Origin of the sequence: Streptomyces sp. NPDC026206, from assembly GCF_040638465.1 — a bacterium.
GTDB lineage: Bacteria > Actinomycetota > Actinomycetes > Streptomycetales > Streptomycetaceae > Streptomyces.
In genome coordinates, this window is record NZ_JBEZYL010000015.1 from 1 (window position 1) to 56,028 (window position 56,028).

At 70.4% G+C, this 56,028-nt stretch carries 53 protein-coding genes and 2 pseudogenes (1 of these 55 only partly in view); 35 read left to right on the forward strand and 20 right to left on the reverse strand.

Features of this window, described 5'->3' with window-relative positions:
- Nucleotides 1-249: 249 nt before the first annotated feature.
- Nucleotides 250-537, reverse strand: a pseudogene (locus AB0F13_RS20545) (3-beta hydroxysteroid dehydrogenase); the annotation flags it as partial.
- 624 nt (nt 538-1,161) lie between these two features.
- Between AB0F13_RS20545 and AB0F13_RS20550 the strand changes: the two are divergent.
- From AB0F13_RS20550 to AB0F13_RS20575, 6 genes are all read left to right on the forward strand, one after another.
- Nucleotides 1,162-1,914 carry a hypothetical protein gene (locus tag AB0F13_RS20550; RefSeq protein WP_362084016.1) on the forward strand — a complete coding sequence of 251 codons (753 nt, stop codon included), beginning with the start codon at nt 1,162-1,164 and terminating at the stop codon, nt 1,912-1,914.
- Between the two features lie 194 nt (nt 1,915-2,108).
- Nucleotides 2,109-2,582: a carboxymuconolactone decarboxylase family protein gene (locus AB0F13_RS20555; protein ID WP_362084019.1), complete on the forward strand. Its 474-nt coding sequence runs from the start codon at nt 2,109-2,111 to the stop codon at nt 2,580-2,582.
- 159 nt (nt 2,583-2,741) lie between these two features.
- On the forward strand, nt 2,742-3,665 hold the full coding sequence (locus tag AB0F13_RS20560) for an RNA polymerase sigma-70 factor (RefSeq protein WP_362084022.1): 924 nt from the start codon (nt 2,742-2,744) through the stop codon (nt 3,663-3,665).
- Nucleotides 3,666-4,154: 489 nt separating this feature from the next.
- Nucleotides 4,155-5,384, forward strand: coding sequence for an MFS transporter (locus AB0F13_RS20565; protein ID WP_362084025.1), 1,230 nt, complete (start codon nt 4,155-4,157; stop codon nt 5,382-5,384).
- 444 nt (nt 5,385-5,828) lie between these two features.
- Nucleotides 5,829-5,996 carry a hypothetical protein gene (locus AB0F13_RS20570; RefSeq protein WP_362084028.1) on the forward strand — a complete coding sequence of 56 codons (168 nt, stop codon included), beginning with the start codon at nt 5,829-5,831 and terminating at the stop codon, nt 5,994-5,996.
- Nucleotides 5,993-6,319 (forward strand): hypothetical protein, encoded by a 327-nt coding sequence (locus tag AB0F13_RS20575; protein WP_362084031.1) that lies wholly within the window; start codon nt 5,993-5,995, stop codon nt 6,317-6,319. Before AB0F13_RS20570 ends, AB0F13_RS20575 begins: the two co-directional genes overlap by 4 nt.
- 80 nt (nt 6,320-6,399) lie before the next feature.
- Here the strand turns inward: AB0F13_RS20575 and pip are convergent, their stop codons facing one another.
- Nucleotides 6,400-7,404, reverse strand: a complete 1,005-nt coding sequence (pip, locus tag AB0F13_RS20580) for a prolyl aminopeptidase (RefSeq protein WP_362084033.1) — start codon at nt 7,402-7,404, stop codon at nt 6,400-6,402.
- Between the two features lie 543 nt (nt 7,405-7,947).
- Between pip and AB0F13_RS20585 the strand changes: the two genes are divergently transcribed.
- From AB0F13_RS20585 to AB0F13_RS20605, 5 genes are all read left to right on the forward strand, one after another.
- Nucleotides 7,948-8,742: a hypothetical protein gene (locus AB0F13_RS20585; protein WP_362084036.1), complete on the forward strand. Its 795-nt coding sequence runs from the start codon at nt 7,948-7,950 to the stop codon at nt 8,740-8,742.
- Complete coding sequence (locus AB0F13_RS20590; RefSeq protein ID WP_362084039.1) at nt 8,739-9,635, forward strand: homocysteine S-methyltransferase family protein; 897 nt, start codon at nt 8,739-8,741, stop codon at nt 9,633-9,635. The genes AB0F13_RS20585 and AB0F13_RS20590 overlap by 4 nt, the downstream gene beginning before the upstream one ends.
- Nucleotides 9,636-9,744: 109 nt before the next feature.
- The gene (locus tag AB0F13_RS20595) at nt 9,745-10,917 is read left to right on the forward strand and encodes a peptidogalycan biosysnthesis protein (RefSeq protein WP_362084042.1); all 1,173 of its coding nucleotides are present in this window, start codon (nt 9,745-9,747) and stop codon (nt 10,915-10,917) included.
- 116 nt (nt 10,918-11,033) lie between these two features.
- The gene (locus AB0F13_RS20600) at nt 11,034-12,263 is read left to right on the forward strand and encodes an ATP-grasp domain-containing protein (RefSeq protein ID WP_362084045.1); all 1,230 of its coding nucleotides are present in this window, start codon (nt 11,034-11,036) and stop codon (nt 12,261-12,263) included.
- A complete protein-coding gene (locus AB0F13_RS20605) occupies nt 12,260-13,498 on the forward strand; it encodes an MFS transporter (protein ID WP_362084048.1) in 1,239 nt (412 codons plus the stop codon). The genes AB0F13_RS20600 and AB0F13_RS20605 overlap by 4 nt, the downstream gene beginning before the upstream one ends.
- Nucleotides 13,499-13,675: 177 nt before the next feature.
- Here the strand turns inward: AB0F13_RS20605 and AB0F13_RS20610 are convergent, their stop codons facing one another.
- Nucleotides 13,676-14,125 (reverse strand): peptidoglycan-binding protein, encoded by a 450-nt coding sequence (locus AB0F13_RS20610; RefSeq protein WP_362084051.1) that lies wholly within the window; start codon nt 14,123-14,125, stop codon nt 13,676-13,678.
- A gap of 510 nt (nt 14,126-14,635) precedes the next feature.
- Here AB0F13_RS20610 and AB0F13_RS20615 point away from each other — a divergent pair.
- Entirely contained in the window at nt 14,636-15,151 is a 516-nt protein-coding gene (locus AB0F13_RS20615) for a GNAT family N-acetyltransferase (RefSeq protein WP_362084054.1), read from the forward strand.
- Between the two features lie 100 nt (nt 15,152-15,251).
- Here AB0F13_RS20615 and AB0F13_RS20620 read toward each other — a convergent pair whose 3' ends face one another.
- Complete coding sequence (locus AB0F13_RS20620; protein WP_362084057.1) at nt 15,252-16,325, reverse strand: magnesium and cobalt transport protein CorA; 1,074 nt, start codon at nt 16,323-16,325, stop codon at nt 15,252-15,254.
- A gap of 436 nt (nt 16,326-16,761) precedes the next feature.
- On the opposite strand from AB0F13_RS20620, the gene AB0F13_RS20625 reads away from it, so the two are divergent.
- Together AB0F13_RS20625 and AB0F13_RS20630 are read left to right on the forward strand one after the other, a co-directional pair.
- Nucleotides 16,762-16,992 (forward strand): CU044_2847 family protein, encoded by a 231-nt coding sequence (locus tag AB0F13_RS20625; RefSeq protein WP_362084060.1) that lies wholly within the window; start codon nt 16,762-16,764, stop codon nt 16,990-16,992.
- 19 nt (nt 16,993-17,011) lie between these two features.
- Nucleotides 17,012-18,328 carry a serine protease gene (locus AB0F13_RS20630; protein WP_362084063.1) on the forward strand — a complete coding sequence of 439 codons (1,317 nt, stop codon included), beginning with the start codon at nt 17,012-17,014 and terminating at the stop codon, nt 18,326-18,328.
- Here AB0F13_RS20630 and AB0F13_RS20635 read toward each other — a convergent pair.
- Nucleotides 18,243-18,800, reverse strand: a complete 558-nt coding sequence (locus AB0F13_RS20635; protein WP_362084066.1) for a quercetin 2,3-dioxygenase — start codon at nt 18,798-18,800, stop codon at nt 18,243-18,245. The two genes, AB0F13_RS20630 and AB0F13_RS20635, sit on opposite strands and share 86 nt — an antisense overlap.
- Before the next feature lie 116 nt (nt 18,801-18,916).
- Between AB0F13_RS20635 and AB0F13_RS20640 the strand changes: the two genes are divergently transcribed.
- Nucleotides 18,917-19,360, forward strand: coding sequence for a MarR family winged helix-turn-helix transcriptional regulator (locus tag AB0F13_RS20640; RefSeq protein WP_362084069.1), 444 nt, complete (start codon nt 18,917-18,919; stop codon nt 19,358-19,360).
- A 96-nt stretch (nt 19,361-19,456) separates the two neighbouring features.
- Here AB0F13_RS20640 and AB0F13_RS20645 read toward each other — a convergent pair whose 3' ends face one another.
- Nucleotides 19,457-19,987: a hypothetical protein gene (locus AB0F13_RS20645; protein ID WP_362084071.1), complete on the reverse strand. Its 531-nt coding sequence runs from the start codon at nt 19,985-19,987 to the stop codon at nt 19,457-19,459.
- A gap of 254 nt (nt 19,988-20,241) precedes the next feature.
- Here AB0F13_RS20645 and AB0F13_RS20650 point away from each other — a divergent pair, with 254 nt between their 5' ends.
- Together AB0F13_RS20650 and AB0F13_RS20655 are read left to right on the forward strand one after the other, a co-directional pair.
- Nucleotides 20,242-21,081 (forward strand): alpha/beta fold hydrolase, encoded by an 840-nt coding sequence (locus AB0F13_RS20650; protein WP_362084074.1) that lies wholly within the window; start codon nt 20,242-20,244, stop codon nt 21,079-21,081.
- Between the two features lie 4 nt (nt 21,082-21,085).
- A complete protein-coding gene (locus tag AB0F13_RS20655) occupies nt 21,086-22,375 on the forward strand; it encodes a hypothetical protein (protein ID WP_362084077.1) in 1,290 nt (429 codons plus the stop codon).
- Between the two features lie 89 nt (nt 22,376-22,464).
- Here AB0F13_RS20655 and AB0F13_RS20660 read toward each other — a convergent pair whose 3' ends face one another.
- The gene (locus AB0F13_RS20660; protein ID WP_362084080.1) at nt 22,465-23,031 is read right to left on the reverse strand and encodes a hypothetical protein; all 567 of its coding nucleotides are present in this window, start codon (nt 23,029-23,031) and stop codon (nt 22,465-22,467) included.
- 71 nt (nt 23,032-23,102) lie between these two features.
- On the reverse strand, nt 23,103-23,954 hold the full coding sequence (locus AB0F13_RS20665) for a hypothetical protein (RefSeq protein ID WP_362084083.1): 852 nt from the start codon (nt 23,952-23,954) through the stop codon (nt 23,103-23,105).
- Nucleotides 23,955-24,201: 247 nt separating this feature from the next.
- Here AB0F13_RS20665 and AB0F13_RS20670 point away from each other — a divergent pair, with 247 nt between their 5' ends.
- The 5 genes from AB0F13_RS20670 (at nt 24,202) to AB0F13_RS20690 (ending at nt 30,209) form a co-directional block, all read left to right on the forward strand.
- Entirely contained in the window at nt 24,202-25,614 is a 1,413-nt protein-coding gene (locus tag AB0F13_RS20670) for an FAD-dependent monooxygenase (RefSeq protein WP_362084086.1), read from the forward strand.
- A gap of 56 nt (nt 25,615-25,670) precedes the next feature.
- Nucleotides 25,671-26,810 carry an MFS transporter gene (locus tag AB0F13_RS20675; protein ID WP_362084089.1) on the forward strand — a complete coding sequence of 380 codons (1,140 nt, stop codon included), beginning with the start codon at nt 25,671-25,673 and terminating at the stop codon, nt 26,808-26,810.
- A gap of 313 nt (nt 26,811-27,123) precedes the next feature.
- Nucleotides 27,124-27,579: a hypothetical protein gene (locus AB0F13_RS20680; protein ID WP_362084091.1), complete on the forward strand. Its 456-nt coding sequence runs from the start codon at nt 27,124-27,126 to the stop codon at nt 27,577-27,579.
- Nucleotides 27,580-27,886: 307 nt separating this feature from the next.
- Nucleotides 27,887-28,918: a lytic polysaccharide monooxygenase gene (locus AB0F13_RS20685; protein WP_362084094.1), complete on the forward strand. Its 1,032-nt coding sequence runs from the start codon at nt 27,887-27,889 to the stop codon at nt 28,916-28,918.
- A 925-nt stretch (nt 28,919-29,843) separates the two neighbouring features.
- Nucleotides 29,844-30,209: a DUF488 family protein gene (locus tag AB0F13_RS20690; RefSeq protein ID WP_362084097.1), complete on the forward strand. Its 366-nt coding sequence runs from the start codon at nt 29,844-29,846 to the stop codon at nt 30,207-30,209.
- A 571-nt stretch (nt 30,210-30,780) separates the two neighbouring features.
- On the opposite strand, the gene AB0F13_RS20695 is transcribed toward AB0F13_RS20690, so the two are convergent.
- The 3 genes from AB0F13_RS20695 to AB0F13_RS20705 form a co-directional block, all read right to left on the reverse strand.
- Nucleotides 30,781-31,509, reverse strand: a complete 729-nt coding sequence (locus AB0F13_RS20695) for a tyrosine-protein phosphatase (RefSeq protein WP_362084100.1) — start codon at nt 31,507-31,509, stop codon at nt 30,781-30,783.
- Nucleotides 31,510-31,706: 197 nt separating this feature from the next.
- Entirely contained in the window at nt 31,707-34,085 is a 2,379-nt protein-coding gene (locus AB0F13_RS20700) for a protein kinase (RefSeq protein ID WP_362084103.1), read from the reverse strand.
- Between the two features lie 198 nt (nt 34,086-34,283).
- Entirely contained in the window at nt 34,284-34,607 is a 324-nt protein-coding gene (locus tag AB0F13_RS20705) for a hypothetical protein (protein ID WP_362084106.1), read from the reverse strand.
- Nucleotides 34,608-34,837: 230 nt separating this feature from the next.
- Between AB0F13_RS20705 and AB0F13_RS20710 the strand changes: the two genes are divergently transcribed.
- The 3 genes from AB0F13_RS20710 (at nt 34,838) to AB0F13_RS20720 (ending at nt 38,282) form a co-directional block, all read left to right on the forward strand.
- On the forward strand, nt 34,838-35,791 hold the full coding sequence (locus AB0F13_RS20710; RefSeq protein ID WP_362084109.1) for a zinc metalloprotease: 954 nt from the start codon (nt 34,838-34,840) through the stop codon (nt 35,789-35,791).
- Between the two features lie 441 nt (nt 35,792-36,232).
- On the forward strand, nt 36,233-37,219 hold the full coding sequence (locus tag AB0F13_RS20715; RefSeq protein WP_362084425.1) for an NAD-dependent epimerase/dehydratase family protein: 987 nt from the start codon (nt 36,233-36,235) through the stop codon (nt 37,217-37,219).
- 199 nt (nt 37,220-37,418) lie between these two features.
- Nucleotides 37,419-38,282 carry a hypothetical protein gene (locus AB0F13_RS20720; protein ID WP_362084112.1) on the forward strand — a complete coding sequence of 288 codons (864 nt, stop codon included), beginning with the start codon at nt 37,419-37,421 and terminating at the stop codon, nt 38,280-38,282.
- 223 nt (nt 38,283-38,505) lie between these two features.
- Here the strand turns inward: AB0F13_RS20720 and AB0F13_RS20725 are convergent, their stop codons facing one another.
- Nucleotides 38,506-38,745: a hypothetical protein gene (locus tag AB0F13_RS20725; RefSeq protein WP_362084115.1), complete on the reverse strand. Its 240-nt coding sequence runs from the start codon at nt 38,743-38,745 to the stop codon at nt 38,506-38,508.
- An 86-nt stretch (nt 38,746-38,831) separates the two neighbouring features.
- Between AB0F13_RS20725 and AB0F13_RS20730 the strand changes: the two genes are divergently transcribed.
- Nucleotides 38,832-38,984 carry a hypothetical protein gene (locus AB0F13_RS20730; RefSeq protein ID WP_362084118.1) on the forward strand — a complete coding sequence of 51 codons (153 nt, stop codon included), beginning with the start codon at nt 38,832-38,834 and terminating at the stop codon, nt 38,982-38,984.
- A 392-nt stretch (nt 38,985-39,376) separates the two neighbouring features.
- A complete protein-coding gene (locus AB0F13_RS20735) occupies nt 39,377-40,366 on the forward strand; it encodes an ornithine cyclodeaminase family protein (protein ID WP_362084121.1) in 990 nt (329 codons plus the stop codon).
- Between the two features lie 277 nt (nt 40,367-40,643).
- Here the strand turns inward: AB0F13_RS20735 and AB0F13_RS20740 are convergent, their stop codons facing one another.
- On the reverse strand, nt 40,644-41,543 hold the full coding sequence (locus AB0F13_RS20740; RefSeq protein ID WP_362084428.1) for a DUF3626 domain-containing protein: 900 nt from the start codon (nt 41,541-41,543) through the stop codon (nt 40,644-40,646).
- A gap of 305 nt (nt 41,544-41,848) precedes the next feature.
- Here AB0F13_RS20740 and AB0F13_RS20745 point away from each other — a divergent pair, with 305 nt between their 5' ends.
- Entirely contained in the window at nt 41,849-42,838 is a 990-nt protein-coding gene (locus AB0F13_RS20745; protein ID WP_362084124.1) for an esterase family protein, read from the forward strand.
- Nucleotides 42,839-43,341: 503 nt separating this feature from the next.
- A complete protein-coding gene (locus AB0F13_RS20750; RefSeq protein WP_362084127.1) occupies nt 43,342-43,833 on the forward strand; it encodes a macro domain-containing protein in 492 nt (163 codons plus the stop codon).
- A gap of 261 nt (nt 43,834-44,094) precedes the next feature.
- On the opposite strand, the gene AB0F13_RS20755 is transcribed toward AB0F13_RS20750, so the two are convergent.
- Nucleotides 44,095-44,367 carry a hypothetical protein gene (locus AB0F13_RS20755; RefSeq protein WP_362084130.1) on the reverse strand — a complete coding sequence of 91 codons (273 nt, stop codon included), beginning with the start codon at nt 44,365-44,367 and terminating at the stop codon, nt 44,095-44,097.
- A 378-nt stretch (nt 44,368-44,745) separates the two neighbouring features.
- On the opposite strand from AB0F13_RS20755, the gene AB0F13_RS20760 reads away from it, so the two are divergent.
- Nucleotides 44,746-45,099, forward strand: a complete 354-nt coding sequence (locus AB0F13_RS20760; protein WP_362084133.1) for a zinc ribbon domain-containing protein YjdM — start codon at nt 44,746-44,748, stop codon at nt 45,097-45,099.
- Between the two features lie 503 nt (nt 45,100-45,602).
- On the opposite strand, the gene AB0F13_RS20765 is transcribed toward AB0F13_RS20760, so the two are convergent.
- Nucleotides 45,603-46,319, reverse strand: a complete 717-nt coding sequence (locus AB0F13_RS20765) for a TetR/AcrR family transcriptional regulator C-terminal domain-containing protein (RefSeq protein ID WP_362084136.1) — start codon at nt 46,317-46,319, stop codon at nt 45,603-45,605.
- 177 nt (nt 46,320-46,496) lie between these two features.
- Between AB0F13_RS20765 and AB0F13_RS20770 the strand changes: the two genes are divergently transcribed.
- Nucleotides 46,497-48,152 (forward strand): CocE/NonD family hydrolase, encoded by a 1,656-nt coding sequence (locus AB0F13_RS20770; protein WP_362084431.1) that lies wholly within the window; start codon nt 46,497-46,499, stop codon nt 48,150-48,152.
- A 988-nt stretch (nt 48,153-49,140) separates the two neighbouring features.
- On the opposite strand, the gene AB0F13_RS20775 is transcribed toward AB0F13_RS20770, so the two are convergent.
- Nucleotides 49,141-49,437, reverse strand: coding sequence for a hypothetical protein (locus tag AB0F13_RS20775; protein ID WP_362084139.1), 297 nt, complete (start codon nt 49,435-49,437; stop codon nt 49,141-49,143).
- A 328-nt stretch (nt 49,438-49,765) separates the two neighbouring features.
- Between AB0F13_RS20775 and AB0F13_RS20780 the strand changes: the two are divergent.
- Nucleotides 49,766-50,068: pseudogene (locus tag AB0F13_RS20780) on the forward strand (MFS transporter); the annotation flags it as partial.
- Nucleotides 50,069-50,071: 3 nt separating this feature from the next.
- On the opposite strand, the gene AB0F13_RS20785 reads toward AB0F13_RS20780, so the two are convergent.
- Entirely contained in the window at nt 50,072-50,929 is an 858-nt protein-coding gene (locus tag AB0F13_RS20785) for a helix-turn-helix transcriptional regulator (protein ID WP_362084142.1), read from the reverse strand.
- A gap of 133 nt (nt 50,930-51,062) precedes the next feature.
- On the opposite strand from AB0F13_RS20785, the gene AB0F13_RS20790 reads away from it, so the two are divergent.
- Entirely contained in the window at nt 51,063-51,758 is a 696-nt protein-coding gene (locus AB0F13_RS20790) for an SDR family NAD(P)-dependent oxidoreductase (protein WP_362084145.1), read from the forward strand.
- 273 nt (nt 51,759-52,031) lie between these two features.
- Here the strand turns inward: AB0F13_RS20790 and AB0F13_RS20795 are convergent, their stop codons facing one another.
- Nucleotides 52,032-52,343, reverse strand: a complete 312-nt coding sequence (locus AB0F13_RS20795; protein WP_362084148.1) for a YkvA family protein — start codon at nt 52,341-52,343, stop codon at nt 52,032-52,034.
- Between the two features lie 313 nt (nt 52,344-52,656).
- On the opposite strand from AB0F13_RS20795, the gene AB0F13_RS20800 reads away from it, so the two are divergent.
- Together AB0F13_RS20800 and AB0F13_RS20805 are read left to right on the forward strand one after the other, a co-directional pair.
- Nucleotides 52,657-52,980, forward strand: a complete 324-nt coding sequence (locus AB0F13_RS20800) for a multidrug efflux SMR transporter (protein WP_362084151.1) — start codon at nt 52,657-52,659, stop codon at nt 52,978-52,980.
- A 132-nt stretch (nt 52,981-53,112) separates the two neighbouring features.
- Nucleotides 53,113-54,159 carry a methyltransferase gene (locus AB0F13_RS20805; RefSeq protein ID WP_362084154.1) on the forward strand — a complete coding sequence of 349 codons (1,047 nt, stop codon included), beginning with the start codon at nt 53,113-53,115 and terminating at the stop codon, nt 54,157-54,159.
- A gap of 19 nt (nt 54,160-54,178) precedes the next feature.
- Here AB0F13_RS20805 and AB0F13_RS20810 read toward each other — a convergent pair whose 3' ends face one another.
- Nucleotides 54,179-55,078 carry an NAD(P)-binding domain-containing protein gene (locus AB0F13_RS20810; protein ID WP_362084157.1) on the reverse strand — a complete coding sequence of 300 codons (900 nt, stop codon included), beginning with the start codon at nt 55,076-55,078 and terminating at the stop codon, nt 54,179-54,181.
- 173 nt (nt 55,079-55,251) lie between these two features.
- On the reverse strand, nt 55,252-56,028 hold the 3' end of the coding sequence (locus tag AB0F13_RS20815; protein WP_362084160.1) for a hypothetical protein. The gene runs 3,468 nt beyond the window's last position; only the last 777 of its 4,245 coding nucleotides appear in the window; its start codon lies off the right edge, out of view; it ends in the stop codon at nt 55,252-55,254.

Consider the following 56,028-nt stretch of genomic DNA (forward strand, 5'->3'; position numbering starts at 1 on the left):
GCCGCGCTGCCGCCGGTGCGCCGCGCCGCCGCCGGTGCGCCGCGCCGCCGCCGTGGCCGGCATCCGTGGCCGCGTAGTCGGCAGCCCCGGTGGCCGCGTAGTCGGCATCCCGGTGGCCGCGTAGTCGGCGTGCTCGCGCCACTCCTCAGCAGCCGCGACCAGCCGGTTGGGTCCGCTACCCGGGCACAGGGCCCGGCGGTCGGCGGCGGCGTCGGCAGTCGGTGCCGGATGGTCAGGCGGTGCGGATGGTCAGGCGGATGGGGTGGCGAAGTAGTGGCCCTTGTCGAGGTCGTCGATGAGCCCGGGCTGGGTCGGCTGACACCCCACCAGTTCGCGGGTGTGCGCGCTTGAGGCGGGGCCGTCCATGCCGAGGAAGCCGGCCGGCCGGCTGAGCCGGCTGAAGTGCCCGGCCGCGTCGTCGGGGGAGACCGAGGCCATGGGCAGGCCGAGGTGCCGCCCGATCACCTCGGCGACGGCATGGATCGGCACGCCCTCGACCGCGACCGCGTGCAGCGTGGAGCCGGCCGGAGCACTCTCCCCCGGCTCCGGCTCCGGCTTCGGGACGACGGCCTCGGGGCACGGCGCGGGCAGCACGACCACCGGCAGCGGCTCCAGCTCCGGCTCCGGCGCGATGTCGGTGCCTCGGCTTCGGCGGCGCTCCACCTCGGAGGCCCGGGGCATCTCCGCGTCGACCGCGGCCACGAGGTAGTGCCGCGGAGCACGGTGGCCGCTGACGACGTCCTCGGTCGCTGACGACATCCTCGCAAGTGGCGCACGCACCGCCGGTGTCCAGCCGCAGGCCCTCGTCGCACCGCACGTCGCCGCATCCACGGCGCTGCGGCAGGCGCCGGCCGATCAGCCGGCCCACCGGATCCGTCACGGCAGCCGTGCCGCCCTGGGCCGCCAGGCGCCGCTCCAACCGGCCGGCCAGGACCTCGGGCACATCGTCCCGGCCCACGTACTGGGCGACTACGGACATCAGTAACGCGTTCATGGACGAGGCGAACGCCACGCGGCGTGGGGCGCCGCGCAGCTCGATGCCCTGACCTCGATGCCCTGACAGGGCCCCAACGGCCCTCGACGGCGGGGAGAGGCGGGCCGCACGCCGGACCGCAGGTAAGGTGCCCGTTGCCAGAGTGCCGATCATCAAGGAATTGTTCCGTGGCCAACCCGCCGGGCCCGCACCCGTACCCGTACCCCAACCAGCCGTACGGGCAGCCGTACTCTTCGCCCGGCACCTATCCGCCGGCGGCGGTCCGGGGGCAGCATTCCCCTGTCGGCGAGGCGCTGTCCTGCGAGATATGCGGTGGTGTGCCGGCTGTCCGGGCCACCGTGCGGGGCCATCAGGGGATGGTCGTCCTCATGCGCTTCCTGAAGCGCTCGGGGGTGTTCTGCGGCTCGTGCGGTACGTCGTTGCACCGCAAGATGACCGCCGACACCCTCTACCAGGGCTGGTGGAGCCCCCTCTCCCTGATCTTCACTCCGATCACCGTGCTGGCCAACGTGCTGGGCCCCCGGCCGGTGTTCCGCCGTCTCGGCCCGCCCTCCGGCGGCCGGCAGCGACCGCTGGACCCCGGGAAGCGGGTTCTCCTGCGTCCGGCAGCCTTGGTGTTCGCCCTCCCGATCGCCCTGGTGGTACTGGCAGTGCCGCTGCTGATGGTGATCGGCCTGATCGCCGGTGACGCGAAACCGGATCAACTGTCCGTCGGTGACTGCGTGCGCAACAATTCGACCTGGCCCGCGCAGGACCTGGAAGCGGTCGTCTGCGGCTCCTCCCCGGACCAGTACCGGGTGTCACAGGAACTGACCGGCCCGGGCGACACCTGTAAGGCGGACGGCCCGGAGATCCCCTACATCGGCGACCCGAAGTACAGCGCGAACGGCCACACGCTGTGCCTCAGCAGAGTTCACTGACTCAGCGAAGTGACTCAGCGTGTACCCACGGGGCGGCCGGGCTCGCTTCTGCGCCACGGGGGCAGTGTCCGCTTGCTCTTCGTTCCCCGGCGCCGCATCGGCGGGGAGACGCAGTTCACATTCCTCCATGTCACAGGGTTTCGGGCTACCCCGTCTCAGGGGTGTAGCCACTGACGACCACAGAGGAGCACACCATGGACCCGCGACTGAACTTTTTCGCCGACCCGACCGCCGGCAAGGCCCTCAAGTACTTCATGTCGGCGGGCAAGGTGATCAAGGACTCGCCGCTGCCGGCCGCGACGCAGGAACTGGTGGCGCTTCGCGTGAGTCAGATCAACGGCTGCGCCGTCTGCATCGACATGCACACCAAGGAGTCCGCCGCTGCCGGCGAGACCTCGGTGCGGCTGAACCTGGTGGCGGCGTGGCGGGAGGCCACGGTCTTCACCGAGGCCGAGCGTGCCGCGCTGGAGCTGGCGGAGGAGGGGACCCGGGTCGCGGATGCGGCCGGCGGGGTCAGCGACGAGGTGTGGGCGTACGCCGCGAAGCACTACGACGAGGAGCAGCTCGCCGCCCTGGTGATGCTGGTCTCCTTCATGAACATGGTGAACCGGGCGAACATCATCACCCGGCAGCCGGCCGGCAACTACGAGGTCGGGCAGTTTCACTGAAACGGCATCAGCAACTGGCTCGGGGCCCGGCAGCGGGCTCCGGGCCCCTGGGCTCGGGGGCATTTACTCTGGCCTGCGGCTGGTCCGGATGATCAACAGAAGGTGCCTGCGCCGGCGAGTACGGCCGGGTGGCAAGGTTCCCGGAGGAGGGGAGTCGGCGTGAGCAAGGTCGAGGAGTTCCAGGAGCTGCGGCCGCTGCTGTTTTCGATCGCCTATCGGATTCTGGGCAGTGTGGGTGAGGCCGAGGATGCGGTGCAGGAGACATGGCTGCGCTTTGACGGCTCGGCGACCCGGCCCACGTCGACCAAGGCTTTTCTGTCGGCCGCGGTGACACGGATCTCGATCGATGTACTGCGCTCCGCGCGGGTGCGGCGGGAGGAGTACGTCGGACCGTGGTTCCCCGAGCCGCTGCTCAGCGATCCGTATCAGGACCCGGCGCGGTCGGTGGAGCTGGCCGACTCGGTGTCGATGGCGGCGCTGCTGCTGCTGGAGCGGCTCAGCCCGCTGGAGCGGGCGGTTTTCGTGCTGCGGGAGGTGTTCGCCTTCGGGTTCGACGAGGTCGCCGCGGCGGTGGGGCGTTCGGAGGCGGCATGCCGGCAGCTGGTGGTGCGGGCGCGGCGGCATATGGAGGCCGGGCGGCCGCGGTTCGCGGCGGACCGTCAGGAGCGGCAGGAGCTGGCGACGAGGTTCTTCGACGCGCTGAAGAACGGCGATGTGGGCGGGCTGCAGAATCTGCTGGCCGCCGACGTGCAACTGGTCGGGGACGGCGGCGGCAAGGCCCCGCAGCTGGCCAAGGCCGTCATGGGCGCGGAGAACGTGGCCCGGGTGCTGGGCGCGGCCTTCCCCTGGCTGATCCGGATCGACGTGACGTTCGAGCCGCACGAGGTCAACGGCCAGCCCGGCGCTGTCTTCCGCGACCGGGGCGGCAAGGTGCTCCACACCATGGTGCTCGAAGTGCTCGACGGGCAGATTCAGACCATCCGCGGGGTGAACAATCCCGACAAGCTCGGCCACCTCGGGCCGGTCGCCGACGCCTGGGCCATCCACCGCGAGATGAAGCAGGCCCGCCGGCAGCCGAACTGACCTCGGGAATGGTGCAGGCCGGCTCGTTCACGCCCGTTCCCTCGCCGAGGGCACTACACGCCCCGTCCCTGACCTTGTCGTACAGGCTCGGCGGCGTCGCCTTACCAGCGGCCGGCCGCTGGATGACGAACGGCTGCGGAGAGGGCACCGATCCCCCGGCGATCAGCGCGGCCTTGGTCTGCTTGCCGGCGATGCCGTCGACGACCAGCCCATCCGCCCGCTCGGCTGGCAGTACCGCTGCTGGGAGGGGAGTACGTGCTGCACCACCGCGACGGCTACGGGCAGAACGTGATCACTGTGGGCCCGGCGCTCCGGGCGGGCATCCCATGGGCGCGGTACCGGCCGGGGCGCCCGAAGCGGCCACCCTCCTGGCGAGGCCATGAGCAAGGACTCTCACCTTCACCCTCACCCTCGCCCCTGAAGTGGCCCAAGTGCAAGGCGCCTCATTGTCCTACACAGGGGAGCCGATATCTGCGTACCGTCATAGACATGCCAAACCTGCTGTCGCCCGCCGGACCCCAACGAACTCTTGCTCTGGCCCAGTTGACCAACTCCCTGGGCGACGGCGCGTACTACGTCACCTCAACCCTCTACTTCACCCATGTTGTCGGTCTCGCACCCGCCAGGATCGGTCTCGGTCTCACCGTGGCCTGGGCGGTCGGCTCGGTCGCCGGGGTGCCGCTCGGGCGGGTCGCGGACCGCCGGGGCCCGCGGGGCACGGCGGTGCTACTCGCCCTCGCGACCGGCGCCGCGGTCGCGTCCTTCCTGGTCGTACGGGACTTCCTGCCGTTCCTCGCGGCAGCCTGCCTCTACGCCACCGCGCAGTCGGGCCTCGCAGCCGCCCGGCAGGCGCTGCTCGCGGGCCTGGTGGCCGAGGAGGAGCGCACCGGTGTTCTCGCCCACCTGCAGTCGACGCTCAATGCGGGCCTTGCCGTGGGCGCCGCACTCGGCGGGCTCGCGCTGTCCGCGGGGACCAGGTCGGCGTATCTCGGCGTCTTCGCGATCGACGCCCTGAGTTTTCTGCTCTGCGCACTCGTCCTGCTGCGGCTGCCGGCCGTCGCGCCGGTGCCCGCTGTCCGGGGAGCGAAGTTCGAAGTCCTGCGGGACCGGCCGTACGCGGTCGTCACGCTCCTCAACGCCGTGCTGCTGTTGCGGATGCCGCTGCTCAGCCTCGGCCTGCCGCTGTGGATCACCGAGCGAACCGACGCCCCCGAATGGCTTGTCTCCGCGCTCTTCCTGCTCAACACCGGTGCCGTGATGCTCTTCCAGGTCCGCACCGCCCGCTCGGTCACCGGGCTCGCCACCGCCGCCCGTGCCATCCGCCGGTCCGGCGCACTCATGCTCGTGACCTGCGGGATATTCGCCCTCTCAGCTGGGAGTTCACCCTGGGTCGCGGTCACCGTCCTGGTCGGCGGGTCGGTGCTCCTGGTCGCCGCCGAGATGCTCCAGTCTGCCGGTTCCTGGCAACTCGGCTTCGGTCTGGCACCTGCTGGGCACATCGGCGAGTACCAGGGCTTCTTCGGCACCGGCGTGACCGTCGCGCGCACGCTCGGGCCGCTCATGCTCACCGCGCTGCTGGTGGGGATGGGTGCGATGGGCTGGCTGCTGCTCGGTGGACTGTTCCTGGGTGCGTCGTACGCGCTGGGGCCGGTGACGCGGTGGGCGGCGGGAACGCGCCGCGAGCCGGTCCCCCCATCCGCCGTCGCGCAGACCGTCTGAGCCGGTCGGGTCTCGCCCGGATCCGCTCCGGCGAAGCCCCCTGGCCGGACTTCCGGCTCAGCAAGAGTCGGCGCGGGCGCCGCCTGCCGCCGACGCGCGCCTGCCGCGCACGGCGGGAGCAGGCGCGCATCGGCCGGTGCACAGGCGGGTCCGCCGTCCTGGTCCTGCTCGTCTGCCGGGCCGGCACCGGCACCGGCACACAGACGCTCAGGCTTGTGCGACCTCCTTCGGCTGTCCGGTGCCGACGGGCAGCCAGGCGGGCCGGTGCGTGCCCGGCGTGCTGCCGACGCGAGTGACGCTGACGGAGGCGCCTTGGGAACGACGGCTGTCGGCCTGCCCCCCGGGCCACCCGGCGCTCTTGAGGCGGTCTCTTCGGGCGGGCTGCCCCGGGCTGTCCGCGCGCGCTAGCCTCGGCCACGTGGGTGGTGAACTGGAGGTGCGCGGATGACCGGCGGTCAGGAGCAGAACTGCTGTGCGTGCGATGGCACCGGGCTGACCGACAAGCAACAACACACCGTGGAGCTGGATGCGAACGGCAAACAGGTGCACGCCACACACGATTTCACCTCGTCCTGCTCCCAGTGCTCCGGTACAGGAAAGGTCTCGGGATGAGTGAAGACGGAACCGTCACAGGACGGGATGAGCAGATGCGGCCGGTATTCACCTGCGTGATGTGCGGCTGCGTCTATCTGCCGCCCAAGACAATGCAGTACCCGCAACTCGCTACGAAGGCGTCCTCGCTGCACTGCGGCGCCGCACAATGCCGCCGCGCGTGCGCCGCCCTGCCCGCGCCGGTCACGTCGGTGCTGGCCAAGACGGCGTGGGAACAGGCGCGGCAGTGGATGAACCGGGAGCTGTCGATGCTGCCGGAGCGGGGGCGGCGCCGGACCGGAGGCCGGGTGCGGCCGGGCGGCAACCGCTCCAAGCTGAGGTGAAGAATGGGGTGGTCGCCCCCTGACAGAAGGACGCGTGTGAGCGCGGGAGGCCAACTGCGGCTCGCGCGAGGCACACAGCGTCAGTGGTGACTACGGGCGGAGCCGGAGCCGGAGCCGGTCCCGCTCCCGTTCTCCCCGAATCGTGCAGTCGCCTCCAGGAGCGCGTCCCGCATTGCGGAACTGCCTGTGTGACCCGAGTCGTCGATCACCTTCAGCTCCGCGTCCGGCCACGCCTTGGCCAGCTCCCATGCGGTCTTCAGCGGGCTGGCCAGGTCCAGTCGGCCATGGATCAACATCCCCGGGATCCCGGCCAGCCGGTGTGCGTGGCGCAGCAACTGCCCGTTCTCGAGCCAGGCGTCGTTCGCGAAGTAGTGCGCGCAGATACGAACGAAAGCCATGAGCGCAGCGTCCGGCTTGCCGCTGTACTGGCCCGGCTTGCCAAGTGCTTCGTGGGCGATGACGGCGTCCTCCCAGGCGCACCAGTCACGCGCTGCCTTGGCTCGGAGCGTTTCGTCGGGGCTGTTCAGCAACCTGTTGTAGGCAGCCACGAGATTGCCCTTCCGGTCGGCCTCCGGCAGTGCGTCGCGGAATGCCTCCCAGGGGCCGGGGAGCAGGCGTCCGACACCGCGGTAGAGCCAGTCGGTTTCCTCGGGCCTGGTCATGGTGACACCGGCGATGACGATCTCGGAGACCCGCTCGGGCCAGCGCTCGGCGTAGGCGAGAATCAGCGTCGAGCCCCAGGAGCCGCCGTACAGGAGCCAGCGCTCGATGCCCAAGTGCTCGCGCAGCCGCTCCATGTCGGAGATCAGGTGCTCGGTGGTGTTGTGCTCCAGGCTGACGGCCGGATCGGAGGCGTGCGGCAGGCTCTCACCGCAGCCGCGCTGGTCGAACAGAACGATCCGGTAGACATCGGGGTCGAACACTCTGCGGCCGCCGCGGCTACCCCCGCTGCCGGGGCCGCCGTGCACCACCAGGGCTGCCTTTCCGTCGGGGTTGCCGCTGCTCTCCCAGTAGATCTGCTGACCCTCGCCGACATCGAGGAGGCCTTGCGCATACGGCTCGACGGGCGGGAACAACTGGGCCATGGCGGTCTCATCCTGGAGGCGTGGGCAGCAACCTCGCGAGGCTACTCGCAGGCAGGATCGACCGCGTCCGCACAACAGGATGTACCACCGCCCCGCTTCTGCAGGAAGCAGCGCTCAGCTTGAGCGATGCAGCCGTACCGCGTCGACGAACCGCTCGGACTCTTCCGCCTCCACGAGCGCGCCGCGGGAGGCGCGTGGGGCGCCGGGGGCGCGCGGGTCGCGTGACTGCGCTGCCGTGATCGACGCGCGCCCGGGCTCCGGCCCCCGGCCCCCGGGGCCCGGCGGCCCAGGCCCGGCTCCGGCCGGAGCCCGGCAATCAGACAATCCACTTGTGAAAGATTCGTGAATCGATTCGATTTACACCAGGATAAACCCCCCGGTAGCGCATTCCCGGCATGATGTCGACCAATTTTTTAGTCCCCGTATACCTGCGATGTCCCGTATGTGCGACTTGTAGAATCGAGCGCCGACGATCATGATGGACTTTGTAACGGCTGCATGAATGGAACGTTTTCCGAACAGGCGCCTTCGGGGGGTATCTGCATGGTCGTCAATGTTCATGAGGTAGCTCGGGCCTACCTGCGTCGCGTCAATATGGAGAGCGGACGAATACATTCCGTATTCACCGCTTCCGATATTCCGGAGAGCCTGATCCGGAAGATAGCGAACCGTTTCCACGAACAATCGCACCGGCCCAACGATCCCGATGTCCGCGGCCAGTACCTGCGGATGGCGGACGAGGCACGGGCTCAGCTCTCCTGCATGACCGACATGGGGGTGAGGGTCCGCTTATACCGGTCTCCCGGACAGCCCTACGGCACGTCCCGGGAGCTCTGCGACGCCCTGGACGCGGGTGAGGACCTGTGCGTCTACCCCACCGAGCACGGGCACGGCCCGGAGGGGTACGAGGACCCGGACAACCCGCTCCTGCTGCGGTCGGGCATCGAGATCGACGGTTCCCGGGCCCTCCACAACGACATCCTGCGGGCCACGCACGACTACTTCGGGCATTATCTGGTCCGGGCCCCGTTCAACCTCCGGGGCGAGCTCTCCGTGGCCTACGCACACCTGAGGATGTTTTCCCCCGAGGTCCACGGAGCGGTCCTCAACGAGTTCGTCGGGCAGATTTCCTGGTTCTACTACGGCCCGCACATACTCCGAGCGGACGGTTCCGTTCCGTGCCGTGGTGACGACGACTGGATCGCCCCCTCGGAGCGCCCGTTCGCCGATCAGAAGGTCAATCTGATGCCTTCCGAATGGGTTGCGGAATTTCTGGAGTGGGGCCGCGCGCAGAGCGCTGCGCAGCATACTGTTGAACATTGCGAGGAGTTTGTATGAGTCCGCATCCGAGAATCCTCGACGGCGGTACGGCAACCGGTCTGCAGGCAGCCGGAATTCCCGTTGCCGAACCCTGGCTCACCAGTGCGGCACTGCGTGACGAGGCCGGCACGGACGCGCTGGGGAGCGTCCACGCGGAGTTCCTGCGGGCCGGCAGCGACATCCTCACCGCCAACACCTTCCGCACCAACACCCGGGCGCTGTCCCGCATGGGCGTGGCCGAGGCGGAGCGGGCCGGTTACGTCCGCAGGGCCGTGGGCTGCGCCGTACGGGCCCGCCGGGCCGCGGGTGCGCCGCACGCCCTGGTTGCCGCCTCGGTCGCCCCCGTGGAGGACTGCTACACCCCGGCCCTCACCCCGGACCTGGACTCCCTGCGCCGCGAACACCGGTGGATGGCCGGCATCCTGGCGGACTCGGAGGCCGATCTCGTCCTGGTCGAGACCCAGTGCACGCGTCGTGAGGCGGTGATCGCCGTCGAGGCCGCCGTCGAGCGCGGATTGACGGCCTGGGTCAGCTTCGTCGTCACCGACGAGGCGACGCTCCCCGACGGTGACGCACTGCGGGACGCGGCACGGGCCTGCGTCGAGGCCGGCGCGAGCGCCGTGTCCGTCAACTGCCTGCCCCACGCGGCCGTTCCACGTGCCCTGGAACTGCTCTCCGGCCTCGGCGCGTCCGTGGGCGTCTACCCGAACCTGGAGGACCGCGCGGCGCTCGACGAGTGGGAGCACAGCACGCACTCCCTGCCCCCGGCGCTGTCGCCCGCCGCCTTCGCCGACCTGGCGCACGGCTGGGCCACGGAGTTCGAGCTGAGCTTCGTCGGCGGCTGCTGCGGAACCGCACCCGAGCACATCAGCGCCCTGGCCGCCAAGCGCCTGGCGGGGGCGGACTCGTGACATTCCTCGCGCATGGCCCGGAGGATCACCTCGACTACGCTTTCCGAGGCGGGGAGGCCCCGTGGGCGCGGTGGGGGCAGGTGCGCGAGGGAGTGGGAGAGGTGGCGTGATGACGCTCAGGGAGTACGGCACGGTGGACGGCCTGTCCGCCGGGTACTGGAACACCGATCCGGCGGACCCCAGGGCCTCGACCGCGTGGCTCACCGCGAACCGGTGGCCCGCGGACGGCGTGCACTTCCTGGAGGTCCCGGCCGCCGGCGCAGCCTGCGCGGTGCGCACTCAGGACGACCACACCGGCTTCCCCCGGATGAACTGCACCGACGTCGTGGCCGGTACGGGCCGCGACGTGACACAGCCGGAGGCGGACCTCGAGGAGGCCCGGGCCGAGGGGCTGCGTCAGCTGAACGTCTGCGCCCTCGGGTACGGACAGTCCGTCTTCCCCGCGCGCATCCCCGTGCAGGTCCCCGCGAACGGCGCGGGCTTCGACGGGGCCACGGACAGCGCGGGGGGCCAGGGTTCGGGTGCCGCCGCTCCCGCCTTCGACGCGGACGCCTTGGTGACCGCTCTGCAGGACCACGCGGACGCCCAGGGCCGGCTGCTCACCTTCCTCCACCTCGACGAGACCGACCCGGTGCTGCCGGTCCTGCGGGAACGCGGCTGGCACGTGGGCGTCACCGACCAGTACTTCCTGATCGAGGACATCGGCGCGGACGAGGCCGGCTACCTCGCCCGCTTCCCTGCGGACCGACGCCGCCAGTTACGGCGGGAGTCGGCGTCCCTGGACGCGGCCGGCGCGACCGCCGAGATCCACCGGGGCGACATGGTGACCGACGCGATCCAGCAGGAGGTCGCGTGGCTGGAGGCGTGCGCGGACGAGAAGCACGGCATCCCCGGCGACCCGGCCCGCCTGCTGCGCGTGAACGAGCGCCTGCGCACCGCCTTCGGCCCCCGCTACGGCGTGGCGCTGGTCCGCGACCGTGACGGCCGGGCCGTCGCGAGCGCCACCCTGGCACTGGGCACCCGCGACGTCCTGCTGCGCATGGTCGGGCTCGGCCCCGGCAGCGAAGAGATGGGCGCGTACTTCCACGTCGCCTACCACCTGCCCATGCGGCTGGCCCGCGGCATGGGTGCCTCCCGGGTGCTGCTCGGCACCGGCACGGGGACCCCCAAACTGCGCAGGGGGGCCACGGCGCAGCCGCTGCTGAGCGCGGTACCGCCCGGCGCCGCCGCGCACGGCGCACTGCTGCGTCGTGCGGACGCGGCCTTCGCCGCTCGCGCGTGACCGGCTTGTCGTCCCGCGAGCGGCGGCTGTCCCGGGCGCGCCACGGCCGTTCGGACTCCTCCTGCCCTCTCTGTCCCTCCTGCCACCCCTGCCACTTCTGAAGGATTTAGGTAGCCTTGAACACACGTCCCACCGTCCTGGTCATCGGCATCGGACCGCTGCGTGAACGATTCTTCGCAGCGGCGGAGCGCAGGGGTGTCGACACGATCCTCGTGGACGAGACCGCCTACTCCCGCTACGACCGCCTGGCCACCGAAAACTACGCGTGGCGCCTGACGGACCACCAGGACCCCGGTCCCGATCTGCATCTGCTGGACTCGCTCGCCGGCCGGGTGGACGGCGTGCTGGCCCTGACCGACTGGGGCACCCGGGTCGCCGCCCGGCTCGCGAAGGAGTGGGGCCTGCCCGGCGCCGGCGTGGCCGTGGCCGAGGACCTGGCCCACAAGGCCGACGTACGCCGCCGACTGGCCGGCACCGGGGCGGAGCTCCCCTTCGTCCTCACCTCGGACGCCGACCAGGCCGCGGAACTCCTGCGCTCGGCGCCGTCCGGCGAGGTCATCGTCAAGCCCGTCGACGGCGCGGCCAGCCTCGGCATCCGCCGGGTGTCCGACCCGGCGGAGCTCGCCGGCGCGATCTCGGCCGTGATGAGCACGACCGGCCGGCCGCAGGCCCTCGTCGAGCACTTCGTGCCGGGGCCCGAGGTGTCCCTGGAGGTCGTCGTGTCGGGCGGGCGCACCCTGTTCGTGGGGGTCACCGAAAAGACCTGCACCGCGCCGCCGTCGTTCGTGGAGACCCGGCACGTGATCGACCCCGCGATCCAGGCCGGACTGGGCCCGTCGGCAACCCGCTTCGCGGAGACCGTGGTGACGGCGCTGGACATCGACAGCGCCGTGCTGCACCTGGAGGCCAAGCACCACGGCGACCGCTGGCACCTGATCGAGGCGGCATTCCGTCCCGCCGGCGGTCTGATCAGCGATGTGCTGCTGCGGGCCACCGGGCTGGACCTGTACGACGCCGCGCTCTCGATCGCCCTCGGCGCGCAGGACCCCGCGCACCCCCGGACGGACCGCACGCCGCAGGTGGCGGCGGTGGAGTTCGTGGCGGCCACCGGCACCGTCGCGGACGCCCCCACGATGGCGGGCGTGCGCGACGGGCTGCCGCTCGTCTCGCACGCCGAGCGCCTGCTGCCGCCCGGTACGACCCTGGGCAGCGTGGACGCCAACTGGTGGCGGTCCGGCTACGTCCTGGGCAGCGGCCCGGACCGAGGTGACCTGCTCACGCAGCTCTCCGAGGCGAACTCCCGGCTGCTCGGCGTCCTCGGTCTGACCAGGATGCCCGACGCGTGAGCGGGACGGGGCAGAAGCCGCTGCCCCGGCTCTTCGTGGCGGCGATGATCGTCGACGCGGTGGGCTCGGGGATGTTCATGCCGTTCGCGCTGCTGTACTTCGTACGGGTACAGGACCTGGGCGTCGGAACCGTCGGCACCGCGCTCACGGTGGCGAACCTCGCGCTGATCGTGGCGAGCGCGCCCCTGGGGCGCCTGGTGCAGGCGTACGGCTCGATGCGCTCGCTCATCGCGGGCAACGCCGTGCGTGCCCCGCTGTTCGTCCTCTACGCGGTGGCCCTGCCCGCCCCCGTGGCCGTGGGCGCGCTGGTCCTGTCCGCCGTTCTGGACAAGGCGGTGTGGGTCTCGCTCGGCGCCACGATCGCCCGACTGGCGCGCGGCCCCGAGGCGCGGCGGGCGTTCAGCACCGTCGGCTGGGCCCGGAACATCGGTCTGTGTCTGGGGTCCCTGGTCGGCGGCGTGCTGGCCTCGGCGCAGAGCGCGACCGGCCTTCGGGTGATCGTGCTGATCAACGCGGCCAGCTTCGCCGTCACCACTGTGGTGCTGCTGCGGCTGCGCGGTCAGGCGGGCGCCGCGGCCCCGGCCGCCCAGGAGAAGGCGGAGCGAGGGATGGCCGGTGGCGGTGCTCTGCAGGTGCTGCGCCTGCCGGGCTTCGCGCTGCTGAGCGCCGCCAAGACCTGCTTCACGGTGTGCGCCACGGTCGTGTCGATGTTCACCGGCCTGTACCTGGTGGACCACGCCGGGCTGGACGGCTGGGCGGCGGGTACCGTGCTGGCCGTGAACGGCGGCCTCGTCGTGCTGTTCCAGCAGTCGCTGGTCAAGCGCACCGCGGACCGCCCCGCCCCGCGGATGATGCTCCTCGGCGGCGCCCTGTACGCCGCGGCCGGCCTCGGCTTCGCGCTGATCGCCCCGCTGCGGGACACGGTGCTGCCGGCGGTCACCGTGGCCGTCGCGCTGGTCGCGATGACGGTGTACACGCTCGGCGAGATCGTGATCGCCCCGGCCAGCGACGGCTACGCCGCGGACCTCGCGGAACCCGGCACGGAATCCACCTGCATGTCGGTCTATCAGGCGTCCTGGTCCCTCGCCTCGGTGGTCGTCCCGGTCGCCGGATCCTGGCTGCTGGTCGCCTCGGCCTCCGCGTTCTGGATCGCCTTCGCGGCCGTGGCCCTGCTGGGCACCCTCCTCAGCGCCCTCCTCGCCCGCGCCGGGGCGACGGCGCCGGCACCGGTCTGACCGCCCCGGCCGTGCCGGTTACCGGCACGGCCGGGGACCGTCCGGGCCGCTCGAGCCGTGGGTGTCGGGGTCGTCCTTGTGGGCCCGGTACGAAGGCGACCCTCCACCTTGCATCACATGCACCGGAGGTGGTGGGGCCTGTTCTCCGGTGCCTGTGACGGGTCTTTCGCTCTGGGCCTAGAGCGAGTTGACGTACCGCTTGAACGCGGCCTTGGTCCCCGATCCGGCGATTCCGTCGATCGCACCGCTGTAGCCCCAGTTGCTCTTCAGCCAGCGCTGCAACGCCTTCACCGTGCCGCTTCCGACGATTCCGTCGATCGCACCGGTGTAGCCCCAGGACTGCTTGAGGAAGCGTTGCATCGCCTGCCAGCTGCCGGTGCCGAGCTGCCCGTCGATCGCACCGCTGTAGCCCCAGTAGGCCTTCAGCACACTCTGGAGCTTCATGGCCTCCGCGGTGCTCAGGCCGAGGTTGTTGACCGCCGCGAGGTGGGCGACGGCCTCGGATCTTGCCGCCGGCTTCATGGCCGGCGCGGACTCCGCGAAGCTGGTGCCCGCAGCCGCCAGGCTCCCGGCGGCAATCCCGACGGCGGTGGTGACACTGACGAGCGTCCTGGTGAAGGCTCGCATGGTTTTCCCTTCCGATGGGCGGAGCCGACCGCACCGGCCGGCTCGGCAACGAGACTGCGGGCGGGGAGCAGGTGCCGCCACAGTTGCCGCAGAAGTGACGTACTCGTGGGACGTCCCACGCGCTGACTTGCTGGGACGTCGTCCGCCGTGGGGGTGCGGCGGGACGGCTGCGGCGGACCCATCACGTACCGGGGCGGGAACCGCCGTCCGGTGGGGCCGTGGTCGCCGGGGGCATGGCGACGGCCCTCTTCCTGCTGCCGTCCGCGTCCGGAACGAGGCAGCTTGAGACGTGAAAGGCCCGTTCATGGCCGGACCGGGATGGGGAGCGAAAAGAGGTTGCCATGCCCAGGGAGTCATGAATAGCGTCGCCTGGCGCGAGAGACGCGTGATCACGGTGTGGCAAGGGAGGTTGATGAATATGGCTGCCGTCGGCTGTGTTCAGCATGCCCGTGCCTGGTCCGCGCACTGTTAGAGCGTGGTCCGGGTCGTACGAACGACCAGGAGTGTCACGTGTCTTCTTTCCTCTCACCAACCGACGTAGATCTGTTCACCGAGCGTCTCGTCCTGCGGTCGTGGTCCACCGCTGAGGTCGATGCCGTCCTGCACGGGACCCGGCTCGCCCACTGGGCCGTCGACTTCCCCGCGGAAGGCGACCAGGTCATCGCGGGGCTCTTCACCGAGCACGCCGGATGGCTCGGTGAGTACGGCCACCGTCAGGTCATCGAGCGCGACAGCGGCCTGGTCGTCGGCTCGGTCGGTCTGTTCTGGCCGCCCGCCGACGGCGAACTCGAAATCGGCTACGGAATCGTGGCCACCCGTCGCGGACGCGGTTACGCCCCCGAGGCAACCCGGGCTCTGACGGAATTCGCTCTGACCGCGCCAGGCGTTCACACGGTGTACGCCACCGTGGAACCGTCCAACCCGCCGTCGGTCCGGGTACTGGAGAAGGCCGGCTTCCAGCGGGTGAGCTCCGAGCAGAACCTGACCCGGTTCCGGGCCACGGAGACGGATCCGGCCCAACGGTAGGCGCGGGGGCGGGTTGGCGGTTTGCCGCCGCCCGCCGCCGCGACCCGGGCGGGGACTGGCCAGGGGCCGGACGCTCCCGGTGGTGCCGGAGTCGAAGTCCTCACTCGGCGGTGCCGTTCTCACCCCTGGGGGCTGCCGGGGAGTGCGGGAGGGCGTTGCTCACCTCCGGCATCGGCGGTGCCGGGTGGCGGCGTCGCCGGTGCAGCCAGGCGTACAGCAGCAGGCACGGCAGCAGCAGTCCGACGATGGTGAGGGCGAGGAACGCCGTGAAGCTGCTGATGTGTCCGACCAGCCAGTCGAAGTTCTGCCCGAAGAATCCGACTACGAAGGACAGCGGGAGAAATACGGTCGCGAGGATCGTGAGCTGCTCCATCGTGGCGCTTTGCCGAAGATTGATCTTGTTCTGCTCGACGGAGATCACCGCGATGTTCGCTTCGAGGACGGTGGCCAACAGGTCACGCTGGGCGGCGACCTCCTCGTTGACCAGCAGCAGATGGTCGTGCACGTCGCGGAAGTAGGGCAGGAGTTCGGCCGGTGACTTGCCGGGCTGTAGCCGTCGGGTGAGCACAGCGAGGAGCGGGTGCACGGCGCGGTAGAAGTCGGTGGCCTCACGGCGCAGGGAGTAGATCCGTTCGGTCGGAGCGACCGTCCCGGAGAACACTGTGGCCTCGATCTGCTCGATGTCGTGTTCGAGTTCCCCGACGACTGGCGCGTAGCTGTCGACGACCTGGTCGAGGATTGCCCACAGCGTTGAGGCGCTGCCGGTCCGCAGCAGTTCCGGGCGGCGTTCGAGTCGGCTGCGGGCACCGCGCAGCTCGCTGGCGATGCCCTGGCGAACAGTGATCACGAAGTGTTCGGCGAGGAAGATGCTGATCTCGCCGGTGTCGATCTCCTCGCGCTCGTCGTCGTAGCGCGCGGTGCGCAGAATGATCAGCTCGGTGCCGTCCTCGTATTGCTCGGCCTTCGGCCGCAGGTGGAAGGCCCGGGCGTCCTCGACGGCGAGTTCGTGCAGTCCGAAGCACTCGCGCACCCGGGCGAGTTCCTCGGGAGCCGGTTCGAACATGCCCAGCCAGACGAACCCGCCCTGCGTGCAGCGCGCGGCCGCCTGCTCCAGAGGCATCGCGCCTTCGTGCTGCCGGCGCCCGTCGCGATAGTGTGCGCAGTCGACAATCATGGCCTTCCTCCTCGCGCCCAGCCGGCGTGCGCCACCCGTTGCCCACCGGCGGCGTAGCGAGCCGTACACGCCTCACAGCAATGGATGCTCGTCCGATGAGGCCAGAATGCCCTCACGGCTACCCGGAGACCGGCACCCGGCGGACGGAGCCGCTGCGCGTCGGAACGTCACTCCGCTGTTCGCAGCCACTTCCACCGGTACCTGGCGCCTGTTGTTCGCCGAGCCCGTCCGTACTGCCCGGCGTACGGCCGCGCCACCGAGTGTCCGGTGCTGCACGCCCGTCCGGACCAACGCCAGGTGGTGGGGCGCCGAGGCCGGCCCTGCGGGCCACCGCACCGTGAGAAGGCCAGGTGCTGGTGGAGCCTGCCCTGCGGTGAATGGCCGGCAGCGCAGCCGGTGGGTTCCTGGCCGACCCGAACCGGATGACGGAGAGAGTGTGCGGGAGGCCGCGCACGCGGTGCTCGGCAAGGTGGCGGACCTGCCGCGGCAACCGGACAGGATCACTCTGGAGCTCGGGCTGAAGCTGTCGGCGGAGGCGGGCGTCTTCCTCGCCAAGACCGCCGGAGAGGGGTCGCTCACCCTCACCCTGGAATGGGACAGGCAGCGGCCGGAGGCCGTGCCTGTCACCCGGGCCGTCGCCGTTTGCAACGGCGCCGTGACGGGCTGAGGCGCGAGGGGCGTAGCCGGTGCCCGGACCCGTGCCCAACCCCGGGGTCGCGCGCCTGTGGTCGCGCGGCGCGCGGGCCGCGCCGCAGGGCGCCGGCTTTCTGGCCGGCCCGCGGACCGTACTCACCTGCGGGCACGTCGTGTCGGCCGTCGCCGGGGAGCCGGAACGGAGCCCGCTGGCGGCGGGGCTGACCGTCGATCCGGACTTTCCGCTCGCCGGGCGGGCGGCCCGCCGGCAGACCGCCCGGCTCGTCACGCACGTCCCCGTCACGGTGGACGGCTCCGGTGACCTCGCCGTCCTCACGCTCGACGAGGATCCGCCGCCCGGGGCCGAGCCCGTGCGGCTGCTGGACGTGGAGACGGAGCGCGGCCACCCGTTCCGGGCCTTCGGTTTCCCGGCCGGCGACGACGAGGGCGTCTGGTCGCTCGGCACGATCGTGGACGACCGCGGCCGGGGCTGGCTGCAGATCGAGAGCACCGGCGCCTGCGAGATCCGGCAGGACTTCAGCGGCACGCCACTGTGGGACGAGCGGTTCAAGGGCGTGGTCGGCATGGTCGTCGCCACCGACCGGCGGTTCCTCCAGCGGGCGGCCTACGCCATCACCGCCGGCGTCCTGTTCGAGGTCCACCCCGAACTGCGCCGCCATGCCGCGCTGCCGTCTCCGTTCCGCGGGCTGGAGTCGTTCCGGGAGCAGGACGCCGCCCACGACTTCGGGCGGTGTGAGCAGATCAAGGCGCTGACGGAAGCGGTCACCACGTCGTCGGTCGTCCCGGTCATCGAGGTATTCGGGGTCGGCAAGTCGTCGCTCGTCCACGCCGGTCTCGTCCCCGAGCTGCGCAGGCGCGGGGACTACAGCATCGCCTCGCTGGTCCCGGAGCCCGCCCTGCGGGTGGAGGACATGCTCGCCTCCGCCCTTCTGCCGCTGCTCGACGCGCCGGGCGGCGTCACCGAGCGGCTCGAACAGCTCGAACAGCTCGACCGGCTCGCCGGCCGTCTGCGGGAGGGGGCGGCCGCGCCCGTTGTCAGGGAACTGCTCACCCACTCCGGAACGACTCAGCTCCTCCTGATCATCGATCAGTTCGAGGTGTTGCTGTTCGCCGGACGCCGCCGACGCCCTGGTCGAGCAGGTGGTGGGCCGCGGCCCGGTCGGTCGCGGGTCGCCGCGCCACCCCAGGTGGTCCTCGCCGCCCGCCCCACCGGCGTGGCGGTGATCGCGGCGAACGGTTGGCGCAGCACGGGGCCGGTTGCCGTCACCGGGTCCGCCACTGGTGGCCGGGCAGGAAGCGGACGTCGTACTGCTCGGGGACACTCGCGAACTTGTGGGGTTCCGGGATGACGGGCTCGTGCGGCAGGCCCAGCTGTTCCGCAGGCACGCCGAGGTTTTCGAAGAACCGCTCGAAGGTGGCTCCGGGGCCGGCGGCGACGCCGACGACCTGGCTGTGGTGGCGCTCCATGCGGTAGGCGTGCCGGCAGTTCTTGGGTACGAAGCCGAAGTCGCCGGGGGTGAGCAGCTTCTCCTGCTGGTTGCCCTCGGTGTCCTCGACGAACAGCCGGACCGCGCCCTGGGTGATGTAGAAGACCTCATGGGTGTCGGTGTGCAGATGAGCTGGGATGAGGTCGCCCTTGGGGCCTTCGACGGTGAAGAAGTTGAAGGTGTTCTCGGTCTGCTCGCCGCCGGCGTAGACGGTGATCAGGTCGCCGAACAGATGGGCGCGGTCCCCCTCGCCCTTCTCGATGAAGTAGGGCCGGCCCGGTTCGGCGGGAATGCGCGAGGCTCGCCGGTAGCGGGTGGCGTGCTCGATGGTCATGCACTTCTCCTTGGATCGACCCCACCAGGAACGTCAGGTAGCCTGACATGAGAGATCGCCGGCAAGCAAGCCGCTGGATATGAGCCCGACCCCGCTTCTGCCATCGTGAGGAACAGATGCAGCCCATCCGCCGCAACCTCCCCCAGTTGCTCGGTGACGCCCGGCGCTGGTTCGAAGAAGGGCTGCTTGCAGCCCTGGAGGCAGCCGGAGCCACGCCGGTGTCCCCGACGCAGGCACAGCTCTTCGCCGTGCTGGACGACCAGGGCACCACGGTGTCCGAGCTGGCACGGCGCATGGCCGTCACCCGGCAGACCGCACACCAGGCCGTACACGGCCTGGTCGCCGCCGGGCTGCTCGAACAAATCCCCGATCCCGCCTCCGCCCGGCAGCGGCTGATCCGCCGCACCCGGGACGGAGAACGCGCGCACCGTCAAGCCGGTCTGATCCTTGAACGGCTGGAGGAGCAGCTCGCCCAGCGAATCAGCCGGGAAACGGTCGACGCCCTCCGGACGGCACTGGAGGCACCGTGGGGCCGGCCGCCCTCCCCGAGCCCGGAATGACGCCGACCGCCGATGACCTGCGCAGCACAGCAACCCTGCGCCTTGGGGCCCTCTTCCCGTGTCTTTTCACGGGCTCCCACTGGTTGAAGTACGAGCTCAGGTGATCGTGAGTGTTGTCACGCCGGTCGCGCCGGTGAATCCGGTGCTGAGGCACTGCAGCACGCCCGGCTGAGGAAGCGTAATGATCTGCACCGCGGTCCGTCCCCGGAAACGGCCTTGTGTGACAGTGCCGGTGAGCGTCGTGACGACCTGGCCGGCCACGGCTGTGCTGCTGCCGGTGGCCTTGATGACGCTGGTGTCGCCGGTGCTCCACTTGATGGTCCGCCGGTCCTCGAATCCGTCGAGGAGGTCGTTGCAGCCGGCGAAGATGGTGAACCGCTCCCCGTACGAACCGCTCGTCACCTTGCCCGTGCTGTCGATGCAGGAGCTGAACCGGCCCTCGGTCGTGATCTCGATGTTCCGAGCCGCGAGGGTGACTCCCGGGCGGTAGGTGACGGTCTCGGTTCCCTGGCATTGGACGTGCGCAGGTGAGTGTGCGTCGGCCGAACCCGTGGCCGGCACCGTCGTGCCGAGCGCGGTGACGGCTGCCAGGGCCACGGCACGCATCCATGATCTGCTGATGGCCATGATCGGTCTCCTTCGCGGTGGTCGGCGTGAGGAGTGCGATGCCCTGCTTGCCTGCCTGTGAGACAGGCTCGCAGGGGTGACGAGAGGGCATGTACGGTCTCGCCGAGGCGCGCGTGGGCCAGGACACGCCCTGTCGCTGCGGGAACCGCCCCACCGGGGCTCCCGGATGGGCAGGGCTTGTTCTCCGAAGGCCTTGCCGTAAGTAGTGTTGTGGTGGCCCTTCGACGTCGCTCGACCTCTGGCCCTGGAGTGTGATGGACGCCCTGGAGATCGGCACTCTGGCGGTACCAGGTGCGAGGCTTCACTTCGAAGTACGCGGCGCCGGGCCGCTCTTGTTGCTCATCCCCGGCGGCAATTCCGACGCGGCAGTCTTCGAGCGGTTGGCGGCCGTCCTCGCCGCGGACCATCGCGTCGTCTCCTACGATCCGCGAGGCAACTCGCGCAGTCCGCTCGACGGTCCGCCGACGGATCAACGGATCGAGGTGCACGCCGACGACGCGTACCGCCTGTTGAACCACCTGGCCACGGCAGACGAGCCGGCGCAGGTCTTCGGCAGCTGCTCGGGCGGGCTCGTCGCGCTCGACCTCGCCGTGCACCATCAGGACCGGGTGCGGTCGGTGGTCACGCACGAACCTCCCGCGATGGGACTGCTCCCGGACGCCGGACATCACCTGGCGTTCTTCGACGACGTCTACGAGGCGTTCCGCCGCGAGGGCATCGCGCCGGCTCTGCAGAAGCTGCAGCCCCTCTTCGGCGGCCGGCCCGCGCCGCTGCTGCCGGAGGCGCACGACAACAGCGCGTTCTTCCTGGCCCACGTGGTCCGGCCGTCCACGCGCTTCGTACCCGACCTCACCGCGCTCACGGCAGTGGCGGAACGAGTCGTCGTGGCAGGCGGCCGCGACTCACGTACGCACCTCATCCGCCGGCCGGCAATCGTCCTCGCGGAGCGGCTCGGCAACGAACTGGCGGAGTTCCCGGGCGGTCACGCCGGCTACGCGAAATACCCGGCCGGCTTCGCCCGGCGGCTCGTCGAAGTACTGGCCGCCGCTCCTGCCGCAGCGACGATTCGGCACGCACCACCCGACGGGGGCTGACGCCATGCGCATCGTGATGGGAGCCCAGAACTGCGGCTTCGGTCCGGCAGCCGAACTCGTCGCGGTCTCGCGGCTGCTCTTCGGCCATGAGCGGATATTCGTGGGCGACGGCGTTGCGGCGGCCTTCGCCCGCCGCAACGCGGACGCCTTCGACGACATCCGCGAGACCCACGGCATCCACGAGAGCGCCGGGACCGAGTCGCCGGCGATCGACGACCTGTTGAAGACGAGCGACCAGGTCGTCTCGGTCATGGACGCCGATCTGGTCGTGCGGTCCGTGGTGGCGGGCCGACCGGTGGTCATCGTGGACAGCCTCTTGAGCTTCTGGAAGTCCGGACGTCCGCTCGCCCGGATCCGCGACCTGTGCGAGAGCATGCCGCGCTCCTCCTTCGCTGCCGCCGACCGGCACTTGAGCGCGCTCTCACCGCACGAGCGGGTCCTCGCGGCCCACCTTCTCGCCACGCACAGCGTGATTCAGAACTTTCCAGGAGTCACGCAACGCATGGCCGAACTCGTCGAACTCGCCCGAGGCGTCGGCCCTGTGATGCACGTGGCGGGCTCGGTCATCGACGTCGAAGGCCTGCGGAACCTCCCGCATGACGCAGAACCGGAATACGACCTGCTGATCAACGTCGGCGGCTTCAAGAACTTCCTCCTGGACTTCGACGTCAACAACGCCTACATGCGGCTGCTCCACCGGTGGGTCGCGGATCTGCTGCGTGACTGGCGCCGGTTCCCACGCGTCCTGGTCTGCGGCGGCCCCTTCGGCGGACACCGGGAGCAGACCGTTTCCGTCGCCGGCCGGCAGGCCGACTGCCGCTTCCTGCCCCAGCGCGAACTGCTGCGTCAGGTGGCGAGCACACCCCACTACCTGCTCGCCCCCGGGCTCACAGCGCTCCACGAGTCGGTGGCGCTCGGACAGCTGCCCCTGGCCCTCCACGAGCAGCACTACGCACACGTCTTCACCGTGCAGCGCCTCGACGCCACGCTCTTCGGACGGATGGCAGGCCGGTTCGCAGACGTCCTGCCGCATCACCGGGTACCCGAGGACGACTTCGCCGGAACCGCGGCCCTCGTCGAGATCGCCGGCCGAATCCACGAAGACGACGAGCTCTACGCCAGATTCCGGCAGACCCTCAACGAACGGATCGAGCGCTACGTCTCCCTCTCCCCGGCGCAGCGACTGCAAGGCGTCGAGGAACTGCGGGACGTCCTCGACGGCGACCCGATTTCCTCGGTGTTGGCCAGGATCTTCGCCACCCCGCCTGTCCCCGCACCGGAGACAGGCGAGTAGTCCCGGGGCCACGCCGGCCCATGGCAGACGTCACAGGGACCGGCGCCTCGCCAGTGGCCGATGGCGGAAGGACTACCGCCATGAGCCGGTCACAGTCGCGCGATAGTGACGGTCGTGGGGCCGGATGCCGATGTGAGGCCCTGGGAGGTCAGGCACGCGGTGGCGCTGGAGGCAGGCAGGGTGACTTCAGTGACGACAGTGGCTCCGGCAAATCTCCCGGACGTGATGGTGCCGGTGCTGGCTGTGACCATGTTTCCGTTGGGGCGCAGAGTGACGATGCTGGTGATGGAGGCGGTGGAGGTTTCCCTCTTGTCGCCGTGGAATGCCCTGTTCTCGTCCCAGTGGAAGGTCAGAGTGCCGCTGGCGGGGCCGGCCAGACAGGAGAGCGTGCCGTTCGAGCGTCCTCCGAAGGTGGCGGTCGCAGCCCTGGAGCCGATCGGAAGGGGACAGCCGATGACGGCATGCGAGCTGATCGCGGTGGGCTTGGGCGTGTAGGTCAGCCCCGGCGAGTAGGTGGCGGCGACGGTTCCCGCGCATGTCATGAGGACGGTGGAGCCGTCGGCGGCGTTGGCCGCCGGGGAGAGCGCTGCCGCGACGGTGAGGAGAGCGGCGGCGCAGGCAATGGTACGAACTCTTCGGGGTTTCACCGTGGTCACCAGGATGCCTTCCTTTCTTGGGCAGCTTGAATTTCCGAGCACGGCTGGGAAGCGTCGTTTCCGGATGGTTTTCAGGTGCGGACCACGACTACTGAGACGGTGCTGCGTTGTGAGTCCACCGCCGAGTAGACGCGGCCGTCGTTCGCCATTCCGAAAGGGCTGAGATCGACGAGGGAGCGCGTCAAATGGGCGCCCTCCACGCGCACTTCCGTGACTTCGGGGCAGGAGTCGAGGACCGCGGATCCCAGGTGATGGAAGGTGTGCTGGCTGGACCGGCTGGTGTGCCCGGCGAAGGCTTCGGCGACCGCTTGGCGAGCCCGGTCCCGGCAGTCCCGGAAATCTCCGTCCCTCTCGGCGAGCCGCCAGGTCACGTCCAGTCGTGCGCCGAAGACGCGGTCGGTGAAGACCTGGGTGGTGGTGTACTCGTCGCGCGCGAATCCCATGAATGTCGCCCCGGCGGTCACAAACAGCTCGATGTCTTTCAGGCCGCCGCGCAGCGCGACTTCGCCCTCTCGGGAGAGAGTGACGTGGGCGTGGTCCCGCGTGAGCGGAGCGGCGGTGAAGTGCCGTACGCCGACCCGCGGTTCACCGGCTGCCACCGGGGTCAGGTCCGAGGAGGAGAGGTGCAGGTCGACGGTCGTTACGGGCGGAGCCGCCGCGAGGAACCGCTCGGCCAGCGCCAGCGCGTAGGTCTCGGGTTCGGCCGCGGTGTGCAGCGCCCCGAACGCCAGCACGGTGTTGTCGATCGCACCCGTCGGCAGCAGCCTCGCGTTGTCGCCGTCCTGGTACACCTCCGGGAGGTCTGCGAGGAACCGGACGTCGACACGGAGCCTGCGGACCCTCTGCTCAGGCCGGTCCCTGTCCACCAGCAGGAATTCGATCCCCGATTCTCCGTAGGTGTGGCCCCCGATGGTGTGTCCCATCCTTCTCCGTTCAGCTGACCGCGAGACCGGCACGAGCATGCCTTCCACACACTCACAGCCACCCTCCCACCGGTCAATACGCCTCATGAAAGTCCGATTGTCGTACCGCACGACATCAAGCGAATGCCGCCTTCAGGTTTACGGAGACCAGCCGAACCGGGCGTATGGACAGGGGAGTTGCCGGATGCCAGTCTGGCCCGTGGCCGGGGTTCCGAATGTCCTGTGCGGACGGAGAGTGCAAGGCCTCATGCGATGCAGCGTCCTGCCCGACTCCGTCCAGGTGGCCATTGTCGGAGCGGGTCCCGTAGGTCTGCAGCTGGCGGGCGAGATCTCTCTTCGCGGTGTCGGTTGTGTGGTTCTGGAACGTGACGCGCACACCGATCAGGCGACACGGGCGTTGGTTCTGCACGCCCGCACATTGGAATACTTCGACATGCGCGGCATTGCCGATCCCATTGTCGCCGCCGGGCACCGCTATGGGCACTACCCCTTGGGTACCGTGCGCGCCCGAGCGCCGTTCTCCATCCTGGACAGCCCGTTCGCCTACGCTCTTGCCCTGCCGCAGTACCGGACGGAATCCGTGCTGGAGGCGCACGCCCGTGCGAACGGGGCCCTCCTCGTACGAGGAGCGGAGGTCACCGGAGTGCGCCACGAACCCGGCAGCACCGTGCTGACAGTGCACCACGCGGGGCGAGTCCGCCGGCTTCGCGCCGCCTATGTGGCCGGGTGCGATGGCGCCCGTAGCATCGTGCGCCGGATCGCGGGGATCCCGGCCTCCCGTTCCGTGTACCCCTACGACGTCACCTCCATCGACGCACGGCTGGAACTCGATCCGCAGCAGCCCTGGAGCTGGTGCGGGCGCGACGGCATGGCCATTCTGCTGCCGTTCGGCGACGGACGCTGGCGCGTGATCCTCTACGACTATCGCCCGTCCGGGACGAAAGGCGCCGAACCGGCCGCCGGCACCGACCGGGCCGCAGCTCTGCTTCGCCTCATAACGGGAAGCGACCTCACCCTGCGTGATGTCCAATGGATCAGCCGGTATCGATGCGAGCGCCGCCACGCGACCCGATACCGTCATCATCGCGTCGTCCTGGCGGGCGATGCCGCCCATGTCCACCCGCCTACCGGAGGCCAAGGGCTCAATACCGGAATCGCCGATGCCATGAACCTGGGATGGCGTCTCGCTCTGGCTGCCACGGACCCTCGGCACGATCCCTTACTCGACGTCTATGCCGACGAACGACGCCAGGCCGCCGTGAGAGTACTCCGTCTGACCGGCGCCATGCTCCACTTCAACGCGGCTCCCTCCTGGTGGGCCCATGCCGTACGCGCCGTCGCCTTCCCCGCAGCCCGGCTGCCGACCGTGCGACGCCGCCTCGCCGCCATCCTGGCAGGACTGTCCCAGCCGCCCGCGCAGGCGAACGGCCGGCTCCACAGCGGACAGCGCGTGCCCGACCTGCCGCTGAGCGGAGTGCCCGTCCAGGGCGCCCCCGGCCGTCTCTTCGAAGCGCTGCGCCCCGGCCACCACGTCCACCTCACCCCTGCCTGCGGCACCCCGGACCCCCGGGCCACAGGGATGAGCCACCCGATGGTGACCGCCCGGTCCGAAGCGTGCCGACGCCCCTGCATCGTCCGGCCCGACGGGCATCTCCTCTGATTCGCGGCTCCGTCCCGGCACCGCAGGCGGCCCTGATCGCCTGCCACCTGGCATTGGTGAGCGGGGCTCTGGCCATCGCCGCCCCCATGGCGGCCGTACCGGTGACTTCGCGCGCCCTGCACATGGGTCCGGGCCAAGCCCAGTGGTTCGCCGCCGGATATCAACTGTCCGCCGGTGCCTTGCACCTGGGGGCGGGCCGGCTCGCCGACCGCATCGGCCCGCGTCGCGTCCTGCTTGCCGCAGTGACCGTCTTCGGCGCCGGGAGCTTACTGGCCGCCACCGCGGTCAGCGCCTCCTGCCTGATCTTCGCCCGCCTGTTGCAAGGATCGGGCGGATCGGCTCTCTCCCCCGTCAGCCTCGCCCTCCTGCTGAACCTGCGCCGCGATTCGGGGAACGAGGCACGCGCTGTCGCCGGATGGGTCTCCACAGCCGCCTTCGCCTCCTGCCTAGGGCCTCTTCTGGGCGGCTGCCTCGCGAGCACGCTCGGTTGGCGCGGCATTTTCGGTGCTCTCGCTGTTCTTGCCGCTGTCACGGTCTGCTGCTCTCTTGGTCTGCCGGCCGACGTCCGGCGGACCCGGTGCGATCCTCATCCGTCGCCCGGCCCAGGACTTCTGCGCCGGGCTCCCGCACGCCGCGCACTGTGTGGCCTGCTCATACTGTTCACCGCGAACTCCGCTTTCCATTTCCTCAGCTACTGCTATCTCTCCCACACGCACTCGCTCACCCCCTTCCAGGCCGCGCTGGCCGCTTCGCCCGCCACGCTTCCTGCCGTTCTCACCGGCCGGCCGGCCGCCGCACGCGCGGCACTGGGCCAGGGGCCGACTCTGATACGGGCCGGTCTGCTGTGCATCGCGGCCGGTCTGCTCGTAGCCGCCACCGGTTACCGCCACCCCACTCCGCTCTGGCTGCTGAGCTGTGCGTGCTCACTGGTGGGCTGCGGCCTGGGCCTGGCCAACGGAGCAGCCATGACCACGGTTGTCCTGCACAGCACCGAACACCACACTTCCCGGGCGACCGCGATGGCCACCACCTTCGCCATGCTGGGAGGCGCCTTGGGGCCCGTGCTCGCGGGAACCGCACTTTCCGCCACGAGAGGTCTGTCGTTCGCCCACGGGCCACCGCAGATGCCCGGTGTTCACACGGCACTGTCACTCATCGCGCTCGTCACCGCAATGGCGGCCTTCGCCCGCTGGTGAGAACCAGCGACAAGCTCGCCTCGCCGTTCCCCGACGTCACAGCAGCTGTCACCGGCAGCCGGCCTTCGGCCACGGGGCCGAGTCGGACGCTGACCGGCTCCCGGACCGCCCAGCCCCGCCCGTCCGCTTCTCCCTGGCCGAGCCCCGCTTCTTTAACCGTCACTCATGCGTTTCTTAAGCCCGCCATAAATAGTCGGGCCGGGCTCACGATTCGGCGATTGGCCCGATTCGTTCTCGCTAGCGTACTGCCGCGTCACCCCCCAACAGATGACAGGCAGGTACGCGATGGGTTCCTTCCCACCCCCGTCGACGAGTGAGCCGCAAGGCAAAGTTGATCGGTATCGGTATCGGCATCGCCGTGACGCTTGCGACGGGCGCCGCGTTCACGCTCACCGGCACGGCGAGCGTCGCGCCGGCCGGCGCGACCTCTTCCCTGACCAGTGCCTGGACCGGCGGTTACACCGGGCAGTTCGTGGCCACCAACGACTCGGCCAAGGAGCTGCCGGGCTGGACGTGCCGGACGTGCCGGAGGTGCCGGACGCCCTGGGTCGTCGACAACGGCAAGTGTTCGCTGGGCAACTCCCCCGGCCCGCAGACCGCTGAGCCGGCGTCCGGCCCGACCCCCAAGCCGACGTCCGAGCCGTCGCAGCCGCAGCCGGCCGCGACCTCGCCGGCTCCGAGCGGCAGGAGCGCCGCCTTCTCCCCGTACGTCTGCACCGTCCTCCACCCTCGTACGACCTGCTGGACACCGCCGAGAAGGCGCGCCTGAGGAACGTCGATCCGGCATTCATCACCTCCGGAGTCGGTCGCACCCCAAGTGGGGCAAGAGTGACCGGCCCAGGCTCCAGCCCAGTGGCCCAGCAGATGCAGAACTTCGCTTCCGCCGCCTGCCGCTCGAGCCTGCAGCAGGAGTTCGCGTTCCCCAAGGCAATCGCAGCCCTCGCAACCCTCCAGGGCTGACGCGCTTCACAGCGCGACGAGCAGCTCGTCGCCGAGCGCGGTAGAGCTGCCGTCGTGTCGCCTGCCAGGGCCGACTCGGCCTGCCCCGGCATACCCACCACGAAGGAGAACCCCCCATGCGTACCCGCCGCACCACCGCACGAATCGCCGCCAGGCTCTGCGTACTCGGGCTCGTGCCACTGGCGCTCACCGCACCGGCCGCCGGTACGGCCGTGGCGCACGGCTCTCTGACGGACCCGGTCAGCCGGGTGTCCGCCTGCTTCGCCGAAGGGCCGGAGAGCCCGGACTCGGCTGCGTGCAAGGCGATGGTCGCCGTCGGCGGCACCCAGCCGCTCTACGACTGGAACGAGGTCAACATCGGCGACGCCGCCGGACGCCACCGCCAGATCATCCCGGACGGCAAGCTGTGCAGCGCCGGACGCGACAAGTACAAGGGACTGGACCTGCCGCGCGCCGACTGGCCGGCGACGAAACTGGCTTCGGGCAGGCACACTCTCCGGTACCGGGCGACCGCTCCGCACCGCGGCACGTTCGAGCTGTACATCACGAAGGACGGTTACGACCCGAGGAAGCCGCTGAAATGGGCGGACCTGGAAGCGAAACCGTTCGCCAAGGTCACCAACCCCACGCTGAAGGAGGGGAGCTACGTCTTCGACGGCACTGTCCCGAAGAGGTCCGGCCGTCACCTGATCTACAGCGTCTGGCAGCGCTCGGACAGCCCTGAGGCCTTCTACACCTGCTCCGACGTGGACTTCGGCGGGAAGACGCCGGCCGCCCAGGCGCTGGCACCTGCCGCGTCCGCTCCCAGCGACGAGCAGATCGCCGAGGAGGCCGGCAAGTCGACGGTCGACCACGGCGGACACGGCGGTGACGGACCCGGAGAAGGCGGATCCGGCGAGGCAGGACACGGCAAGAGCGCGCCCGCCGAGGGCGGACAGGGCGAGGACGGGCACCTCAAGGATGGGCACGAGCCCCACTCCGCGGCGAAGGCCGCCAACGCCCCGGCCGCCCAGGGCGGGCGCCTCGCCGAGACCGGCGGCGACAGCAGTACGGCGATGCTGACCGTCGGGGGCGCCGGGGTCCTGGCAGCCGGTTCCGCCATCCTGTTCCTGGCGATGCGACGGCGCTCCGCCCGGAACCGCGCCTGAGACAGACCGGCGGCCGGCCCTGTGCCGAACCGACGTCCGTCGGACGGAGGGCGAGACCGGTACCCGGCCGCCGAACGGTCCTTCACCGCGCCGGGCGGGGCAGTGGAACACGAACGTCACGCCGGCCGGATGCTGCTCGCCGGCCGCCTGCGCCAAGGCCCGCGCCTCGCCCATGCATGACGCGGTCGGCGCGGAGGCGGCCCGGAACTGCGCTGGCGGAGTGGACAGCAGGCGGGCGATGCGGGGCAGCTTCTGTCCGGCGTCCGGCACCACCGGGGCCTCGGGGCCGCCCTGCGGCCACTGGCCGACGGTGAGAAGCCGCTCGACGGCCGCGCGGATCCGGGTGGTGGAGACGGTGGTGACATCGGTACCGGGCTCCAGCCGGGTCGCGTCCAGCACAGCACCGTGACCGGCGGTGCGGATGGCCCGCGTCGCTGCGGCCACAAGGTTGGCGGCCACGGAGTCAGTGCGGCCGCCGGCCCGCACTCCGTGGCCTGGGGCACCACTGCGGACGTCACCGAGGGTCTCAACCTCCCTGCTCGCCGACGGCCGTACGCTCAGCGCCACCCGCGGTAGCAGCGGTGACACCGGCATCGACCTGCGGCTGCGCCGGCTGCGCGACCGGCATCTCGCGACGTTCCGCAGGAACTCGGCCGCTTCGCCCGGCAGGTGTCCGGATACAGCCTCCACGCCCTGCTCCCGGAGAAGGCTCGATACCGCCCGTTCCGTCGTGGTCAGCGAGGGAACCTGCGCGGTGCTGCCCGTTTGCCCCACGGTGCCGGGCACGGGCACCGGCGGCGACGTCGTCCGCGCGCCCGTGGCTGCCGCGAGGGGGTCCCCCGGCCGGGTCTGCGCGGCTTGGCGGCCGGGGGTCCCCGGCGGCGTTCCGGGTGCGTTCCCGGCGTACGGGGCCGACGATGGGGCCATGGGGCAGTCACGGCGGGTACGGGTGCGAAGGGTCTACGACCCGGTCGAGGAGGCGGACGGCAGCCGGGTGCTGGTCGACCGGGTCTGGCCGCGGGGCCTGCGCAAGGACGCGGCCGCCCTCGACGAGTGGTGCAAGGACGTCGCGCCCTCCACCGAGCTGCGGAAGTGGTACGGGCACGATCCGGCCCTGTTCGAGGAGTTCGGCCGCCGCTACCGCGCCGAACTGCGCGACGCGACGCATGCGCAGGCCCTGCGGCACCTGCACGAGGTGGCCCGGCACGGGCCCCTCACCCTGCTGACCGCCACCAGGGACTGCGAGATCAGCGCGGCGGCCGTGCTGCGGGCGGAGCTGACACAGGGGTGACGGCTGGCGCGGCGGCGGCCTGCCCCGAGCTCAGGCCGGTGGAGGAGCCGGAAGCCTGCAACGGTGATGCTGTCCGCCCCCGGCGATGCCCATGGCTTCAACTTGAGCCGTCAGCCCGCGTCCAGTGCGGTTCGGCGACCTGGCGACCTGGCGCCCCGGCAACGAACAGGCACTGCACGGGCGTTGACGGTCTGAGTATGATGAAAACGCAGAACGTTACCTGGTCCGGTGACCAGGTGCACCCTAGCCGGGGGAGAAAGGTGCGTGCCCGATGAGCATCGGGCTTCTGTCTGCGTTCAGTGTCGCCCTGTATCCGGGGACGGTCTCAGTTCTCGCGCTTACCGCGACGTTCTCAAGGCGAAGGGCACTGAGGCGGGAAGCGCGAACCACCCTGGCTGTCCTTTTACCTGTCCGACGGCCGGAGCCGGTACACGGCCCGTCGAACGACACAGGACGGTAGAACGACATGCTCCGCCCACCCACCAGTGGGCGGAGCCTGACCTGCCGAAGCTGATGAGCTTCGCGGTCATGCTGCCGGGTCGGCAGCAATCCAGCGGCGACGGGGACGGGCTCAGGGCTGCAGTAGCTGCCTGCGAAGTGCCGCCACCAGGTCATCGTCGACACCGAGCCGCTCGGCGGCGTAGCCGTGCACCGACCCGTACCGCGTGATCACGTCGGCCAGGAAGAGCCGCATGATCCCAGCGGGGGCGCGGCCGTAGGCGGGCCACTTGAGGGTCAGGTCGGGGTGATCGGCGTGCCACTCGGCGACCAGGCGCTCCGTGGCCAGCCCGGTCAGAGTGAAATCGGCGACGATGTCGTCCTGGTGCACCCCGATCAGGGCGAGGACGAGCATGGCCAGCAGGCCGGTGCGGTCCTTGCCGGAGTGACAGTGGAAGACCAGGGGAGCGGTGTCCTCGGCGATGATCTCCAGCGCGCGCCGGAGCTCCTTGACGCCGTCGTGGGCGACCTCGCTGTACTTGTCGGCCAGGAAACGCGCGGGCTCGACGTCCGGGTCCAGGCCCGCCTGGTCGTACGGCCGGTGCTCGGTGCTCAGATTGTGGTAGGCCAGCCCCTGGTGGTGCGGGACACGTCCGCTGCGTTCGATCTCCCAGGGATACCGAAGGTCGATCACGGTGCGGATGCCCAGGGCGAGGAAGCGGTCCCGGTCCTGGCCCTGCAGCTTGCCCAGCGAGTCGGAGCGGAACAGCCGGCCCCAGCGCACGGTGCGGCCGTCAGCGGTCCGATAGCCGCCCAGATCACGGAAGTTGTGCAGACGTTCGAACGCGATGTGTCTCCTCATGCGGGTCACCTTATGTAAGCCGTACCAGCCTCGGCAGGGGAGCCCGGGCAGCCGTCCGTGCAGGGCCGGCGGGCGTGGCAGGAGAGGCGGCCGGATTCGCGGCAAGCCAAGGCGGCGACCGTTCATCACCTTGGCAGGCGCCTCGCGATCGCCCCACCCTCCGGCCCCCGCCCCCACCCACCACCACGACACCCGCATCACACCGTGGCCGGGACGTAGGGGGTGCCGTCGGCCGAGGTGACCACGATGGTGGTGGTCCGGCCGCCGGGCTCGATCCGGACGACGGGAATGGCCTTGTCCTGCGGGCCGCCGTCGCCGCCGATGGTGATCCAGCCGCTCGCGCCCGGCAGCCCCTTTCCCTCGCGCAGCACGGACAGCGTCCGGTAGACGTCGGTGGCGGTGGGGTCGGACACCGCCGGGGTGTTCCCGATGGCCCGAGTGGCGGTCAGCAGGGCGTCGTACATCATGATCGCCCGACCGTCCTCCAGGTCACTGTCCGGGAAGGCTGCGGCGAAAGTGCCGTTGCGGAACGGGGCGACGGCCTCCGGGGCGAACGCCTCGGGGGCCGCCTCCCAGGCACCCGGGTGGGCCAGCCCGGTGTAGACGAGGTCGATCCGGCCCGTGCGCAGCATCACGGCCAGCTCCTTGGGACCGAAGCCGTCGGTGCGCGTGACCTGCGTGGTGTCATCTCCCGAGAGCACAGTCAGCGGGCGGTCCCGGCACGGGCGGTCGGCGAGCGCGGTCAGGAAGGCGGGCAGTGAGGTGCCACGGCCCGCGAAGTAGACGACGTCGGGCCCCGCGGCGCACAGCTCGGCGAGCTGGGCGCGGAAGGTGTCGGCCTGGCCGGGCTGCGAGGAGTCGAACAGTTTCGGCTCGCCGCCGACCAGACGGTCGGCCGGCACGCGGGCGCGGAACTGCGTGGCCAGGGTGCTGGTGTACTGGTCCCCCGCGGCGACGTCCTGCACGAGCAGGACACGGGCGGCGGCGTGTTCGCCCGTCGACAGGAACCGCACGGCCGCGGCGGCCTGGTCGGCATTGGCGGGTGCGACCCGCACCAGGCCGGGGGTGCCCGCCCAGGAGTCGGCGGTGAGCACCGAGCCGAACGCGGGCAGGCCGCCGGCCGTCAACTCGCCGATCATGTCCTGGCTGGAGGCCGTGCTGCCGCCCAGGCCGACTGCGGCCACGATCCGTTCGGCGCGCTGGCGGCCGAGCACCTGTCCGACCGTGTACTGCCGCTGCTCGGCGGTGCCGCCGGTCTGGGCGAACAGCAGCCTGATGTGTGCTTTGGCCTTGGAGGCCGGGTCGCGGTTGGCCCGGTGCTGGGCGAGATACGCGCCCTCCAGGTCGTGCCGGACGCTCTCCATCATGCTGGTGCCGTCGTACTCGGCGGTGATCGGCGTCAAGTACACGATGGACGCGAACGGCCGCCCGCCCTGCTCGGCGGCTGCCTTGACGACACGCCGGTTCTCCGCGTAGATCCGCTCCAGCACCGGCACCAGGTTGCTGCCCGGGGTGCCGTGGGTCCTGGACGAACGCGAGGAGCCTGCGGAGCCCGGCGGCGATGAGGTGCCGGCCAGCAGGCCGACGCAGGTGCGCGTTCGGCCCTTTCCGATGCTCCGCAGGCCGTCGGCGCAGCCGGTGTCCCCCTGCGACACGGCAGACCGCGGCGCGTCGCCCTGGGCCACCAGGGCTGCGAGCAGGGCCAGCCCGGCAGCCAGCGCCGTACCGCGCCGCCCGCCGCGCGCCCGGCGCGGCGGGCCGGGGTCGCACGCGCCCTCCCCGGCCCGGGCGGCCAGGCGCAGCACCTCGTCCAGGCAGGGCCGCCGGCCGGGGTCCTTGGCCAGGCAGCGGGTGATCAGCCCACGCAATGGGCCGGGCACGCCGGTCAGGTCGGGCTCCTTGTGGACCACGGCGAAGGCGGCCGCGATCGGCTCCGCGCCCGCCGCCCCGGGATCCTGGAAGGGGCTGCGGCCGATGGCCGCGAAGGCCAGCACGGAACCCAGCGCGAACACGTCCGTCGCCGGGGAGATGCCATGCGGCCCGTTCATCTGCTCGGGCGCCATGAACGCCGGGGTGCCGATCATGCTGCCGCTGCGCGTCAGTGCCCGGCTCTCCGCCACGGCCTTGGCGATGCCGAAGTCGATCACCCGGGCGCCGTCGTCGGCCAGCAGGACGTTGCCCGGCTTCAGGTCCCGGTGCACGATCCCCTGCCGGTGAATGTCGCGCAGGGCCTCCGCCAGCTGGCCGGCCAGCCGGGCGATGTCCGCCACGGGAAGCGGGCCGCCGGTCCGCACCCGCGCGGCCAGCGACTCGCCGGGTACGTACTGGGTGGCCAGCCAGGGCGGATCGCCGTCCGGCGCCGCGTCCACCACGGACGCCGTGAACGCGCCGCTGACCTTCCGGGCCGCCGCCACCTCGCGCCGGAACCGGGCCCGGAAGTGCGGGTCGTCGGCGTACTCGGGGCGGATCACCTTCAGCGCCACCTGGCGCCCCGCAGGGCTGCACGCCAGGTACACCACCCCCATCCCGCCGGCCCCCAGCCGCCGTTCCAGGGTGAACTCCCCGATCTGCCGCACCGGGACAACATACCCAAGCCGCCGCCCCGCCGGTCCGTGCTCACAGCCGTTGGGCCGCCCGTGACCAGGTGACGGCTGGCTCTCTCACCCATGACCTATGACCCACGACTCACGACCCACGACCCACGCTTGATCGTGGGGCAGCTGTGTTGTGGCGTCCGACGTGGCATGCCGTCGATGCCGAGGGGGTCCACACCACTAATCCGGCGCCGGGCGGATCTTCAAGACATGCTCGTCGCAGTGCAGGATCTCCCACCTGCGGTCCGGACGTTCAGCAGCGGGAAACGACACGGTCAGAAGGCGGCCTTCCGCGAGCTGCCAATGACCGGGCACCGTATCGGGGGCGTCGCCGCGTCCGATGGGGTGGTCGATGAACGTGCCGTCCCGGGCGAACTCCAGTCCGCGGCGTCCCCGGGCGGGCGGGAACGGGTAGTCGGCGGGCCGGTACACCGCCGCGCCGTCGGCATCTTCCTCAAAGGAGTGCACCCAGCTCTGGAAGAGGCTGGAGGAAGGTTCACCCATGATCCGGCACCATTTCCGTTATCACCCGCAACCAACCAGACTTGCCCGGTAACTTGAGGTAAGCCTACCCTTAAAGTGTATGGGTTTTCGGGCCGAGCGCATCGCACGTTCGAAGGGTGCGTTTCCCCTCTCAAGCTGTGCGTTTTCTCTCTCACGGCTTTCCCTCCTCACAGTCCGAGCTGCTGAGCCGCGCGAGCGGCATTCCGCCGACATTTCGAAGGAGGCGCAGCATGCCTGGTATGCAACCCGGCCTTCGCACCACCTCCCCTTCCGACTACAGCCGCTGGTGCGGCGCGATGGAGGTCCACCGCAGGCTCCTGGACGAGAACCCCGAATACTCGGAGAATCGCACGCTGATCGAGAACCATGCGTTCGCCTACGAACAAAGGCGTGAGGCGGTGGCCAGGCAGGGGGTGACCGATGTCCCCGTCGTCGTGCACGTCGTGCACAACGCCCCCGCGCAGAACATCAGCGACGACCAGATAGCCAGTCAGATCGACGTCCTCAACCGGGATTTCCGGAAGAAGAACCCGGACGTCAGCCGAGTACCCGCGGTATGGCAGTCGCTGGCAGCTGATGCCCGCGTCGAGTTCCATCTCGCCCAAACAGACGCGCTCGGGAGTCCCACGAGCGGTATCACCCGCACGCCGACATCGATCCCGAGCTTCAGCACTGATGACACGGTCAAATTCACTTCGGACGGCGGCCATGACGCCTGGCCGTCGAACAGCTACCTCAACCTCTGGGTCTGTCAGCTGCGCGGCGGTCTCCTGGGTTATGCGCAGTTTCCGGGAGGTGCCGCGGCCACGGACGGTGTGGTCATCGCCTACACCGCGTTCGGCACCAACGGTACGGCTACCGCGCCCTTCAACGGCGGCCGCACGGCCACGCACGAAATCGGTCACTGGCTAAACCTTCGGCATATCTGGGGCGACGACGACCAGGGCTGCTCGGGGAGCGATTTCGTCGCCGATACTCCCAACCAGGGCGGCCCCAATACCGGGTCCCCCCGATTCCCCCGCGTGACATGTCTCAACGGTCCGGACGGCGACATGTTCATGAACTACATGGACTACACCGACGACGCGGCCATGTTCATGTTCACCGAAGGCCAGGTCGCCCGTATGGACGCCGTGCTCGACAACGCGCGCCTGCCGTTCACACGCCAGCTGGCGTCCGTCTGAGGGAGGAGCGGGAGCCGGCTCTCTGACACTCGGCGTTCGGCGATCGGCGATCGGCCATCGGCCATCGGCGTGCCGTCGCCGTGGGCCGGGGCGCGTCGCCGTGGGCCGGGGCGCGTCGCCGTGGGCCGGGGCGCGACCGGCGTGAAGCGGTCCCGGCCGGTGTGGCGGGACGCGCTCGTACACCGTCTGCACGCCCACGGCGTACGGGCCCCCGATCGTCCATCTGCCCTACCGTTGGCCCACTTTGCCGCATCGGCGGCCAGGGCACCGTCCCCGTTTCGTTTCCTGGTCGAACCCGCGTACAGCCACGTGAAGTCGTGGTTCGACGAACTGCCGGGCATCGTCAAGGTCAAACCGGGGGCACCCTTGCGGCTCCGGGCCGGGGATCCGCTCTCCGCGAACCACATTGGTGCTCGGTGCGTATGGTGCTTGAGTGCCGGGATGGAAATCCTCGTTCTGGGCGGCACAGCGTGGGTAGGTCGGGAACTGTCGAGGCAGGCGATCGAGCGTGGCCATCGGGTGACGTGCCTCGCTCGCGGCGAGAGCGGAGAAGTGGCGGACGGAGCGGTGCTGGTGCCTGCCGACCGGCGCGATCCTTCGGCATACGAACCGCTGCTCGACCGCGTATGGGATGCGGTCATCGAGGTGTCCTGGCAGCCCGGCTTCGTTCGTGAGGCCCTCGACGCGCTGGGTGACAGGGCGAAGCACTGGGCCTACATCTCCTCGGTCAGCGCCTATGCCTCACACGCCGCGCTGGACGCGGACGAGTCCGCTGCGCTCCTTCCTCCGGCCGATCGCAGCGAGGTCGACCGTGAGTTGTACGGCGAGGCGAAGGTTGCCTGCGAGCAGGCGTCGACGGACGCCGTGGGCGACCGGCTCGTCATCGTGCGCGCCGGTCTCATCGGCGGCCCCGGAGATCACAGCGGCCGCTCCGGCTACTGGGTGGCTCGTGCCGCAAGGGATCCGCAGGGGCGGATGCTGGTGCCGAATTCGCCGGCCTTGCCGACACAGGTGGTAGACGTCAGGGACCTCACCACCTGGCTGCTCGACGCCGCGGAGGCGGGGACCACCGGCACGTACAACGCGGTCGGCCCGGTTGTTCCCTTCGAAGACTGGATCGAGCTGTCCCGCGCCGTCGGCGGGCACACCGGGCCGGTGGCCACCGTCGACTCTGCATGGCTGCTCGCGAACGGCGTGGCCGAGTACATGGGGCCCGAGTCGCTGCCGATGTGGCTGGTCGAGCCGGGCTGGCAAGGGTGGTCGGCCCGGAACGGCTCCGCGGCGCGTGCCGCGGGGCTGCGGCACCGCCCCCGGGCGGAACTGCTGGCCGACACCCTGCTCTGGGAACGCGCGCAGGGCTTGGACCGGACAAGGCGTGCCGGCCTCAGTGCCCAGCGCGAGCGCGAACTGCTCGATGCTCTCGGCTGATGCGCTCGGCTGATGCGCTCGGCTGATGCCGGCGGCGTTCAGGGATGACCTGCGGCGGCGCGTAGGCAAATTGGCCAATTATGAGGCGAGTTGCGGCTGGTTGAGGATCGACTGCAGGGCGACACCGCTGTCATCATGGGCCACTTGCCCAACTCAGGGCACTCAAGGCACTCTCGCACCCGACAGATGGGAACCTTGCATGATCAAGAGATTAAGGGCCCTCACCTTGGCCCTGACGCTCGCCGGAGTGTTGGGCGTGGGTACCGCACAGGCTGCCGCTGCCCAGCTGACCCCGGCCGATCCGGGGAAGCGCGTCCACAACGGTATGCAGATCATCTTCAGCCCGGACACGCCCAACGCCTTCTGCACGCTCGGGGCGGTGGGCACGGACGATCACCAGCGCAAAATAGCCATTTCGGCGGGCCACTGCCTTCGCTCCCCGGAGTACGCGGACCGCGACATCCACGAGAACATCGCCCCCATCTACGACCGGAAGGACGTTGCGTTCGGCCCGATTGGCCACGTGCGGTACTTCAAGGACCCCGAGGGTTCACAGACGGGCCACCTGACCAAGGATTACATGGTCATCGAGCTGGTCCCGCAGGTGACGCTCTCCGCGCAGGGGCCCTACCTGAAGCAGACCGGCGAGCTGAAGGTCCCCGGTGGCCGGGTCAGCCCGAACGCCCTGAACCCCGCGCTCGACAACGAGCGGCTGCTCGCCACCGGCAAGAACGAGATCATCACGTCGGGCCAGACGGGCGTGTGGTACGGAACCGTCATGAGTAACTCCAACGGCGTCTACCGGGCGCCGGCCCCAAACAAGGCGGGTGACTCGGGAGGGCCGGTGATTTGGCACGTACCGGGCAGCGAACTCCCGTCCACGGGCAACGGCTTCCAGGCCTCGGGCCCCTGGGCCGGCATTACCAAGGCGGTGACCCTGGAGTTGCCGCCCTTCGCGTACACCAGCTCGGCGAACATCCTCGCCGATCTGCGGGCTCGCGAGGCAGCCGAACCCGCCCACGACGTCTACGGCGCGGGCTTCGAGGTGACCACCAACCCGTAGGCCGTAATGACTGACCCGCCGGCCCCGGCAAGGCCGCGCAAGGCCTCCGGCCGAGAACTCTCGCGGCAGCCCGAAACGGTACTGAACTCCCTCTCAGCCGTCGCGCCCCTGCCGCCGGCGGGCAGCGGTGTGCGGGGGCAGTGGTGAAGGTCGGGGCGGCCCGGGCCGGCAGCATGTGCAGGGCGTCGTGGCAGGGGGAAGTGGGATGCGGCGGCGTAGGTGATCAGGGCCTGGCCCGATCGTCCACGGCCCGCAGGGTCTCGTAAGTGAGCTCCAGGTCGCCGACGACCGGGTAGCGGAACCGTTTGATGCCGGAGGTCTTGTTCTGGACAGGGTGCTCGGCCCACCACCGGCGGAAGTCCTCGCTCTGCCTGGGGCGGCCCAGCTGCCTGGGGCGGCCCAGGGCGGGCGCCGGTACCGACCGGCCGTCGTGATGACCGCTTGGCGCCTGGTCCGGATGCATCCGAGGCGTTCCGGGCGCAGGCTGGATATGTGTCCGGACTTCCGCGGATCGTGGTACACCCGCCGGCGCCGTCGGGCGGCCGTAGGGTGAGCATCGGTGCGGAGGTACTGGGCGTGGCGTACGGGGTGGTCGATCTGCTGGAGTTTCTCGTGCGGGCCGGGATCAGTGGTGATGATGTGCGGCTCGACGATCCGGACGTGATCGACTGGCGTGGAGGCGGGCCCGGCATCTGGTCGTGAGCGCTTGTCCCGGGTGCGGGTGCGAGGGAGGCCGAGCCGGTGAGGGTGCGTGGTGCTGCTCCAGCGGGTCGTGTGCTTCGCGGGGGACGGTGGGCAGAACGTGGCGACCTCCATGGCGACCTCCATGGCGGCCTGCCGGTGTCGGCGTGCGAGTTCGGGATCTTCGCCTGGAGCCGCGGGCCCTGAGCGGGCCCTGACAATCGCCGCAGAACGACTCGACATTGTGCATGCGCCGCATCCGGCTGCGCTCAGGCGTGTACGAATGAACGTGCGCATGTGCTCATGTGCTCAGAAGAGAGCAACATCCCGCAGCCGACGGCGAAGAGGCCGCGGGGCAAAGTTTCAACCAGTCGGCCGTCCACCGGACGACGGCCTTCGGAAAGGTACGGCGGATGCTGGTTCTCGGGCGCTCGCAGGTCGAAGCCCTGCTCGACCTGGACGCGCTGATCGATGCCCTGGCCACGGCTATGGCCGATCTCAGCGCGGGCCGCGCCTCGGCCCCCGACCGCGTCGCCGCACTGGTGCCCGAACGGGAGGGGCTCCTGGCGGCCATGCCCGGCTATGTGCCGTCGGCCGCCGTACTGATGAGCAAACTGGTGTCCCTCTTCCCGCACAACGCAGGGACACCGCTGCCGACCCACCAAGCGCTCATCGTGGTGTTCGACCCGGTCACCGGCGAGCCCGCGGCGTTACTGGACGGTACGGCCATCACCGCGGCGCGGACCGCCGCCTGCTCCGCATTGTCCGTGCGGCTGCTGGCGCGCGAGGACGCCACGGTGCTGGCGGTCCTGGGCACGGGTGTACAGGCCCGGTCCCACGCCCGCGCGATCTGCCGGGTCCGTCCGATCCGGCAGATCCGGGTGGCCGGCCGGGATCCGGCCAAAGCGGCCGCCCTGGCCGAAGAGCTGTCGTCCGTTCTGGAGCCCGACGTCCGTGCGGTGCCCACCTACGCCGAGGCGCTCGACGGCTCGGACATCGCCGCCGCGACCACCCACTCCCCCGAACCTGTGATCCGGCACCCCTGGCTGGCATCCGGGGTGCACATCACTTCGGTGGGGTACAACCCGGCAGGCCGCGAGATCGACGACGCCACGATCACCCGGGCCCTGGTGTGCGTCGAATCCCGCCAGGCCGCGCTGGCCCCTTTTCCCGCCGGCAGCAACGACCTGCTGAGCCCGATCCGCGACGGCCTCATCACGGCCGAGCACGTGCACGCCGAGCTGGGCGAAATCATCTCCGGCACGAAACCGGGCCGCACCTCGCCCGACCAGATCACCCTGTACAAGTCGGTGGGTGTGGCAGTGCAGGACGCAGTAGCTGCGGCCCTGGTCGTCACCGCTGCCCGCGAGCGGACAATCGGCGAGGAGATCACGTTGCGGTGATGCCGGAGGCGCCGTTCGGCTGAGGAAGCGCAGCTGCGGAAGAGCAAAGTACTGCTGGATGCCCTTCCCCTGGACCGCCCACGCACGCCTGGCGCCGGGGGCGGTGAACGTGATGCCGCGGACGAGGGGTTCCAGACCCCGGCTGTCGTGCAGGTCCGGTGACCGCGGCGAGTATCGCGCGGTCGTCCGCTCGCTCGCGGCCGCCGCCTACGGTCGCGTCGTGGCTGGCGGCCTCCCAGCCCGGAACAACGGTCATAGCCTCTCCGGCGCCAGTTCCTCAGCAAGGGCTATCGAGTGCTACGCCCTTCACCGGTACCGGGCCCATCTGTTCGTCGGGGGACTGCCGTGGTGTCCCGAAACGTGCCAGGTAGTGCCACACCCTTTTGACCGCCTGCGGGTCGTAACGGTTGGTGCGTGCGGCTTCTCCGAGGATGCGAGGATCGAGCCGGCCCTCGACAGCGATCTGCGTGCCCAAGTCGACGTGCTCCTGGCCGCGGTAGCCGGGGTGACGGCGCAGCTCGTCGACCGTGAGCCGGAAGCCGGGGTGCCATTCCACAGGACAGGGAAGACGCAGGGCAGCGTCCTCGACGACCGTTCCCTGAAAGCAGGGATCCAAGACCAGTGCCTCCACATCGCGGTCCAAGCGGACCGGCCCGTGCACCTGTGCCTCGATATAGTCGTCGAGGGCGTCCTGCCCATCGGCCTGGGCGAGTTTGATGAGCCCCATGCGGGCTGCGACACCGAAGTCTGATGGTTCCAGAAAGCTGTCCGGGTAGCAGAACGTGGTCCGCGCCTGCGTCCGGGCGGTCAGCCGGAAGTGGGCGGAGCCGAACCGCGGTGCTGCGCCGACCGATTTGTGGCGGAAGTTCAGTGCTCCGTAGACGGGCCGCTCATGAGCGGGCGCGTCGTAGGCCCGGTTGAAGATCCGGCTCTCCCAGCGCCACCGGTCTCCGCCGGGGTGGGCGGTCAGGCCGCCGTTGCTTGTCCCCGTGACGAACTGCGAGCGGTAGACGCCGTCGTCGGCCAGGGCGTCCAGGATCGGCTTGCCGTGCACCGGACGATCCGGGTGGAAATTGAGGGTCACCCGCAATACCGGATCCATCGGGGGACCGGACGACAGCTCCGCGATATGGCGAAGGGCCCGCATCTGCGGCGTCTGGAGGGCTTCGGAACTCATCCACGCAGTCTCCCCCACGCCGATCAACCGGCGCACACGGATTGCTCCCGCCTCCGGCATGTCGCGGACAGCATCCGCCTCTGCCCGCCAATCGAGATGACCTCAAATCTCCCGCGCCAAAGGGTGTTCACACCCCGTGCCGGGTTTTGTCTCATCAAGATTTCATCCGCTGTGGCTAGCGTTGCGCAGGAGTCAGCAGTTTCGTCTTCGCCTCGCGACCTGCCCGTCCCTCCAGCCGGAGGAGCGCGTGCCGAGACCGCTCGATGCCCTGCAATCAATTTGTGCCACTTCCCGACCAGGAGGTCATGTTGAGCGAGCACCGCCTCACGCGCCGAAGTGTCTTGAAGTCCGTCGGCGGAATCTCCGCGGCGATGGCTCTTGGCGGCGGCGGCATTCTTGCGGCAGCGTCGGCGGCCAGTGCAGCCGACGACGGCTTCGGGCTGCGCATCAAGGACCGCAACGAGAGCGACCCCCGCATGTGGTACTACCGGTTCGCGACCGACGCGATCGGCTGGGATCCCGGCGTCAACGTCCTGCTCCCTGACGACTACCACACCAGCGGACGCACCTACCCTGTCCTCTATCTCTTCCACGGAGGAAACGAGGACTTCATCACCTTTGACCGCCTGCACGCCATCCGCGACTTGACCGCTGGAAAGCCGGTCATCGTTGTGATGCCCGACGGCGGACGCGCGGGCTGGTACTCCAACCCCGTCAACTCCAACACCGGCCCCCGGAACTGGGAGACCTTCCATATCGGCCAGCTGCTCCCGTGGATCGAGGCGAATTTCCGGACGTACGCCGAGTACGACGGCCGTGCCGTCTCAGGGTTCTCGATGGGCGGCTTCGGCGCGCTGAAGTACGCGGCCAAGTACTACGGCCACTTCGCCTCGGTGAGCGCCCATTCCGGCCCGGCCAGCCTGCGCCGCGACAACAACGCAGTCGTCCATTGGGCCAACGTGTCCTCCGCGGCCGTGGAGCTGGCCGGCGGCACGATCTACGGAGTGCCGTTCTGGGACCAGGCCAGGGTCAGCGCCGACAACCCGATGGAGCGCATCGACAGCTACCGGAACAAGCGGATCTTCCTGGTCGCCGGTACCAGTCCCGACCCGACCAACCCGTTCGACTCGCTCAACGAGACCCATGTCCTGGCAGGCCAGCGGGAGTTCCGGGCCCGTCTTGACAGCGTCGGCATCCCGCACGAGTCGTACGAAGAGCCCGGCGGACACTTCGTCCGCCGCCATCTGCTCGAGCGTGACATCAACGGCGTCATCGACCGGCTCCGTAAAGCGTAGACCAGCGATGCGCAGCCGCGTGGGCACAGTCACCGCTGTCCATCGGCCTCGCGCGGAAAAGTCGGCCGGCCTCGCGCGGGAACAGGAACAGTTGACTGGTGGGGGCGCGTAACCGGTCACGCTCGACCGGCAGCGGTCAGCGTGATCGTGTTACGAGCTCCAGGCAGTTTCCATGGCGCGAGCGGCTGCGGGACCGGCGACATGATCGGAACGACGTGCCACGGTGCGGACACCGCCGCCGCGCTGGACGCCTCGCGCGATGACGGAGGTCGGCCTCCACCGCGACCGCCCCCGGGCGCCGATGACGCACGCGAACCGGGCGCGCACTCCGCGCGGCTCGAGGACCGGCCACCCGCGGCGCTTGCCCGGCGGGTCGGGCGACCGGGCGGCCTTCGGAGGCGCCTGGTCGCGCGAGCCGTCGGACAGGCTTTGGCTCCCTGCCCGGCCTGGGCAGGGGCGCGCCGTCCCTCCCGGGTGTCAGTGGGGGCTCGTACGGTGGGCTCATGATCAGCATGGTGCAGTACGCGGTGGGCGACGCCACCGCACCGGCAGGCAGCAGCGGCCCGAAGGTGATCGCGCATGTCTGCAACGACTCCGGCGGGTGGGGGCGCGGCTTCGTCACCGCCGTCTCCCGGCGCTGGCAGGCTCCCGAGGCTGCCTACCGGGCCTGGTACCGCGAACGCGGCCGCCCGGGCAACGACTTCGCCCTGGGCGCGGTTCAGCTGGTGCCCGTCGAGGACGGCATATGGGTGGCGAACATGATCGGACAGCACGGGATCGCCCGTCGTGGCCGAACCGATGCCCCGATCCGCTACGAGGCGATCACCGCCGCGCTGACGACGCTCGTCACGCACTGCACCCGCCTGGGAGCGTCCGCACACCTGCCCCGCATCGGATGCGGCCTCGCCGGCGGCACCTGGGACCGCATCGAACCGCTGCTCATCACCCACCTCGCGACGCGCGGAATCGCCACCACCGTCTACGACATTCCCTAACGGCTCTGCAGGGTGCCGGTTGCGGAAGGCCCTCTCCCACCGGCCGGCGCGCCCGGACGCCGCTGCTCCCTACGTGCGCCCGCGCGCCCCGGTCCCGGAGCCGGGTAGGGGCAACGCGCTGAACGTGCTGCCAGGCGGCCCCCTGCTCGCCTCGCATCCGGGCAGGCGTCGTGGTGCGGGCACTCTCCCCCACCGGCCAGGGCCTCCGCGTACGACGCGAGGGCCCGCCGACGACTCGGCGGGCCCTCGCGTCATGTGGCGCTAGCCGCGTCCTCGGGTGTCCTGGGCGACCACGAAGTAGATGCCGCACTCACCCCCGAACCTCCACTGTCCGCGGCCCACCCACTTGCCGTAGATCGTCTTGCCGTTGCTGCAGTCGGTGATCGAGCGCGCTTGACCGCTCTTGACGGTGCAGGACGCGCTCCAGGAGTGGACCGTCTGCTTCCAGTTGCCGCAGCTGTAGTTTCCGCCGGCGGCGGACGCGGGGGTAGTGGTGGCGGTCACCATCCCGCCGACGAGGAAAGCAGTGGCCACAGACGCCGTTACGGCCTGGCGCAACGCGGTGAGCTTCAAGGAAGTCTCCCTCCTGAGTGCCCTGTCGGGCGAACGTTGATTGTCGCGAACACATCAGAGATACGTTCGCGATCATGCTAGCCAGGCCACCCAAGACCCTGCTGACCGGCCCCTATGCGCGCGCCTGAGATCTTGAACCGTCAGCCGGTCCGGTCGGACCAGCCGACCCAAAGGCCGACGGAGGCCGACGGAGATCACCTGCTCATTGCTGGCGCCCACGTCGTCGAGCGGCTCAGGCGCCGGGGGGCGGCCCAGGACACCTGGCGACTGCCGTCGAGCCGGACACCCCCGCTGCGGGGAGTGCCGTCCGGCCGTCGGCGGGGCTCTTACACTCTTCGGATGAACGAAACCTTGCCGTCGTGCCCCCAGTGCTCCAGTGCGTACACCTACGAAATGGGCGCACTCCTGATTTGCCCGGAATGTGGGCATGAGTGGTCACTCTCGTCCGCGGAGCCGGTGAGCGACGCCGGGGGCGGTGTGATCAGGGATTCGGTCGGCAATGTACTCGCCGACGGCGACACGGTCACAGTGATCAAGAGCTTGAAGGTCAAGGGCAGTCCGACCGGAATCAAGGCGGGTACCAAGGTGCGCAATATCCGCCTCATGGAAGGCGTGGACGGCCACGACATCGACTGCAAGATCGACGGCTTCGGTGCCATGCAGCTCAAGTCCAGCGTCGTCAGAAAGGCATGACCTGATACCGGCACGGTCAAGGGCGAGCGGAGCCCATCGCGCGCCGACACCGAATGCCCTGCCAAGGCGGTGGGATACAGCAGTGAACCACCCCTACTCTGACGGCTGTTGCAGCCGCTGGCACGTCATGCTGCTGCGCAATCAGGTCTGTTGTTGCAAGCATCTGGGACAGCGATTACGTGCCGTATCAACGGGGGGGCACAGCCTGATGAGGCCTTTGCTGCCCACTGATCCACGCGAGGCCGGGCCCGTACCGTCCGCTGGCGCGCCTGGGTGGCGGAGGGATGGGGCAAGTGTTCCTGGGCCGTTCCCGTGGTGGCCGGACGGTCATGAGGCATCTCTGACGACCGTTACCGGTTACGCAACTCCCCTGGGCAGCAACACCCCCGCCCCGGCGGCTATCCGGCCGGAGCCGACCCCTGGGATCGCGACCTGACTCCCGCTACGGCCGTCCCGGGTGTTTTCGATGCATGCCTGTGGCGGGGGCGGGGGCGCGGGCGGAGTCAGTCGGTGTCGAGACCGTCGATCAGGCGGTTGAGGAATCGGGTGAACGTAGCCTCGGGGTTGAGGGGGCGTCCGGGCGCGGAGAGCGCTTCGGCGAGCTCCGGGTGGTGGCCGTCCGCGGCGACAGCAGCGAGGTAGCGGGCTTCGGCTGCGGCCCGGTCGGGTGATTGTGCGGCTGTGGCCTGCGCGATCTCGTGGGCGACGTGCGCAGCGACGAATCCGGTGAGCTGGGCGAAGACCTCCAGTTTCGCGGCGCCGTCCAGGCGGGTGGGCCGCAGGGCGGCGAGTGCGCGCTCCAGGAAGGCCAGCGTGTGCGGGCCCAGTGTTCGGCGGGCGTGCAGCGCGGCGGGGAGCCAGGGGTGGCGGAGCATGAGGGCGCGCTGGTGGTGGCCGATGGCCTTCAGATCGGTACGCCAGTCGCCGGTGAATGGATCTGCCGTCGGAAGTTCGCCGCTGACGCGATCGACCATCAGCTCCAGCAGCGTCTCCTTGTCGGGGGCGTAGCTGTAGAGCGACATGACGCCGGCCCCGACCCGGGAGGCGACCCGCCGCATGGTGACCGCCTCCAGCCCCTCGGCGTCCGCCAGGGCGACCGCTGCGGCCGTGATCTCCTCGCGGCTGAAGGAGGGTTTGCGCCCTCTGCCGGACTGGCCGGGGCTCAGCCAGAGCTGTTGGGGATCGACGCCTGTGGCGCCGGTCCCGTCGCGACGGGTCACGTTCCTACCTGTTCCTCTCCTGGCCGTCGGGGGTTGCCGGGACCATCCAAGCATCCCCTATTCTCGTACACTGTACGTAAACACTGGAGGGGGACCATGACAGCGCACACGCACGACGTCGCATCGAAGCACGACCGGCCCACACCGGCCGGCAGGCCGCCGCTGTCCTCACGGATGATGAGGGCGACGTGGCGCGGCCTCCCGGCCAAGCGGCACGAAGCCGGCTGGGAACCGGGTCTCGTGGTACCGGCCGCCGACGGCAGCCCCTTGCTCACGGACCACTACTTCCCGCGCGCCGAGGGCGACTTCCCCACCCTTCTCGTGCGCTCGCCCTACGGCAGGGGCCTGCCGTGGTCACCCATGTACGGCATGCTCTTCGCCGAACACGGCTTCCACGTGGTCCTGCAGAGCTGCCGCGGCACCGGCGGATCGGGCGGTCGGTTCGACCTGTGGCGCAACGAGGCCGCCGACGGCCGGGCGACGGTGTCCTGGCTGCGGAAGCAGCCCTGGTTCAACGGAACACTGGGCACGGTCGGCCCCAGCTACCTGGGCTACACGCAATGGGCGCTCGCCCTCGACCCGCCGCCGGAACTGAAGGCGATGGTGGTGCAGGTCGGCCTGCACGATCCCCATGCCCTCTTCCACACGGGCGGTGCGCTTCGCCTGGAGAACGCCCTCACCGTCGGCGTCGGCATGACGTACCAGCATCAGGGGATGGTGCCGTTCGTGAGGGCGATGCTGCGCCTGCAGCGCCGTCTGAGCGAGATCACCACCGCGCAACCGCTGCGCGGGGCGTACGTGTCCGCCCTTGGGGAGGTGCCCTGGCTGGACGGCGTGATGACGCACCCGGACGCCGCCGACCCGTACTGGCACGGCGCGTCCCTGGGGAAGGCAGCGGAGCGGCTGGGCGTGCCCACCAGTTTGATCACCGGATGGCATGACGCGCTGGCCGACCAGACCTTCGAGCAGTACGGCCGGCTGCGTCGGGCCGGATGCGAGACCTCCTTGCTCGTCGGCCCCTGGACACACACCTCCGCGCTCCAGCAGGGCTGGCCCGAGGTGTTCGCCGAGAGCCTCGCATGGCTGCGCGCGCACCTGTGCGACGACCCCTCCGGCCTGCGCCCCACCGGAGTGCGCGTGCACGTCGGCGGCGAACAGGCGTGGCGGGACCTCGACGACTGGCCGCTGTCCCCGGGCACGGCTTCCTGGTTCCCCACCCCGGACGGGCGTCTCACCCAGCAAATCCCCGCGGGCTCCGCACCGCTGGCGTCCTTCCGCTACGACCCGGCCGACCCCACCCCGTCCCTGGGCGGGCCTCTGCTCTCACGCGCCGGCGGGCCCCGCGACAACAGCGCCCTGGAGACACGACAGGACGTCCTGACGTTCACCGGTTTGCCACTGACCGAGCCCGTCGACATCCTCGGCCCGGTCTCCGCACGGCTGCGCGTCTCCACGGACACCGGATACGCCGACGTCTTCGCCCGCCTGTGCGATGTGGACGCACAAGGCCGTTCCACCAATGTCTGCGACGGGCTGGCTCGGCTGCGGACTGCTGGGCAGGCAGCCTCGGAGGTCAGCGTGCCGATGAGCTCCACCGCCCACCGCTTCGCCACCGGCCACCGCATTCGCCTGCAGATCAGCGGAGGTGCCCACCCGCGCTACGCCCGTAATCCCGGCACCGGGGAGATGCCGGCCGATGCCACCGGCCTCATGCCGGTACGCATCACGTTGCACACGGGCTCAGCGTTGGCTCTTCCCCGCCAAGCCCAGGTACGCAGTCCGTCGACGTTCGACAACCCGGCGCCGGGACGACAGACCGAGGCCGAGGGCTGATCGAGGAGTGGTGCAGCGGCAGACCGGGACGGTGGTGGGACATCGGCATCCGAGCCGCTGCCGCTTCATCTGGCGGCGGTAGGCGTCGCCTACCGGGGCGGTCGGTCGGCCGGGTCCCTGCGTTGGCCGGGGCCACCGGCGTGCACACGGCCCGCCGGGTCCCTGCGTCGACCCCGTTCGCAAAGGCCCGCTCCGGCCCGGGCGAGGCCGCCCGTTGCATCCCTTCACCCGGCCGCTGGAAGAAGACGGCCCCGGCGCCGCCGCAGTCGGCGCGCACGACAGCGCGCTCGGGGCCGAGCCGCCCTTTGCCACGCCAGGCGGCGGCGGACGGGGCCTCGCCGGTCATGCCGTCGAACAGCGCCTCGAGCCGCGGCAGCCCGCTCACCATCACGAACCGCCCGGCGAGCGTCGGTTCTCCGCCCCGCACCTCGATGGTCACCGAACAGATCTGCACGTGACGGATCTGCACGTGCTTGTCGCCGCCGGTCCGGCTCCGGACAGGGAGCCGGCCAGGGAAGGGTGAGGAGAGCCGCGGAGCCGCGGCAGGTACGCACCCGGCCTTCCGCATCCCCCGACCGGCCGCGGCGAGGAGCATCTTCGCGACGTCGCGCGTGTCGAGCGTGGCGACGGCACGGTGCGAGGTGCCGGACGGGGAGACCCGGGTGCTGTGGGTACGGAGCGTCACCGCCGCCGGGCGCCCGTCCACATCGCATTCCTTGGGCAGAACGAGCAGTCCTCGGTCGGAGTCGGCCAGACCGGGAAGCCCGTCGGGGAGCCGCTCGGAGCGCCCGTGAAGGAATTCACCCGAGCCACGCCGCGCGTTCGGCGACGGGGCCGGGTATCGCGCCGGGTCTCCGGTTGTCTGCGGTTGTCTCCGGCGATTGTCAGCTCCGGGGACGGGCCGCATCGCCACGTACCTGTGGGCGAGGCCGCCCGAATCGTTGATCACCCTACGGGGAGGCTATTGCCCCCTTCCAGGTCCGGCCTGCTAGTGGCTGAGGATCATGTAGGACGCGAAGCACAGAATGGGGCCGACCAGGGTGAGCAGTGCGCCAAGGACGCGGTACCGAAGAATGCTGGTACCGGCGGCAAGACCGGCCGGCGTTCCCAGGCCGTCGAATCCTCCGATGGTGCCCTGGCCCCCGAGTCCCCTGTAGACCCGTTCACTGCGAGCCTTCGCTTGCTGGGACAGCGCTGAGGAGATGCCCCGGATGTTGAGGACACAGCTGATACCGAAGGCGGTCGCTGCGACCCCGAGGAGCATGAAGAACACCGGCATGATCATGACACGATTCTAGCCTCGGGCTTCACCGGGCCCGATGCCCGAGGACGCGGCAGAAGGCCGACGCTGGACGGGCAGCGCCCCCGCGAGTATCCGCAGGAGGGTGCCCTTGCCCGCGCCGTTGCCGCCGATCGCCGCACCTCCCCCCAGCCGTCGGCTCGCCCGGCCCGGCGCCGGGCCACGCCCCTGTCACCGTCGCCCTCGCGGGGGCCGAGTTCGGCTGGGGCAGTTCAGGAAAGCTGAGCGCCGTGGTGTCGGCGCTGCGGGAGGGTGCCCACGGTCTGCCTGCCCCCGCAGAACCTCAGCCAGGTCTTCACGGGATGCTGCTGCCCTCGGCCAGGACTATCTGCCACGGCGCGTGGGCACCGCCAGCGGCGTCACCTTGGGCCTGACCGTCAGCATCGGCGGCATCGCCAGCCCGCTCGTCGGTGCCATCGCCGATGCCACCTCCCTGCAGACCGCCCTCGCACCGCTGATCGCGCTGCCCGCCCTCGGCCGGCTTCTCCCGCGCACTCTGCACGAGCCGGAGATGCTCGAAGCCGCCACCGTCCAGCCGTCGGCCACCGCACCACCGGAACCTGCCGCCGACGCTGCTGCCCCAGGTCGCCGTGGGCGTCGTGTGCGGCGCGGCTGACTGCTACGCCGGGGTGCTGTACTCGGTCATGGCCTGGGTGCCGATGACGTCGAGGAGCCTCAGGCGTTCGGAGGCGTCGCTGTCCGGGGCGGCGGTGCAGGCGACGATGCGTAGATCGCTGCCGGGAACCATGAGGACGTCACAGTCGAGGGTGAGTATTCCGGCATCGGGGTGGTGGACTGTTTTGGTGTCCGTCTCGTGGACTCCCACGATCCCGGTGTCCCACAGGCGTGCGAAGTCGGTGCTAGTGGCCCGCAGTTCCCTGATCAGGGAGCGCAGGCCGGCATCGGTGGGGTAGCGGGCGGTCGCCGCTCTGAGATCGGCGACCACGGCCGCCTCGAAGCGGGCCTCCTGCCCGGGGGTGTGGCTGACCCGGCCGGGCAGGCCGGCGAAGTGGCGCCAGACGATGTTGCGCTCGCGTCCGCGCTGAGCGGACGCGTCCCCGAACAGGGCGGCCCACAACGGGTTCCACAGGATCAGGTTCCAGGCCGCGTCATGCACGCTGAGCGGTGCGCCGTCCAACTGGTCGAGCAGCCTTCGGACCCCTGGCGGGATGTGGGCCGACAGCTGCCCGGGGCCCGGCACCGCTTGGCCCGCGAGCAGATACAGGTGCTCGCGCTCGGCCGTCGACAGCCGCAGGGCGCGGGCCAGCGCGGACAGTACCTGCGGGGACGGGGAGGTGGCCCGGCCCTGTTCCAGGCGGACGATGTAGTCCACCGACAGGTCGGCGAGCTGCGCCAGTTCCTCGCGTCGCAGTCCGGCGGCGCGCCGTACTCCGCCGGCGGGCAGTCCGACCGCGGCGGGGGCCGTGCGGTCGCGCCAGCCGCGCAGTGCCCTGCCCAGTGCCCTGGATTCACTCATGCTCCCAGTATCCGGCCTCGCGCCCGGACAACCTGGTACTGGCAGTCCACAGGCACATGCGGGTACTGCCTGTCGGTACGCGGCGCGATGAGGGTGGAGGCATCACCGACCCACCGATCACCGGAGTGAGCGCATGACCACCACACTGATCACCGGAGCGAACAAGGGCCTCGGATTCGAGACGGCCCGCCGCCTGGTTGAGACCGGGCACACCGTCTACGTCGGGGCACGCGATGCCCAGCGCGGTCAGGCGGCGGCCGCGAGACTCGGCGCCCGCTTCGTCCAGATCGACGTCACCGACGAGGACTCCGTCAAGGCTGCCGCCGCATTCGTCCGCGAGGACGCCGGCCGCCTCGATGTCCTGGTCAACAACGCCGGGATCGGGGGCGCGGGCAAGCCGGTCGGTGAGGTCACGGGGGCCGACATGCAGACCACTTACGACACGAATGTCTTCGGCGTCGTGCGTGTCACGCATGCCTTCCTGCCGCTCCTGAAGGCCGGCGACGCCGCCGTCGTCGTCAATGTCAGCAGCGGTCTGGGCTCTGTGGCGGCGACCGCCGACCCGGGCCGCGTCGAGTTCCAGGTGGCGCTGCTGGACTACAACTCCTCCAAGACGGCGCTGGTCATGGTCACCTCGCAGTACGCCAAGGCGTACCCCGCCATTCGGTTCAACGCTGTCGACCCCGGCTACACCGCCACCGACCTCAACGGCCACCGGGGCACCAACAGCGTCGAGGAGGGCGCGGAGATCATCGTCCGCATGGCCGCCATCGGAGCCGACGGCCCGACCGGCGGCTTCTTCGACACGGCCGGCCCGGTCGTCTGGTAACCGGGCCGACTCCACCCGGGGAGAAGGAAACCGTGGCGTCGAACGGAAGAACTGCGCCGCTTTCGTTCACCGACCGTCTCGTCCTGCGGTCGTGGTCCACCGCTGAGCTCGGTGCCGTCCTGCACGGGACCCCCGGGAGCACTTCGCCGCCGCCCACCCCCGCGACCCGACGGCCACTGCGGTTGATCAGCGCGGTGTCACCGTGAAGGTGACCCGTACACGAACGACGCGGTGGTGGCCCACGCCGCACACCGGACGCAGGAGATCCGGTGGTCAGCGTGCCGGCCTCCGCTCGTCCCGTTCGCGGGCCATGCCCGCCGCGTCGGCGGCCTTGTGCAGGGAGCGCAGGGCCAGCAGCAGAAATCCGATGTCATCCAGGTAGACCGGGTCGGGAACCAGGTCCACGGGCGAGAGGAGGTAGAGAAGAGCACCCCAGAACATCACTTTGCTGTTCCCCGGAACGCCGACGTCCTGCAGCAGCCGTCGGGCCCGGAAGAGCCGCACGGTGACGACCACGGCTGCGACGACCGTCGCCGCGGCCAGGACGGCCAGCACGCCGACAACACCCCACCATGCGTTGCTCATGCCTACCGTCTACCCCGCTCGGCGGCCCTGGTTCTCACCGACTCGCCGGGGACGGGGCGGTGCCGTCATCACGCAGAGCTGATCGGGGTTGTCCAGGAGGGCGCTACCGCCCTCTTCATCCGCGTCGGCACCGGCTCCTGCACAGCCGGTGCCGGTGGGAACAGGGACACCGACGCCGATGTACACCGCAGGACGCGGCACCCCTCATCCCTTCGGCTGACCGTCAGCGCCGCGGGCGGGTGTCGCGTTCCCGCGCGCCCACACTGTCGGGAGGAAACGTCCCGTTTCCCCGGCGGACGAAGGAGACGCGGCCATGACGTGGATGCTGCTGGCGGGAGCGATCCTGGCGGAGGTGACGGGGACGGTCTGCCTGCGCATGTCGGAGGGCTTCTCCCGGATCGTGCCGACAGTGGTACTGGCGGTGGGGTACGTGACGGCGTTCGTTCTGCTGTCGCTGGTGCTCAAGCGGGGCATGCCGATCGGGATCGCCTACGGGATCTGGGCGGCTGTGGGGGTGGCACTGGTGGCGCTGGCCGGCACGGTGCTCTTCGGGGACGGGCTGACCCCCGTGCAGATCGGTGGCCTGGCGCTGGTGGCGGGAGGGGTGATGGCACTGGAGATGGGCGGCGCCCGCTGATCGCGGACCGGCGGCCGGCCGGGTGGCGCGAGCGGGGTTGCGGTCGCAGCGGTGCGGGGGCCTGAACCGGGCGTGTGGTGGGTAGTTCAGAAATGTCCAAACATATCCCTGCGAACGCCCTGCGAGGGACCCATGAGCGACACGCACCCCGATCCGGAGCAGGACCCGGAGCACGGCCCTGACATCGACCGTCTCCTGGAGATCGCGACAAGCTTCATGGCGTCGAAGGTCCTGCTCCTCGCCGCCCGCCTCGGCCTCTTCACGGAGTTGGCCGAAGGCCCGCTGAGCGGCGCGGAACTACGGGCCCGGCTGCGGCTGCACCCGCGCTCCTCCCGTGACTACTTCGACACCCTCGTCGCTCTGGGAGTCCTGGAACGCACCGACGGCCGCTACGCGAACGCCCCCGCCGCGGCCCGCTACCTCGTCCGCGGCGAGCCCGCCTACCTCGGCGGTCTCCTGGAGATGAGCGACGCCAGGATGTACGACCTCTGGGGAAGGCTCGACGCGGGCCTGCGCACGGGAGACCCGCAGAACGGGATCACGGCCGGCGAGGAGGGCATCTACGCCGGTCTCTACGACGACTCCGACCGCCTTGATGCCTTCCAACAGGCCATGACCGGCCTGTCCCTGCGCTCCGCCCATGCCCTCGCCGAGGCCTTCGACTGGGCCCCCCACCGCACCGTCGCCGACATCGGCTGCGCCGACGGCACCGTGCTGACGTACCTGCTCCAACGCCATCCCCACCTGCGCGGTACGGGCTTCGACCTGGCCGCCGTGGGCCCCGGCTTCCAGCACCGCCTCGAGACCTCCGGCCTCACCAACCGGCTCTCCTTCCGCGCCGGTGACTTCTTCGCCGAACCGCTGCCCGGGGCCGACGTGCTGGTCCTCGGTCACATCCTGAGCAACTGGGCCCTGCCCAGGGCGAAGACGCTGCTGCGCAAGGCGTACGAAGCGCTGCCGGAGGGCGGCGTGCTCATCATCTACGAGACGCTCATCGACGACGAACGCCGGGAGAACGTCGCCGGGCTGCTCATGAGCCTCACCATGCTCCTGGAGACACCCGGCGGCTTTGAGTACACCGGCGCCGACTGCCGGGGCTGGCTGGCGGAGGCCGGGTTCCGTGCGAGCCAGGTGCGGCACCTGGCCGGGCCCGAGTCGATGGTGATCGCGAGCAAGTGAGCAGCTCTCCCGTTCCGGGTCAGGCCGGTGCCGCTCCCGGCCGGCCCTCCCGGCGCACGAACTCCACCAGACGCGCGTAGCTGTCGTTGCCGTGACCTGCCGCGATCGCCCGCTCGGTCAACGCGGTGAAGAGCTCCGGCATGCCGGTGTCCGCTCCGCGGAGCTCGCTGGCGTGGGTGAGGATCCCCATCGTCGCGCGGTGGAGATCCAGCGGGAAGTCACCACTGGGATACTGCTCCGAGTCGACCTGGGACGCGTACGCATCCATGAAGAAGCGCACGGTGTCCATCCAGCGATTGGCCACCTCGGTGTACTGCGTCGCCGTCACGTTGCCGCCGGGGCCGTCGGCGCCGATGAGCACCACGCTGTGCAGCCAGCCGGTGAGCGTGGACCACATCTGGCACAGCAGCGTGGTGTCGTACACGGATGGCAGGGCCGTGTCGGCGCCCACGTACACCGGGTCGCCCAAGGCGGCCAGCGTCTCGCGATGCTCTTCGAAGACCGTCGGCGAGCCGGCGTAGAGCTGGAGGAAGTGCCGGCTGCCGATGCCGGACGGGGTCGTCATGACCACGCCGTCGAGGTAGGCGGCGCCGGCGTGTTCGGCCCAGGCGTCCATCTCCCGTGCGCACACCGGTGGCCCCGAGGTGAGATTGATCAGCGTCCGGCCCGCGAGCTCACCGGCCAGGGGGCGAAGGACCTCCTGCACGGCCTCGTACGTCGACAGGCTCACCACGGTCAGCGGGCCGGCACCCAGGGCCGCACCGGCCGACGCGGCCTCGACGGCGCCTTTTCGGAGCAGGGGGTCCGCCTTGCCGGGCGTGCGATTCCACACGGTCGTACGGTGCCCTGCGGCGACGAACGCACCGGCCAGCGCCGAGCCCATCGGCCCGAGACCGAGGACGGTCACATCGGCACTCACATGTCCTCCCGGATTCGTAGAAAACAGGCGACTGCCCACGGATGGCGCCTCTACCTGATTCTTCCCTCATGGGATTCATCCACTCATTCCCAGAAGAAGCGGGGCGAAGCTGGCGATGGCACCCGCGGTCATCGCAAGTCGACCGCGACACCGAGCTGTTCGAGGAACCGCACTTACACCGGTTCCTCCAGGACGATACGGCCCAGGATCGACACGCTCAGGCCGAAGTAGTCGGCGTGGACGAGCCGGCGGGCCACTGGCTTCGCGGTGCCGTTGACGGTGATGGTGCCGGTGGCCGTCGACCGGTCGGTGAGGTAGGTCTCGTACTCCTCGATCAGGAGGCGGTACTGGGTGAGCAATGTCGTGGCCGGCGGAGCGAGGTCGCCGGACCATACGAAGCCGGTGCCTCGTGCGGTGCAGGTCAGCTCCAGGGCGGTGCCGGCCGCCGTCCACTCCAGTTCGCCGGCGCCGTTGCCGCGCCTTTGCACCGTGGCGACGACGCGGCGGCTCGCCGCCATCGCGGCCTGGCCCGTACCCACGAGTTCGCCCACGGCGTTGTGGGCGGCCGGGCCGCTCAGCTCGAGGTGGAACTGGCCGCTCGTCGTCATGGCGGCGGTGACCGTGCGGTCGGGCAGCAGCTGGATGAACTCCGAGGGGACCACCTTGGACAGGTGGAGGGGGTCGACGGAGCAGGGCTGGTAGCGGGCGAGGGCCAGCCGCAGGTACGGGAAGTAGGCGGGGCTGTCGGCGAGGTCTCCGAGGTCCACGTCGATGTCGCAGGCCCACAGCCCCGGTCGCGGGTCGAACACCGGGGGGAACAGCGCGAGCGGCACGGTCACCGGATCGTCGCCGACGTGCTCGGCCAGTACCCCGGTGGCGGTGCGGGCGGCGTTCGGGAAGTTGCCGGGCCTCAGCCGGGGCAGGACGGAGTCGTCCGCCCATACCGGGTC

Bases quoted from the DNA above. Each gene is read 5' to 3' on its own strand.
- AB0F13_RS20555 (WP_362084019.1), top strand. From the start codon at position 2,109: ATGGACCCGCGACTGAACTTTTTCGCCGACCCGACCGCCGGCAAGGCC.
- AB0F13_RS20565 (WP_362084025.1), top strand. From the start codon at position 4,155: ATGCCAAACCTGCTGTCGCCCGCCGGACCCCAACGAACTCTTGCTCTG.
- AB0F13_RS20570 (WP_362084028.1), top strand. From the start codon at position 5,829: ATGACCGGCGGTCAGGAGCAGAACTGCTGTGCGTGCGATGGCACCGGG.
- AB0F13_RS20575 (WP_362084031.1), top strand. From the start codon at position 5,993: ATGAGTGAAGACGGAACCGTCACAGGACGGGATGAGCAGATGCGGCCG.
- pip (WP_362084033.1), bottom strand. From the start codon at position 7,404: ATGGCCCAGTTGTTCCCGCCCGTCGAGCCGTATGCGCAAGGCCTCCTC.
- AB0F13_RS20585 (WP_362084036.1), top strand. From the start codon at position 7,948: ATGGTCGTCAATGTTCATGAGGTAGCTCGGGCCTACCTGCGTCGCGTC.
- AB0F13_RS20590 (WP_362084039.1), top strand. From the start codon at position 8,739: ATGAGTCCGCATCCGAGAATCCTCGACGGCGGTACGGCAACCGGTCTG.
- AB0F13_RS20595 (WP_362084042.1), top strand. From the start codon at position 9,745: ATGACGCTCAGGGAGTACGGCACGGTGGACGGCCTGTCCGCCGGGTAC.
- AB0F13_RS20610 (WP_362084051.1), bottom strand. From the start codon at position 14,125: ATGCGAGCCTTCACCAGGACGCTCGTCAGTGTCACCACCGCCGTCGGG.
- AB0F13_RS20620 (WP_362084057.1), bottom strand. From the start codon at position 16,325: ATGATTGTCGACTGCGCACACTATCGCGACGGGCGCCGGCAGCACGAA.
- AB0F13_RS20635 (WP_362084066.1), bottom strand. From the start codon at position 18,800: ATGACCATCGAGCACGCCACCCGCTACCGGCGAGCCTCGCGCATTCCC.
- AB0F13_RS20640 (WP_362084069.1), top strand. From the start codon at position 18,917: ATGCAGCCCATCCGCCGCAACCTCCCCCAGTTGCTCGGTGACGCCCGG.
- AB0F13_RS20645 (WP_362084071.1), bottom strand. From the start codon at position 19,987: ATGGCCATCAGCAGATCATGGATGCGTGCCGTGGCCCTGGCAGCCGTC.
- AB0F13_RS20650 (WP_362084074.1), top strand. From the start codon at position 20,242: ATGGACGCCCTGGAGATCGGCACTCTGGCGGTACCAGGTGCGAGGCTT.
- AB0F13_RS20655 (WP_362084077.1), top strand. From the start codon at position 21,086: ATGCGCATCGTGATGGGAGCCCAGAACTGCGGCTTCGGTCCGGCAGCC.
- AB0F13_RS20665 (WP_362084083.1), bottom strand. From the start codon at position 23,954: ATGGGACACACCATCGGGGGCCACACCTACGGAGAATCGGGGATCGAA.
- AB0F13_RS20670 (WP_362084086.1), top strand. From the start codon at position 24,202: ATGCGATGCAGCGTCCTGCCCGACTCCGTCCAGGTGGCCATTGTCGGA.
- AB0F13_RS20685 (WP_362084094.1), top strand. From the start codon at position 27,887: ATGCGTACCCGCCGCACCACCGCACGAATCGCCGCCAGGCTCTGCGTA.
- AB0F13_RS20690 (WP_362084097.1), top strand. From the start codon at position 29,844: ATGGGGCAGTCACGGCGGGTACGGGTGCGAAGGGTCTACGACCCGGTC.
- AB0F13_RS20695 (WP_362084100.1), bottom strand. From the start codon at position 31,509: ATGAGGAGACACATCGCGTTCGAACGTCTGCACAACTTCCGTGATCTG.
- AB0F13_RS20705 (WP_362084106.1), bottom strand. From the start codon at position 34,607: ATGGGTGAACCTTCCTCCAGCCTCTTCCAGAGCTGGGTGCACTCCTTT.
- AB0F13_RS20710 (WP_362084109.1), top strand. From the start codon at position 34,838: ATGCCTGGTATGCAACCCGGCCTTCGCACCACCTCCCCTTCCGACTAC.
- AB0F13_RS20715 (WP_362084425.1), top strand. From the start codon at position 36,233: ATGGAAATCCTCGTTCTGGGCGGCACAGCGTGGGTAGGTCGGGAACTG.
- AB0F13_RS20720 (WP_362084112.1), top strand. From the start codon at position 37,419: ATGATCAAGAGATTAAGGGCCCTCACCTTGGCCCTGACGCTCGCCGGA.
- AB0F13_RS20725 (WP_362084115.1), bottom strand. From the start codon at position 38,745: ATGCATCCGGACCAGGCGCCAAGCGGTCATCACGACGGCCGGTCGGTA.
- AB0F13_RS20735 (WP_362084121.1), top strand. From the start codon at position 39,377: ATGCTGGTTCTCGGGCGCTCGCAGGTCGAAGCCCTGCTCGACCTGGAC.
- AB0F13_RS20740 (WP_362084428.1), bottom strand. From the start codon at position 41,543: ATGAGTTCCGAAGCCCTCCAGACGCCGCAGATGCGGGCCCTTCGCCAT.
- AB0F13_RS20745 (WP_362084124.1), top strand. From the start codon at position 41,849: ATGTTGAGCGAGCACCGCCTCACGCGCCGAAGTGTCTTGAAGTCCGTC.
- AB0F13_RS20750 (WP_362084127.1), top strand. From the start codon at position 43,342: ATGATCAGCATGGTGCAGTACGCGGTGGGCGACGCCACCGCACCGGCA.
- AB0F13_RS20760 (WP_362084133.1), top strand. From the start codon at position 44,746: ATGAACGAAACCTTGCCGTCGTGCCCCCAGTGCTCCAGTGCGTACACC.
- AB0F13_RS20770 (WP_362084431.1), top strand. From the start codon at position 46,497: ATGAGGGCGACGTGGCGCGGCCTCCCGGCCAAGCGGCACGAAGCCGGC.
- AB0F13_RS20775 (WP_362084139.1), bottom strand. From the start codon at position 49,437: ATGATCATGCCGGTGTTCTTCATGCTCCTCGGGGTCGCAGCGACCGCC.
- AB0F13_RS20785 (WP_362084142.1), bottom strand. From the start codon at position 50,929: ATGAGTGAATCCAGGGCACTGGGCAGGGCACTGCGCGGCTGGCGCGAC.
- AB0F13_RS20790 (WP_362084145.1), top strand. From the start codon at position 51,063: ATGACCACCACACTGATCACCGGAGCGAACAAGGGCCTCGGATTCGAG.
- AB0F13_RS20795 (WP_362084148.1), bottom strand. From the start codon at position 52,343: ATGAGCAACGCATGGTGGGGTGTTGTCGGCGTGCTGGCCGTCCTGGCC.
- AB0F13_RS20800 (WP_362084151.1), top strand. From the start codon at position 52,657: ATGACGTGGATGCTGCTGGCGGGAGCGATCCTGGCGGAGGTGACGGGG.
- AB0F13_RS20805 (WP_362084154.1), top strand. From the start codon at position 53,113: ATGAGCGACACGCACCCCGATCCGGAGCAGGACCCGGAGCACGGCCCT.